At 68.1% G+C, this 55,124-nt stretch carries 58 protein-coding genes and 1 pseudogene (1 of these 59 running past the window's edge); 33 read left to right on the forward strand and 26 right to left on the reverse strand.

From position 1 onward, the window contains the following. Positions 1 to 313: 313 nt before the first annotated feature. The 3 genes from AWC24_RS08270 to AWC24_RS08280 are packed head-to-tail and all read right to left on the reverse strand — an operon-like array spanning position 314 to position 2,402. Positions 314 to 739: a nuclear transport factor 2 family protein gene (locus AWC24_RS08270; protein WP_085083819.1), complete on the reverse strand. Its 426-nt coding sequence runs from the start codon at positions 737 to 739 to the stop codon at positions 314 to 316. A gap of 36 nt (positions 740 to 775) precedes the next feature. Further along, positions 776 to 1,720, reverse strand: coding sequence for an SDR family oxidoreductase (locus AWC24_RS08275; RefSeq protein ID WP_085083821.1), 945 nt, complete (start codon positions 1,718 to 1,720; stop codon positions 776 to 778). A 52-nt stretch (positions 1,721 to 1,772) separates the two neighbouring features. Then, entirely contained in the window at positions 1,773 to 2,402 is a 630-nt protein-coding gene (locus tag AWC24_RS08280; RefSeq protein WP_085083823.1) for an NADPH-dependent F420 reductase, read from the reverse strand. Between the two features lie 97 nt (positions 2,403 to 2,499). Between AWC24_RS08280 and AWC24_RS08285 the strand changes: the two genes are divergently transcribed. Further along, positions 2,500 to 2,982, forward strand: a complete 483-nt coding sequence (locus AWC24_RS08285; protein WP_085083825.1) for a MarR family winged helix-turn-helix transcriptional regulator — start codon at positions 2,500 to 2,502, stop codon at positions 2,980 to 2,982. Between the two features lie 51 nt (positions 2,983 to 3,033). Further along, positions 3,034 to 3,180, forward strand: a pseudogene (locus tag AWC24_RS23490) (hypothetical protein); the annotation flags it as partial. A 24-nt stretch (positions 3,181 to 3,204) separates the two neighbouring features. On the opposite strand, the gene AWC24_RS08295 reads toward AWC24_RS23490, so the two are convergent. Then, positions 3,205 to 3,633 (reverse strand): cellulose-binding domain-containing protein, encoded by a 429-nt coding sequence (locus AWC24_RS08295; protein ID WP_085083829.1) that lies wholly within the window; start codon positions 3,631 to 3,633, stop codon positions 3,205 to 3,207. 157 nt (positions 3,634 to 3,790) lie between these two features. On the opposite strand from AWC24_RS08295, the gene AWC24_RS08300 reads away from it, so the two are divergent. The 6 genes from AWC24_RS08300 (at position 3,791) to AWC24_RS08325 (ending at position 9,114) form a co-directional block, all read left to right on the forward strand. Continuing rightward, positions 3,791 to 4,513, forward strand: a complete 723-nt coding sequence (locus tag AWC24_RS08300) for a FadR/GntR family transcriptional regulator (RefSeq protein WP_085084035.1) — start codon at positions 3,791 to 3,793, stop codon at positions 4,511 to 4,513. After that, on the forward strand, positions 4,510 to 5,166 hold the full coding sequence (locus AWC24_RS08305) for a sterol desaturase family protein (protein ID WP_085083831.1): 657 nt from the start codon (positions 4,510 to 4,512) through the stop codon (positions 5,164 to 5,166). The genes AWC24_RS08300 and AWC24_RS08305 overlap by 4 nt, the downstream gene beginning before the upstream one ends. A 98-nt stretch (positions 5,167 to 5,264) precedes the next feature. Beyond that, entirely contained in the window at positions 5,265 to 6,065 is an 801-nt protein-coding gene (locus AWC24_RS08310; protein ID WP_085083833.1) for an alpha/beta fold hydrolase, read from the forward strand. Positions 6,066 to 6,128: 63 nt separating this feature from the next. Continuing rightward, the gene (locus tag AWC24_RS08315) at positions 6,129 to 7,049 is read left to right on the forward strand and encodes an NAD(P)H-dependent flavin oxidoreductase (protein ID WP_085083835.1); all 921 of its coding nucleotides are present in this window, start codon (positions 6,129 to 6,131) and stop codon (positions 7,047 to 7,049) included. Further along, positions 7,046 to 7,843, forward strand: a complete 798-nt coding sequence (locus tag AWC24_RS08320; protein ID WP_085083837.1) for a DUF6498-containing protein — start codon at positions 7,046 to 7,048, stop codon at positions 7,841 to 7,843. The genes AWC24_RS08315 and AWC24_RS08320 overlap by 4 nt, the downstream gene beginning before the upstream one ends. Beyond that, on the forward strand, positions 7,840 to 9,114 hold the full coding sequence (locus AWC24_RS08325; RefSeq protein WP_109560379.1) for an APC family permease: 1,275 nt from the start codon (positions 7,840 to 7,842) through the stop codon (positions 9,112 to 9,114). The genes AWC24_RS08320 and AWC24_RS08325 overlap by 4 nt, the downstream gene beginning before the upstream one ends. Before the next feature lie 10 nt (positions 9,115 to 9,124). On the opposite strand, the gene AWC24_RS08330 is transcribed toward AWC24_RS08325, so the two are convergent. Together AWC24_RS08330 and AWC24_RS08335 are read right to left on the reverse strand one after the other, a co-directional pair. After that, the gene (locus AWC24_RS08330) at positions 9,125 to 10,141 is read right to left on the reverse strand and encodes a TIGR03617 family F420-dependent LLM class oxidoreductase (RefSeq protein WP_109560371.1); all 1,017 of its coding nucleotides are present in this window, start codon (positions 10,139 to 10,141) and stop codon (positions 9,125 to 9,127) included. Between the two features lie 49 nt (positions 10,142 to 10,190). Continuing rightward, positions 10,191 to 10,634: a DoxX family protein gene (locus AWC24_RS08335; protein ID WP_085084041.1), complete on the reverse strand. Its 444-nt coding sequence runs from the start codon at positions 10,632 to 10,634 to the stop codon at positions 10,191 to 10,193. 91 nt (positions 10,635 to 10,725) lie between these two features. On the opposite strand from AWC24_RS08335, the gene AWC24_RS08340 reads away from it, so the two are divergent. The 7 genes from AWC24_RS08340 to AWC24_RS08370 all read left to right on the forward strand — a co-directional run bounded on the left by AWC24_RS08340 (position 10,726) and on the right by AWC24_RS08370 (position 17,057). Then, the gene (locus tag AWC24_RS08340; RefSeq protein WP_085084043.1) at positions 10,726 to 11,289 is read left to right on the forward strand and encodes a TetR/AcrR family transcriptional regulator; all 564 of its coding nucleotides are present in this window, start codon (positions 10,726 to 10,728) and stop codon (positions 11,287 to 11,289) included. 21 nt (positions 11,290 to 11,310) lie between these two features. After that, entirely contained in the window at positions 11,311 to 11,961 is a 651-nt protein-coding gene (locus AWC24_RS08345; RefSeq protein WP_163705334.1) for a maleylpyruvate isomerase family mycothiol-dependent enzyme, read from the forward strand. A 240-nt stretch (positions 11,962 to 12,201) separates the two neighbouring features. Further along, a complete protein-coding gene (locus AWC24_RS08350) occupies positions 12,202 to 13,092 on the forward strand; it encodes a cyclopropane mycolic acid synthase family methyltransferase (RefSeq protein ID WP_085083841.1) in 891 nt (296 codons plus the stop codon). A gap of 21 nt (positions 13,093 to 13,113) precedes the next feature. Further along, entirely contained in the window at positions 13,114 to 13,974 is an 861-nt protein-coding gene (locus tag AWC24_RS08355) for a cyclopropane mycolic acid synthase family methyltransferase (RefSeq protein WP_085083843.1), read from the forward strand. 28 nt (positions 13,975 to 14,002) lie between these two features. Further along, positions 14,003 to 15,256: a 3-oxoacyl-ACP synthase KasB gene (kasB, locus tag AWC24_RS08360; RefSeq protein ID WP_085083845.1), complete on the forward strand. Its 1,254-nt coding sequence runs from the start codon at positions 14,003 to 14,005 to the stop codon at positions 15,254 to 15,256. 21 nt (positions 15,257 to 15,277) lie between these two features. Then, a complete protein-coding gene (locus tag AWC24_RS08365) occupies positions 15,278 to 16,141 on the forward strand; it encodes a cyclopropane mycolic acid synthase family methyltransferase (RefSeq protein ID WP_085083847.1) in 864 nt (287 codons plus the stop codon). 7 nt (positions 16,142 to 16,148) lie between these two features. Continuing rightward, the gene (locus AWC24_RS08370) at positions 16,149 to 17,057 is read left to right on the forward strand and encodes a cyclopropane mycolic acid synthase family methyltransferase (protein ID WP_085083849.1); all 909 of its coding nucleotides are present in this window, start codon (positions 16,149 to 16,151) and stop codon (positions 17,055 to 17,057) included. Between the two features lie 33 nt (positions 17,058 to 17,090). On the opposite strand, the gene tpx is transcribed toward AWC24_RS08370, so the two are convergent. After that, a complete protein-coding gene (gene tpx, locus AWC24_RS08375) occupies positions 17,091 to 17,585 on the reverse strand; it encodes a thiol peroxidase (RefSeq protein ID WP_085083851.1) in 495 nt (164 codons plus the stop codon). 148 nt (positions 17,586 to 17,733) lie between these two features. On the opposite strand from tpx, the gene AWC24_RS08380 reads away from it, so the two are divergent. The 3 genes from AWC24_RS08380 to hslR all read left to right on the forward strand — a co-directional run bounded on the left by AWC24_RS08380 (position 17,734) and on the right by hslR (position 19,824). After that, on the forward strand, positions 17,734 to 18,747 hold the full coding sequence (locus tag AWC24_RS08380) for an NADP-dependent oxidoreductase (protein WP_085084045.1): 1,014 nt from the start codon (positions 17,734 to 17,736) through the stop codon (positions 18,745 to 18,747). Positions 18,748 to 18,825: 78 nt separating this feature from the next. Continuing rightward, positions 18,826 to 19,446, forward strand: coding sequence for an FKBP-type peptidyl-prolyl cis-trans isomerase (locus AWC24_RS08385; protein WP_109560372.1), 621 nt, complete (start codon positions 18,826 to 18,828; stop codon positions 19,444 to 19,446). Positions 19,447 to 19,458: 12 nt separating this feature from the next. Next, positions 19,459 to 19,824: an Hsp15 family ribosome-associated heat shock protein gene (hslR, locus tag AWC24_RS08390; protein ID WP_085083855.1), complete on the forward strand. Its 366-nt coding sequence runs from the start codon at positions 19,459 to 19,461 to the stop codon at positions 19,822 to 19,824. Between the two features lie 4 nt (positions 19,825 to 19,828). Here hslR and AWC24_RS08395 read toward each other — a convergent pair whose 3' ends face one another. Then, a complete protein-coding gene (locus AWC24_RS08395; RefSeq protein WP_109560380.1) occupies positions 19,829 to 20,674 on the reverse strand; it encodes a lytic transglycosylase domain-containing protein in 846 nt (281 codons plus the stop codon). Positions 20,675 to 20,873: 199 nt separating this feature from the next. Between AWC24_RS08395 and AWC24_RS08400 the strand changes: the two genes are divergently transcribed. Next, complete coding sequence (locus tag AWC24_RS08400) at positions 20,874 to 22,472, forward strand: FAD-binding protein (RefSeq protein WP_085083857.1); 1,599 nt, start codon at positions 20,874 to 20,876, stop codon at positions 22,470 to 22,472. Between the two features lie 3 nt (positions 22,473 to 22,475). Here AWC24_RS08400 and AWC24_RS08405 read toward each other — a convergent pair whose 3' ends face one another. Then, positions 22,476 to 22,856: an NYN domain-containing protein gene (locus tag AWC24_RS08405; protein ID WP_085083859.1), complete on the reverse strand. Its 381-nt coding sequence runs from the start codon at positions 22,854 to 22,856 to the stop codon at positions 22,476 to 22,478. Between the two features lie 23 nt (positions 22,857 to 22,879). Between AWC24_RS08405 and AWC24_RS08410 the strand changes: the two genes are divergently transcribed. Next, positions 22,880 to 23,653: an enoyl-CoA hydratase/isomerase family protein gene (locus AWC24_RS08410; RefSeq protein WP_085083861.1), complete on the forward strand. Its 774-nt coding sequence runs from the start codon at positions 22,880 to 22,882 to the stop codon at positions 23,651 to 23,653. Between the two features lie 12 nt (positions 23,654 to 23,665). Here the strand turns inward: AWC24_RS08410 and AWC24_RS08415 are convergent, their stop codons facing one another. Together AWC24_RS08415 and AWC24_RS08420 are read right to left on the reverse strand one after the other, a co-directional pair. Further along, positions 23,666 to 24,817, reverse strand: coding sequence for a hypothetical protein (locus tag AWC24_RS08415; RefSeq protein ID WP_085083863.1), 1,152 nt, complete (start codon positions 24,815 to 24,817; stop codon positions 23,666 to 23,668). Next, complete coding sequence (locus AWC24_RS08420; protein WP_085084047.1) at positions 24,817 to 25,743, reverse strand: metal-dependent hydrolase; 927 nt, start codon at positions 25,741 to 25,743, stop codon at positions 24,817 to 24,819. Before AWC24_RS08420 ends, AWC24_RS08415 begins: the two co-directional genes overlap by 1 nt. Before the next feature lie 81 nt (positions 25,744 to 25,824). On the opposite strand from AWC24_RS08420, the gene AWC24_RS08425 reads away from it, so the two are divergent. The 3 genes from AWC24_RS08425 (at position 25,825) to AWC24_RS08435 (ending at position 29,838) form a co-directional block, all read left to right on the forward strand. Then, the gene (locus AWC24_RS08425) at positions 25,825 to 26,430 is read left to right on the forward strand and encodes a TetR/AcrR family transcriptional regulator (RefSeq protein ID WP_085083865.1); all 606 of its coding nucleotides are present in this window, start codon (positions 25,825 to 25,827) and stop codon (positions 26,428 to 26,430) included. Between the two features lie 124 nt (positions 26,431 to 26,554). After that, positions 26,555 to 26,986, forward strand: coding sequence for an MmpS family transport accessory protein (locus tag AWC24_RS08430; protein WP_165757726.1), 432 nt, complete (start codon positions 26,555 to 26,557; stop codon positions 26,984 to 26,986). Next, a complete protein-coding gene (locus AWC24_RS08435) occupies positions 26,983 to 29,838 on the forward strand; it encodes an MMPL/RND family transporter (RefSeq protein ID WP_085083867.1) in 2,856 nt (951 codons plus the stop codon). Before AWC24_RS08430 ends, AWC24_RS08435 begins: the two co-directional genes overlap by 4 nt. Here AWC24_RS08435 and AWC24_RS08440 read toward each other — a convergent pair. From AWC24_RS08440 to AWC24_RS08465, 6 genes are all read right to left on the reverse strand, one after another. Then, positions 29,804 to 30,949 carry a PPE family protein gene (locus AWC24_RS08440; protein WP_085083868.1) on the reverse strand — a complete coding sequence of 382 codons (1,146 nt, stop codon included), beginning with the start codon at positions 30,947 to 30,949 and terminating at the stop codon, positions 29,804 to 29,806. The two genes, AWC24_RS08435 and AWC24_RS08440, sit on opposite strands and share 35 nt — an antisense overlap. A gap of 136 nt (positions 30,950 to 31,085) precedes the next feature. Further along, positions 31,086 to 32,903 carry a fatty acyl-AMP ligase gene (locus tag AWC24_RS08445; protein ID WP_085083870.1) on the reverse strand — a complete coding sequence of 606 codons (1,818 nt, stop codon included), beginning with the start codon at positions 32,901 to 32,903 and terminating at the stop codon, positions 31,086 to 31,088. An 82-nt stretch (positions 32,904 to 32,985) separates the two neighbouring features. After that, positions 32,986 to 33,648 carry a TetR/AcrR family transcriptional regulator gene (locus AWC24_RS08450; RefSeq protein WP_085083872.1) on the reverse strand — a complete coding sequence of 221 codons (663 nt, stop codon included), beginning with the start codon at positions 33,646 to 33,648 and terminating at the stop codon, positions 32,986 to 32,988. Next, on the reverse strand, positions 33,648 to 36,500 hold the full coding sequence (locus tag AWC24_RS08455) for an MMPL/RND family transporter (RefSeq protein WP_085083874.1): 2,853 nt from the start codon (positions 36,498 to 36,500) through the stop codon (positions 33,648 to 33,650). The genes AWC24_RS08450 and AWC24_RS08455 overlap by 1 nt, the downstream gene beginning before the upstream one ends. After that, entirely contained in the window at positions 36,497 to 36,919 is a 423-nt protein-coding gene (locus AWC24_RS08460; RefSeq protein ID WP_407663422.1) for an MmpS family transport accessory protein, read from the reverse strand. The genes AWC24_RS08455 and AWC24_RS08460 overlap by 4 nt, the downstream gene beginning before the upstream one ends. 177 nt (positions 36,920 to 37,096) lie before the next feature. Beyond that, positions 37,097 to 37,477 carry a hypothetical protein gene (locus AWC24_RS08465; protein ID WP_234807300.1) on the reverse strand — a complete coding sequence of 127 codons (381 nt, stop codon included), beginning with the start codon at positions 37,475 to 37,477 and terminating at the stop codon, positions 37,097 to 37,099. Positions 37,478 to 37,671: 194 nt separating this feature from the next. Between AWC24_RS08465 and aceA the strand changes: the two genes are divergently transcribed. After that, the gene (gene aceA / locus AWC24_RS08470) at positions 37,672 to 39,972 is read left to right on the forward strand and encodes an isocitrate lyase ICL2 (protein WP_085083880.1); all 2,301 of its coding nucleotides are present in this window, start codon (positions 37,672 to 37,674) and stop codon (positions 39,970 to 39,972) included. A 3-nt stretch (positions 39,973 to 39,975) separates the two neighbouring features. Here the strand turns inward: aceA and AWC24_RS08475 are convergent, their stop codons facing one another. The 4 genes from AWC24_RS08475 to AWC24_RS08490 are packed head-to-tail and all read right to left on the reverse strand — an operon-like array spanning position 39,976 to position 43,656. Then, on the reverse strand, positions 39,976 to 40,620 hold the full coding sequence (locus AWC24_RS08475) for an HD domain-containing protein (protein ID WP_085083882.1): 645 nt from the start codon (positions 40,618 to 40,620) through the stop codon (positions 39,976 to 39,978). Further along, complete coding sequence (locus tag AWC24_RS08480) at positions 40,617 to 41,612, reverse strand: NAD-dependent epimerase/dehydratase family protein (RefSeq protein ID WP_085083884.1); 996 nt, start codon at positions 41,610 to 41,612, stop codon at positions 40,617 to 40,619. Before AWC24_RS08480 ends, AWC24_RS08475 begins: the two co-directional genes overlap by 4 nt. A 49-nt stretch (positions 41,613 to 41,661) precedes the next feature. Further along, positions 41,662 to 42,360 (reverse strand): Rv0518 family GDSL lipase, encoded by a 699-nt coding sequence (locus AWC24_RS08485; protein ID WP_085084051.1) that lies wholly within the window; start codon positions 42,358 to 42,360, stop codon positions 41,662 to 41,664. Positions 42,361 to 42,396: 36 nt separating this feature from the next. After that, on the reverse strand, positions 42,397 to 43,656 hold the full coding sequence (locus AWC24_RS08490; RefSeq protein WP_085083886.1) for an acyltransferase family protein: 1,260 nt from the start codon (positions 43,654 to 43,656) through the stop codon (positions 42,397 to 42,399). Between the two features lie 112 nt (positions 43,657 to 43,768). Here AWC24_RS08490 and AWC24_RS08495 point away from each other — a divergent pair, with 112 nt between their 5' ends. From AWC24_RS08495 to AWC24_RS08515, 5 genes are all read left to right on the forward strand, one after another. After that, positions 43,769 to 45,730, forward strand: a complete 1,962-nt coding sequence (locus AWC24_RS08495) for a neutral/alkaline ceramidase (RefSeq protein ID WP_085083888.1) — start codon at positions 43,769 to 43,771, stop codon at positions 45,728 to 45,730. A gap of 99 nt (positions 45,731 to 45,829) precedes the next feature. Next, positions 45,830 to 46,288, forward strand: a complete 459-nt coding sequence (locus AWC24_RS08500; RefSeq protein WP_085083890.1) for an STAS domain-containing protein — start codon at positions 45,830 to 45,832, stop codon at positions 46,286 to 46,288. A 59-nt stretch (positions 46,289 to 46,347) separates the two neighbouring features. Next, entirely contained in the window at positions 46,348 to 46,869 is a 522-nt protein-coding gene (locus AWC24_RS08505; RefSeq protein ID WP_085083892.1) for a phosphatase PAP2 family protein, read from the forward strand. Then, the gene (gene yaaA / locus AWC24_RS08510; protein WP_085083894.1) at positions 46,866 to 47,612 is read left to right on the forward strand and encodes a peroxide stress protein YaaA; all 747 of its coding nucleotides are present in this window, start codon (positions 46,866 to 46,868) and stop codon (positions 47,610 to 47,612) included. Before AWC24_RS08505 ends, yaaA begins: the two co-directional genes overlap by 4 nt. Before the next feature lie 38 nt (positions 47,613 to 47,650). Next, positions 47,651 to 48,292 (forward strand): M15 family metallopeptidase, encoded by a 642-nt coding sequence (locus AWC24_RS08515; protein ID WP_234807306.1) that lies wholly within the window; start codon positions 47,651 to 47,653, stop codon positions 48,290 to 48,292. Here AWC24_RS08515 and AWC24_RS08520 read toward each other — a convergent pair. After that, positions 48,285 to 48,599, reverse strand: coding sequence for an MTH1187 family thiamine-binding protein (locus tag AWC24_RS08520; protein ID WP_085083896.1), 315 nt, complete (start codon positions 48,597 to 48,599; stop codon positions 48,285 to 48,287). The two genes, AWC24_RS08515 and AWC24_RS08520, sit on opposite strands and share 8 nt — an antisense overlap. A gap of 51 nt (positions 48,600 to 48,650) precedes the next feature. Between AWC24_RS08520 and dtd the strand changes: the two genes are divergently transcribed. Then, positions 48,651 to 49,082 carry a D-aminoacyl-tRNA deacylase gene (gene dtd, locus AWC24_RS08525; RefSeq protein ID WP_085083898.1) on the forward strand — a complete coding sequence of 144 codons (432 nt, stop codon included), beginning with the start codon at positions 48,651 to 48,653 and terminating at the stop codon, positions 49,080 to 49,082. Positions 49,083 to 49,127: 45 nt separating this feature from the next. Beyond that, a complete protein-coding gene (locus AWC24_RS08530) occupies positions 49,128 to 49,580 on the forward strand; it encodes a DUF2834 domain-containing protein (protein ID WP_234807301.1) in 453 nt (150 codons plus the stop codon). Here the strand turns inward: AWC24_RS08530 and AWC24_RS08535 are convergent. From AWC24_RS08535 to AWC24_RS08550, 4 genes are all read right to left on the reverse strand, one after another. Beyond that, a complete protein-coding gene (locus AWC24_RS08535) occupies positions 49,567 to 51,009 on the reverse strand; it encodes a lipase maturation factor family protein (protein WP_085083900.1) in 1,443 nt (480 codons plus the stop codon). The two genes, AWC24_RS08530 and AWC24_RS08535, sit on opposite strands and share 14 nt — an antisense overlap. 49 nt (positions 51,010 to 51,058) lie before the next feature. Then, positions 51,059 to 52,333 (reverse strand): competence/damage-inducible protein A, encoded by a 1,275-nt coding sequence (locus AWC24_RS08540; RefSeq protein WP_085083902.1) that lies wholly within the window; start codon positions 52,331 to 52,333, stop codon positions 51,059 to 51,061. Positions 52,334 to 52,357: 24 nt separating this feature from the next. Next, positions 52,358 to 52,837: a MotB domain-containing protein gene (locus tag AWC24_RS08545; RefSeq protein ID WP_085083904.1), complete on the reverse strand. Its 480-nt coding sequence runs from the start codon at positions 52,835 to 52,837 to the stop codon at positions 52,358 to 52,360. Positions 52,838 to 52,968: 131 nt separating this feature from the next. Continuing rightward, positions 52,969 to 53,214 (reverse strand): hypothetical protein, encoded by a 246-nt coding sequence (locus AWC24_RS08550; RefSeq protein WP_085083906.1) that lies wholly within the window; start codon positions 53,212 to 53,214, stop codon positions 52,969 to 52,971. Positions 53,215 to 53,329: 115 nt separating this feature from the next. Here AWC24_RS08550 and AWC24_RS08555 point away from each other — a divergent pair, with 115 nt between their 5' ends. Together AWC24_RS08555 and AWC24_RS08560 are read left to right on the forward strand one after the other, a co-directional pair. Next, positions 53,330 to 54,145 carry an HAD family hydrolase gene (locus AWC24_RS08555; protein WP_085083908.1) on the forward strand — a complete coding sequence of 272 codons (816 nt, stop codon included), beginning with the start codon at positions 53,330 to 53,332 and terminating at the stop codon, positions 54,143 to 54,145. 111 nt (positions 54,146 to 54,256) lie between these two features. Then, positions 54,257 to 55,124, forward strand: the 5' portion of a protein-coding gene (locus AWC24_RS08560; RefSeq protein ID WP_085083909.1) for a nitronate monooxygenase. 263 nt of this gene lie beyond the right edge of the window; 868 of the gene's 1,131 nt are visible here — the first part of the coding sequence; the start codon lies at positions 54,257 to 54,259; its stop codon lies off the right edge, out of view.

Raw genomic sequence — 55,124 nt, forward strand, 5'->3', positions numbered from 1 at the left:
CCACCCACCCACCCAGACCGCCGGCCTGCACTCCGAACGAGACCGACCTTGGTTATGACACGCTGTGGGTCGGAGATCGACTCGTCACGCCGGTGCACATGCAGTCCATCTATTCGGGCAAAGAGCAGCCGTACCCGCCGCAGATGACCCGCTACCTCGATCCGATGCTGCTGTGGACGGTCGCCGCCACGGCGACCAGCCGAATAAGACTGAACGCCAGCACGCTCAGCACGTTCTACTACGAACCATCGACGTCGCTGGCCAGGCAATCACCACATGGGGCAATCGTCGGACGGTCTGACGGGCTTGGCGGTCACTGCCCGGTCGTGCGCAACTCCCAGGGCTGCATACCGATTGCATCCGCCAGGTTTCGTTGCAGCGCAACACCATCTGGCATTGTGCGGTAGAAGATTCTCACCTCGGCGATCTTGCCGTCCGCGTCGGGCAGGACGAAGAATATGCCGTTGACCGCAGCATCTCCGACTTGCAGCCGGAAATGTGCGGCGTGGTGGGTATCGCCGCTGAGCACCTCCAGGTAACTGTCGTCGGATGCGAGTCCGTTCACGATCTTTATGGTCTCCACCGCCACCTCGCGGCCGGTGACCGGCTCACCGCCGAACGGGCTGTAGATCACCACGTCCTCGGCGAGCAGACTTGTGAGGGTGTCTTTGTCGGCGCCGCCATGAATGCAGTCGACGAAGTGCTCCAAGGTTTCGCGGTGCGGGGCGAACGTGATCATCAGCCCTCCTGGGACTAGGTGTGGTCGGGCGCGCGGCTAAGCCGTCAGCCGGCCGGGGAAGTAGTTCCCGTTGTCCAGATCGGCGAGCAGACTGGGTTGAGTGGGTTCCCAGCCGAGCGTTCGGCGCGTAACGAGGTTGGAGGCCGGAAGGTTCAGTGTGACCAGGTTCGTGAACATGCCGAAGTATCCCGGCAGCATCAGTTCATCCACCGGAATGCTCACGACGGGCAGGCCCAGACGGCCGCCGATGGCCTCAGCAATCTCCCGGAACGGGATACCCCCGTCTTCCACCGCGTGCCAGTAGCTGCCGGCCGGCCCCTTTTCCATCGCCAGGCGGAACAGGCTGGCGACGTCGCGGATATGCACTGCGCCCCAGAGGTTCTCGCCGTCGCCGGGGTAGCCGACGATGCCCTTCTCTTTCGCGAGCGCGATCAGCCCCGGAAGGAAACCGGCACGATCGGTCGTGCTGTGCGCGACGGTGGGCAATCGCACGATCGAAGACCGCACTCCCCGCTCGGCGAGGCCGATTACGGCGAGTTCCACAGCATTGCGGAACCGCAGGGTGCCCCGGTACTCGTCCCCACTGGGCAGGGCGGGGTCCGCCTCGGTGGCCGGACGCCCCAGGTTACCGGGCGAGGCCATGCTGCCCGCCGCGACCAGTGGCTTCCCCGTTCCCGCGAGCGCCTCGCCGTAGGCGAGCATGACCGGTACTTCCGCGGCGGTCACGGCGTCGATCCCGCCGGACGGAAGCAGGTCTTGGCGGTGCGCGACGTGGATCACCCCGTCGGAGCTCGCGGCCTCCTCCTTGAGCCCGTCGAGATCTTCAAGGCTGCCGCGGCGCACTTTCGCGCCGAGCGCGGTCATGGCCGCGGCTGCCGTGTCCGACCGGGCCAGGCCGGTGACCTCGTGCCCGGCGGCGACGAGTTCGGGGATGATGTACGAACCGGAGTGGCCGGTCCCGCCGGCGACGAAAATGCGCATGTGACTGTCCTTTTCAATGGAGGTGCAAGGGTGGTTGTTCTCGAGCGGTCGCTCAGCTGAGAACGTTGGCGCCGACGAAGAAGTCGGTGTGCTTGATGGAGTGGTTGAGAAGGCTTAGCTCCAGCAGGCCGACATTCTCGAGTGCCCGCGCCATCGACAGCGGCCCGGCGTCCAGCGGACGCAGTCCCAGGCTCTCGATGAAGTCCGATACTCGCGCCTTGGCCGACGCGTCGTCGCCGGCGATGAACACGTCCGCCGGGCGACCGTGGGCCGGGCTGTCCGCCACAACGTTGGCGAACAGGGTGTTGAATGCCTTGACGACATGCGCGCCGGCGGGGGCAGCTTTGGCGATCTCCTGCGCGCCGGAACTGCCTTCGGGGGTGACAAAGCCCGTCAAATCGGGGGTGACGGGGTTGGTGATGTCGACGACGACCTTGCCGCGCAAAGCATTCCCGTACTCGCTGACCACCGCTGCTGCGCTGGCGTACGGCACGGCCAGGATGACGATATCGCCAGCCGGGGCGGTCTCGGCCGTCCCGGCGGTGGCGCCGAGCGCGGCGGCCAATTCCTTGGTTTTGACCGGGTCGCGGCCGATGATCTCGACTTCGTTGCCGCCGGCGAGCGCCCGGTCGGCCAGTGCGCCGGCCATGTTCCCCAGGCCGATGATGCTGATGCTGTTCATGAGATATCCCGTCTTGGTCGATGAATGAAAAGGTTGACTCCTCAACCTTAGATCTGTTTTGGATGATGCGTCAACCAATTTGGGGTAGCATCTGTGGATGGCACCGAACTGGCTGAACCCACGTGAAAGCCGCGCCTGGCGAGCCTTCATAAACGCCAACCAACAGATCGAAGCCCACTTGAGCCGGCGCTTGCTGGAGGCCGGCCTGTCCGGGGCCGACTACTCGGTCCTGGCGGCGCTCTCGGCTCTCGACGGAGACCGCATGTCCGCCCGCCAGTTGAGCCAGACCCTGGGCTGGGAGAAGAGCCGCCTCTCCCATCAGGTGCGGCGCATGCAGAAAGACGGGCTGATCGGCCGCGAGACCAACCCCGACGACGCCCGCAGCACCATGGTCTGTCTGCTGCCGGCCGGCCGCGCCGCGATCGAGAAGGCCGCCCCCGGACACGTCCAGGACGTCCGCGGGAACTTCGTCGACCTGTTCACCCCGGCTGAGCTCGATACGCTCGCCACCCTCAACGAACGAATCCTGCACCACCTGGCCACACACCGCGACTCCGCCATCGACGCGGAGCCTTCATAACTCCTGCCGATGGCGGCCAATCAATGTCAGACCCCCTGCAATGCTGATGTCATGTCCTCGACCGCATCTGCCGGCGGCACGCAATTGGGTCCGTGCCAGCGCCTTGATGTGCTGTTTGAGGAGTTGTCGGAGTTGGCCGGGCAACGCAATGCCATTGATGGGCGCATCGTGGAGATCGTCTCCGGTTACCGACGGGACCTGATCCGGCCGTCACCCGCGATATCAACTGCACAGATATTGTCTGTTGAGCACACAGTTCACCGGCGGTGAGTACGGACCGGTCAGCACGCCCCTGAACCCACCGGTGGCCGAACCGCCCGGCGCGATGATGCGATTCCAATTCACCGGACTGAGGACAAAGTGCGTACCGGAACGCGCAAAGCTGCTGCTCCAGCTGTGCGAGATGGACTGCCCCGCCGGCATGTCGAATTCGAGCCGCCAATCGGTGAGCGGCGCCGCGCTCCTGTTGGTGATGACGAAGCGCGCGATGAAACCGGTCTGCCACGTCGAGGTCACCGACAGTGTCGCGCTGGCCGCCGCCGCATGAGCCACCGCGGTGGTGGCCAGGCCGAGGATGACCACCATCAGCGCCGACACGCCGACGCGAAGCGCGATACGTAGGCGCTTCGCGCACCTGTCCAGTCGGCCCATAGCAGCAGACCGTAGACCCGACCGGGCGATTTCGGCCGTCGCAGCACGGCGACGCTGCCGTTCGTTATCTCAACCGAAATCGTGATGAAATCTACGCCCGATCACCGGGCTGGTCTGACCACTTGACCTCTGGCCAATGATCCGGCAGTTTGGGTTCATGGCCCTGCGACAGGTGACTCGACGGTCGATTCCCGAACACGTCTTCGAGCAGATCATGTCCGAGGTGCTCAGCGGCGAGATGGCACCCGGCGAGGTGCTGCCCAATGAGCGCCGGCTCGCCGAGGTGCTGGGCGTGTCGCGGCCGGCGGTTCGCGAGGCGCTCAGCCGGCTCAACGCCGCCGGACTCGTCGAAATCCGGCACGGCGACGCGACGACGGTGCGCGACTACCGCCGTCACGCCGGCTTGGACCTGCTGCCCCGCCTGCTGGTACGCGGTGACGAGCTGGATCTGGCGGTGGTGCGCAGCATCCTGGAGGCCCGGCTGCACAACGGACCCAAAGTCGCCGAACTGGCGGCCGAACGCAGCGGCCCGCAGGCCGCCGCGGTGCTCGACGGCGCCGCGGCTGCGCTGGCCGCCGACGCGGATCCGGTGCAGCGTCAGCGTGCGGCGCTGACGTTCTGGGACCACGTCGTCGACGCCGCCGACTCCATCGTCTTCCGGCTGATGTTCAACACGCTGCGTGCCAGCTACGAACCGGCCCTGGAAGCCCTTGCCACCGTGATGGCCCTCGAGGTCAGTCGCCCAGAGCCCTACCGGCAGGTGGCGCAAGCGATCGCCGCCGGCGACCCGGCGGGCGCCCGGAGCGCCGCGATCGAACTACTCGAACCGGCCACCGACGCCTTGCTCACCGCCCTGTCCGGCTTGGACGAACAGCGATGACGACGCCGATGCGAAGCGGCCTCAGCCTGGCCGATGCGGGCCGGGAGTTCTGGCGTCACCCCTCCCCGTGGTGCCTGGCACTGACGTTCATCGCGGCGCTGACCGCCCGGATCGCCGTCGGCGACTGGCAACTCACCGACGCCGTGCTGCCCGCGCTGATGATCGTCGCTTTTCCGGTGTTCGAGTGGCTCATCCATGTCGGCATCCTGCATTGGCGGCCCCGCTCGGCCGGCCGCCTCACCCTGGATCCGTTGCTGGCGCGCAAACATCGTGAGCATCACCGTGACCCGCGGCGGATCGAGCTCATCTTCATACCCCGGCAGACACTGCTCTGGTTGATCCCGACCGCGGTCACCGTGCCCATGCTCGTCTCCAACCGGCTCGGACTCGGCCTGACATCGGTGGTCGTGCTGACCGGCCTCGGAGTGGTCTATGAGTGGACCCATTACCTCATCCACACCGACTACAAGCCGAAAACCAGTGCCTACCGGTCGATTTGGCGTAACCACCGACAGCACCACTTCAAAAACGAGAACTACTGGTTCACCATCACCACCACCGGCACCGCCGATCGGCTGCTCGGCACCTATCCCGAGCAGTCGACGGTACCGACATCGCCGACCGCCAAGAATCTGCACGGCGCGGCCCGCTGATCCGCGAGTCACCCCGCACAACCCGCGAACCCGGGCACCGCGGGAACGCTACGGTTGCCTCACGTCGAAATCGCCGACGGCCGCAGAGGAGCACCGACATGCTGAAGTACGAGGTCCATGGCACCGGCGCGCCGCTGGTGCTGGTCCACGGAATCACCCACCGCAGGCAGGCGTGGTATCCGGTGCTCGAGCACCTGACCGACCACCGCACCGTGGTGCTCTTCGACCTGCCCGGCCACGGCGAGTCCCACGACCTGGTGGTCCGCGACGGCGACGTACAGGGATCCTTGCGTACCGAGCTCGTCGCGCTGCTGGATCAGCTGGGCCTGGATCGCCCGCACATCGCCGGGAATTCCCTCGGCGGCCGGATCGCGCTGGAGGCCGCCGCAGATGAGCTGGTCGCGAGCGCGACCGTGCTGTCCCCGGCGGCGTACTGGCACAACGCCCTCGATTTCGCCTACGTCCGGTTCGTCTTCTGGTGTCTGACCACCAGCGCCCGGGTGGTGGCGCCCGTGGTGCCGACGCTGGCGCGGTCGGCGCGGGCCCGGCGAATGATGGGTGCAGTGGTGTCGGCCCACCCCGACCGGATTCCCGCCGACGAGTTCGTGGCGGACCTCAACGGCATGCGGCGGGCCGTTCCCGCGATGAAGAAGATCTTCCCGGCCGCCGAGGTGTTCCACCGCGAGATCCCGGCGGACATCCCGGTGACCGTCGCCTGGGCGGCACGCGACCGGATCCTGCTGCCCTATCAGGCGCGGATCGCCGAGCGGCGACTCCCCCAGGCGCGCCACATCCGGCTGTCGGGGTGCGGTCATGTGCCGATGGCCGACGATCCCGAACTCGTCGCACGCGTACTGCTCGAGGGCAGCGCCCCGGGCCGACAGGCCGAAGCCTCCTAAGACCTCCGAACCGGGGCCCCGCTATGGCGGCGTCACGGCGCGCCGCGAGTGCTTGAATGAGCCGTGGCCAACCGCATTCAGTCCTTGCTCGGAGTCGACTACCCCGTCATCCAGGCGCCGATGACCTACATCGCCCGCGCCGAACTCGCTGCCGCGGTGTCCGAGGCGGGCGGGCTGGGCGTGATCGAAACCCTGACACCCGAGGGACGCGCGGACCTGCAGCGGGTGCGTGAGCTCACCGACAAACCGGTGGCGGCGAACCTGATGATCCAGGGCTGGAAGAAGGACCCCTCGATCGTGAACACGTTGGCGAAGGCCGGCGTGCGCCAGGTGTTCACCTCGGCGGGCGATCCCGCGTTGTTCACCACACGGCTGCACGATGCCGGGATGACGGTGGTGCATGTTGTCGGCTCGCTCAAGGGCGCGCGGAAGGCCGCCGACGCCGGTGTCGACGCGCTGGTGGTCGAGGGTGTCGAGGGCGGCGGGTTCAAGTCACTGCTGGGCGCCTCAACGATGGTGCTGCTGCCACTGGTTTCCGAGAATGTCGAGCTGCCGATCATAGCCGCGGGCGGCATCTGCGATGCGCGCTCGGCGGCGGCGTCACTGGTGTTGGGCGCCGAGGGCGTGCAGATGGGCACCCGGATGCTCGCCAGCCACGAGGCGGCGGTGCACACCAATTTCAAAGACGCCATCGTCGCCGCGACCGACTCCGGCACAGTGCTTCTCGATATTCCGGGCAACCCGACGATGCGGGTCTTGCGGACCGGGCTGGCGGCCCGCGTCGCCGCCCACGACCCCGATGCTCAGTTGCTGGGGCAGATCACCGAGCTGTACTTCGACGGCGATATGGAGGCCAGTGTCGCCAACACCGGCCAGGTGTCGTCCCGGATCGTCGAACTGCTGCCGGTGGCCGAGATCATTCGCCGGACCTGGGACGAGATCGAAGCCGTGCTGGACCAGGCCCGTCCGCGGGCCCGACCATGACCGCTGCGGGTTCGCGCGCCGCGTTCTCACGAGTTCAGCTGTTCACTGCACTCGGAGTGGTCGCCGTGCCCGCCTTCGGCTGGTTCGGACGGCATTGGTCCGGCGCCACGACCCTGGTGGTGTACTGGTTCGAGAACGTCGCGATCTGCCTGTTGGTGATGGCTCGTATCGCTGTGCACCAACGACTCTCCCCCAAATCCGGTCACTTCCGCTATCGAGGTCCGGGAACCGGCGGCCCGACGACTTCGTCCTTCCTATCGGGCTTCGCACTAGTCAGCCTGGCCTTCTGCGGCGCCCACGGGATCTTTCTCGGGACCGTTCTCGCGGTGCTGACGCACAACCGGGCACCCGAGCTTCAGCTGATCGGCCTCGACTGGCGCAGCGTGGGGTGGGGGTGCCTGTACGTGTTGCTGTTTCTGACAGTGGATTTCGTCCTGGATCTGGTCGATCTACGCCGATGGTCGTTCCGTGACCTCGAATGCGCCGCCAACGTCGGACTGGGTCGGGTGATGGTCGTGCATCTGACGTTGTTGCTCGGCTTCGCCGGGATCGCGGCCACCGACGCTCCGAGCGCCCTGTTCGGGGTCTTCGTCGTGTTCAAAACCCTGGCTGCGCTCAGCGCCGTTATTCCGCAGTGGGAACCGGAACGACCGCCGCGCTGGCTGGGCAACCTGATGGATCGCATGCCGAACGTGCATCCGGGAGAACGCTTCGAGGATTTCTGGGTCCAGGATCAGGCCCGCGAGCGGGATCGGCGACGGCGCAACGAGCAGCCGTGGCGGACGCCGCGATGATGAGCCAGAACCAGGCCCTGGCACGCCGACTCGGCACCGGCGATGCCGTCGTCATCGGCCTGGGCTCCATGATCGGCGCCGGGATCTTCGTCACGCTGGGCCCGGCCGCCCGGGCGGCCGGGGCCGGGCTGTTGATCGGGCTGGCGGTGGCCGCGTCGGTGGCCTACTGCAACGCGACGTCGTCGGCGCGGTTGGCGGCGCGCTACCCGGCCTCGGGCGGCAGCTACCTCTACGGGCGCGAGCGCCTCGGTGATTTCTGGGGTTATCTGGCGGGATGGGCGTTCGTGGTGGGCAAGACGGCCTCGTGCGCGGCGATGGCGTTGACCGTCGGGGTCTATGTGTGGCCGGCGCACAGTCATGCGGTCGCCGTGACGGCGGTGCTCGCCTTGACGGCGCTGAACTACACCGGGGTGCAGCGGTCAGCCCGGCTCACCCGGGTGATCGTCGCCGTCGTGATCGCGGTGCTGGCCGCCGTGGTGGTCACTTCGCTACGCGCCGGGCCGACCGCGGTGCCGCGCCTGGATCTGACCGAGGTGACGGTGGGTGGGGTGCTGCAGTCGGCGGGGCTGCTGTTCTTCGCGTTCGCCGGGTATGCGCGCATCGCCACGCTCGGAGAGGAGGTTCGCGAGCCCGCTCGTGTCATCCCCCGCGCCATCCCGCTCGCCTTGGGCCTTACATTGGCGGTCTACGCGATCGTGGCGGTAGCCGTACTGGCGGTACTGGGGCCGTCGCGACTGGCGGAAGCGGTATCACCGTTGACGGAGGCGGTGCAGGCCGCAGGGGCGAGTCGGCTGGTTCCCGTGGTGCAGCTGGGCGCGGCGGTGGCGGCGCTGGGCTCGCTGCTGGCGCTGTTGTTGGGGGTGTCTCGCACCGCGTTGGCCATGGCGCGCGATCGCCACCTGCCGCACGTACTGGCCGCGGTGCACCCGCGCTTTCAGGTGCCGCACCGGGCCGAGCTGTTGATCTGTGTGGTGGTGGCCGTGTTGGCAGCCATCGTGGATCTGCGCGATGCGATCGGCTTCTCGTCGTTCGGCGTGTTGATCTACTACGCGGTCGCGAACGCATCAGCGTTGACACTGCGCCCCGACGAAGGGCGCCCGGCTCGGCTGTTCCCGGTTCTCGGGTTCGTGGGCTGCGTGGCCTTGGCGTTCGCGCTGCCATGGTCATCGGTGGCCACCGGGATCGCGGTGATCGGAAGCGGCACAGCGGTATACGGGCTACGGCGGGCCCGACGCACCCGCCGTCGGCGACACACCACACCCGCCCGGTGACACCTCGGGACTACCCGCCCGAGATCCGGCGCGCTACCTGGCCGTACCGCTCAAAGCGTTCGGGATCACCGAGAGCGTTGTACAAGACCAGCCGGTTCGCCACCGCCGCATACTTGTCGATCAGCTTGTCGGCCAATTCATCCCAGGTCGACTCGGTCGCAAAGGTGGTCAGGTGCTCGTCGGTGATCTGTGCCGCCATGCCGGCGAAGTCGCCCGCCTTCTGCTTTTCCCGGAGCCGGGCGGTGGTGCCCTCGAAGCCGGCCTCGTCCCAGATGAACGCGTAGTTCGGGGTGCTGCCGTAGAAACTCATGCTGGCGCGCACCAACTCCCGTTCCTTGTGCCGCTCTTCGTCGGTGTCACCGACGATCGTCATCGCGGGCACGATGATGGCGATGCCCGACGGTGAGCGCCCCGCCTTCCGGGCGCCTTCGGCCACCTTGGGCACGACATGGCGGGTGAGGTAGCCGGGTTCGCCGAGCGGATGGACGTGCACACCGTCGGCCACTTCGCCTGCCATGCGCAGCATCCAGGGATTCACCGCCGCGATATCGACTTTGGGATCGGGCACCTCGATGGGGCCGGGACTCCACTGCGGCGTGATGAAATCGAGGTTGTAGAACGGTCCGTGATGGTCCAACTTCCCGGTCCGGAATGCGTCGAAGCACGCCTTCACGGCGAGCACGTAGTCCCGCAGCCGTGGGCCGGGACGGTCGAACGCGGTGCCGTAGCGCCGCACGACATGGGTGCGAACCTGGGTTCCCAGACCGAGTCGAAACTTCCCGGCGGTCGCCTCCTGCAACTCCCAGGCCGTTGCCGCCGTGACGAACGGGCTGCGCGGAAAGGCAACCGCGACCCCGGTCGAGAGCTCCAGGCCGGGAGCGGCCTGAGATGCCATGGCGGCGTTGAGATATGCGGTACGACCGGCTTCGGTGAACAGCAGGCCCGCAAAGCCCGCAGTCTGGGCGCGCCGGGCCAATGCGCCGACCTTTCCCAAGGGCTGGGGCACGGTCATGACGTCAGTCTGCACGGTGCGATCTTACTGGGGCCGTGGGCGCAGCCGGTCTCAGACCGGGCGGCTAACCGGCGACGGCGACCACCGCGGCCGCGGCCAGGAACACGATCTCCGCGGCGGTGCGCACCGACAGCCGCGTCGTCATCGATGCGGGCGGAGCCGGCATCCGGGCTGCGTAGATGTTGGCCGGGAACATCGCCAGCATCAGCAGCAGGAGACCGACTGCGGCGGCGCCCCGGGTGGCCGGGATCAGCAGACCCACCGCGCCGGCGAGTTCCAGCACACCGGTCACGCTCACCAGCAGGCCCGGGGCGGGCAGCGCCGGCGGAACGATCGCGATCAGGTCACGTCGCAGCGGCGGTGCGAAGTGCGCCGCCCCGGTGAGCACGAACATCGCCGCCAGCCCGACGGCAATGGCGCGGGGCCAGCCGTCGACGTAGTCGATACCGCACCAGCCGGCGATCCGGGCGATGCCGCTGCCGACCAGCAGTGCGACCAATGGCGCCATGACCACCCTCCGATCTAGACGTTGACAAGTTACTGGCCGAGACTACGAGTCGTATCTAGTCGTTGTCAAGACTGCGGGTATGCTGGCCGCCATGGCCCGCTCGAGGTATCACCACGGCGATCTACGCACTGCGATCCTGTCCGAGGCCGCCCGCATGGTGGCCGAACAGGGTGCCGACCGGGTCTCGCTGCGGGAACTGGCGCGGGCCGCGGGGGTGTCACATGCCGCCCCGGCGCATCACTTCACCGACCGGCGGGGCCTGTTCACCGCGTTGGCCGCCGAAGGTTTTCAGCTGCTGGGCGACGCACTCACCGCGGCTCGGCCACGGTTCGTCGACGCGGCCCTGGCCTACGTGCGATTCGCCCTTGCGCATCCGGGCCACTACCAGGTGATGTTCGACAAGTCGCTGCTCGACACCGCAGATCCCGCTCTGACCGCAGCCGAGACGGCGGCGGCCGCGGAGTTGTCCCGCGGCGTGGCCGGTCTGGCCGACCCGCACGCGCGCGATGACCCGGCCGGCGCCGAGCTGGCGGCATGGTCGCTGGTACACGGTTTCTCGACATTGTGGCTCAACGACGCCGTCGACCCGGCGGTGAAGGCCACCGATCCGATGCGCACCGTCGAACGCATCGCCCGCATGCTGTTCGACGGCTAGCTCGGGTCCAGACTGTATGTCGTGACGATCACCGCCGACATCGCAGCCGAACGGGCCGCACTTGCGGCGTCGTTGCTGGCTGCCGGCGCATCGGCGCCGACCGGGTGCGGTCAGTGGACCGCGCTGGATCTGGCGGCGCACCTGGTGGCCGAGGAACGCCTTGCCGGCCTGACGACGTTCATCGCACGGTCGCTGGTGGTGCGCGGCGTCGCGGTGGCGGGCCCGCCGACCTTGGTCGACAATGCGATTCGCCTCGAGCGCCGACACGGTTTCCCGTCCCTGATCGACCGGTTGCGGCTCCCGGTGCCACGATTGCTGCTGCGGCCGCGGGTGGCGCCGCTGACATTGTTCGAGTACTGGACCCACCACGACGATCTCCACCGCACCGCCGGGACCGCCCATGCGGCGCCGGCGAGCCTGGGCACGATCATCCCGTTGCTGCTGCACCATCAACGCAAGTCGCTGCCGGCCGCTGTGCGGGTCACCATCGCCACCGCCGACGGCACCGTTCGGTCCTCCACCGGTCCCCGGTCGGCTCCGGAGGTCACGGTCTACGGGACCGCCGAGAACCTGGTGCGCTGGCTCGCCGGGCGCCCAACGCCGGGAGCTGTGACCATGACCGGTGCCGGCCCCCCGGTACAGACGCTTCGCGCGTTCCGGGCCCGGGTCTGACATCGGCCGCCGTTTGCCGCTGGCAGCGGTTTACGGCCGCGAAAGAATCCTCGAATCCGTGTTTGGGGTGCCATTCGCCGGGGAAACCTGCGCGGCAGCGCGCCTCGGTTCTCAATAGGCACTCCCGCCGAGCTGAGACCGCTGACCGTTGTGCAGCGCGTACGGGTGGGCTCAGCGTTGCGCTCACGCGTCGGTCCTCGACGGCCTGGCAGCGGCGAACCACCGAGCGGGGGAAAGCTCATGACCGACACCGAACTCAAGCCGGATGTCGCGCACGTCCAATCGCACTACGACCGGTCCAACGAGTTCTTCCGGCTGTGGCTGGATCCCTCGATGACCTACAGCTGCGCCTACTTCGAGCGCGACGACATGACGCTGGAACAGGCGCAGTTGGCGAAAGTGGATCTGGCGTTGGGAAAGCTGGGGCTGCAGCCGGGGATGACGCTGCTCGACATCGGCTCGGGATGGGGCTCCACGATGCGGCGCGCCATCGAGAAGTACGACGTCAACGTGATCGGGCTGACGCTGAGCGAAAACCAGGTAGCCCATTGCGAACGCAAGTTCGCCGAGATGGACAGCCCGCGGTCCAAGCAGGTGCGGTTACAGGGTTGGGAACAGTTCGACGAACCGGTGGATCGCATCGTGTCACTGGGCGCCTTCGAGCATTTCGCCGACGGCGTGGGCACCTACGAACGCTACGACGACTTCTTCACGATGTGTTATCAGGCGCTGCCCGCTGACGGGGTGATGCTGCTGCATTCGATCGTGGTGCCTTCCGAAGCGGAAGCCGAGCAGATGGGGCTCAAGCGCACGATGTCGCTGATGCGCTTCATCAGCTTCATCCGCAAGGAGATCTATCCGGGCGGTCGGCTGCCGATGATCTCCGTGGTCGACGAACACGCCACCCGGTGTGGCTTCGAGATCACCCGTCACCACATGATCGGCTCGAATTACGTTCGCACACTGGACACCTGGGCGAAGGCTCTCGAAGCCCACCAGGGCGAAGCGATCGCGCTCAAAGGTGAGCAGATGTACGACACCTTCATGAAGTACCTGACCGGCTGCCGGGAACTCTTCCGCGACGGCTACACCGACGTCTGCCAATTCACCATGGCGAAGCCGACCAGGTAAGGGAACCCGGAGGTGACGACGATGACCGATCTGAAGCCGTACTACGAAGAGTCCCAGGCGGCTTACGACATCTCGGATGAGTTCTTCTCGTTGTTCTTGGACCCGAGCATGGCCTATACCTGTGCCTACTTCGAGCGCGACGACATGAGCCTGGAAGAGGCGCAGAACGCCAAATACGATCTGGCGTTGCGCAAATTGAACCTGGAACCCGGCATGACCGTGCTCGACATCGGCTGCGGCTGGGGCGCGGGACTGGTACGCGCCGTGACCATGTTCGACGTCAACGTCATCGGCATCACGCTGAGCCGCAACCACTGCGCCTACAGCGCCGCCACCTTGGCGAGGTTGCCGACAAAACGTCACGTCGAGGCCCGCCTGCAGGGCTGGGAGGAGTTCGATGAACACGTCGACCGCATCGTCACCGTGGAGGCGTTCGACGCGTTCAAGAAGTCCCGCTACGCCGTATTCTTCGAACGCGCCCACGCATTGTTGCCCCGGGACGGTCGACTGTTGCTGCACAGTATCTTCACCTATCCGCAGACCTACTGGCGAGAGCACGGCATCCGAATCACCATGGACGATCTGCGGTTCGTCCGGTTCCTGGGCAAGGAGATCTTTCCCGGCGGCCAGATGGCGGGTCTCGACGACATCTATGACTACTCGAAGGCCGCGGGCTTCCGCCTCGAGCACGTCGAGTTCCTGCCCGAGCATTACGTGCGGACGCTGCAGATCTGGGCGGCCAACCTGTCGGCCAACCGCGAACGCGCGATCGCGCTGCAATCCGAAGCGGTCTACCAGCGCTACCTGCGGTACCTCACCGGCTGCGCGGACCTGTTCCGCCGCGGCATCAGCAACGTCGGCCAGTTCACCCTCGCCAAGTGATCGATCGCCAGGAAATCGGATAGCGACCATGGCCAGGTTCTCGACGGGCAACGGATTCCCGGATGTGGTCATCACCGGCGTCGCCATGACGACGGCACTGGCCCCCGACGTGGACGACACCTGGAAGAAGTTGCTGGACGGTCAAAGCGGCATTCGCCGACTCGACGATCCGTTCGTCGAGCAGTACAACCTCCCGGTGCGCATCGGCGGACACCTGCTCGAAGAGTTCGACCACGAACTGACTCGCAAGGAACTGCACCGGTTGTCGTATCTGCAGAAGATGTCCACCGTGCTGGGCCGACGGGTCTGGTCCAACGCCGGATCCCCCGAGGTCGACACCCGTCGGCTGATGGTGTCGATCGGCACCGGCATGGGCTCGCCGGAAGAACTGGTCTGGGGCTATCAAGGCATGGTCGAGCGCGGCATGAAAGGTGTGTCGCCGTTGGGAGTTCAGAAGTACATGCCCAATGCCGCGGCCGCCGCCGTCGGGCTCGAGCGAGGCGCCAAGGCCGGAGTGCTGACCCCGGTCTCGGCGTGCGCCTCCGGCGCCGAGGCCATCGCCCAGGCCTGGCGTGACATCGTCTACGACGAGGCCGACATCGCCATCTGCGGCGGGGTGGAGACCAAGATCGAGGCGGTACCGATCGCCGGATTCGCCGCCATGCGCATCGTGTTGTCGACGACCAACGACGACCCGGCCGGTGCCTGCCGCCCCTTCGACCGCGACCGCAACGGCTTCGTGTTCGGTGAGGGCGCCGCGCTGATGGTCATCGAAACCGAACAGCACGCCAAAGCGCGCGGCGCCACCATCCTGGCCCGGCTGATGGGCGCGGCGATCACCTCCGACGGCTACCACATCGTGGCGCCCGATCCGTCCGGGGAGCGGGCCGGCTACGCCATGACCCGGGCCATCGAACTCGCCGGGCTGGCGCCGTCTGACATCGAGCACATCAACGCCCACGCGACCGGGACCCGGATCGGTGATCTGGCCGAGGCCCAGGCCATCCACAATGCGATGGGCAGCCACCAACCGGCCGTCTACGCACCGAAATCCGCGCTGGGCCATTCAGTCGGCGCGGTCGGCGCCGTCGAGGCGATCCTGACCGTGCTGGCGCTACGCGACGGGGTCATCCCGCCCACGCTCAACCTGCACCACCTCGACCCGGAAATCGATCTGGACGTGGTTGCCGACCAACCGCGGCTAGGCGACTACCGCTACGCCATCAGCAATTCGTTCGGGTTCGGCGGTCACAACGTGGCCCTGGCCTTCGGCACCTACTAGAAACCAGAAAGCAGCTGCGTCATGCCCAAGGATCTCGAACCGCATTTCGACGACGTACAGGCCCACTACGACTTGTCCGATGAGTTCTTCCGGCTGTTCCTCGATCCCAGTCAGACCTACAGCTGCGCCTACTTCGAACGCGACGACATGACGCTCGAACAGGCCCAGCTCGCCAAGATCGATCTGTCGCTGGGCAAACTCGGACTGCAACCGGGGATGACGCTGCTCGACATCGGTTGCGGTTGGGGCGCGACCATGCGTCGCGCCGTCGAGAAGTACGACGTCAACGTCATCGGCCTGACCTTGAGCAAGAACCAGGCCGTGCACGCCCAGGCATCCCTTGACACGATGGACACCTCCCGCAGCCGCCAGGTCCTGTTGGAGGGCTGGGAATGCTTTGACGAACCGGTCGACCGGATCGTCTCCATCGGCGCGTTCGAGCACTTCGGCCATGACCGCTACGACGACTTCTTCGCCATGGCCTACCAGGTTCTGCCACCGCAAGGGGTGATGCTGCTGCACACCATCTCCGGTCTGACGGTTCCGCAGATGAGGGAACGCGGTCTGCCGTTGACGTTCGCGATGGCCCGCTTCATCAAGTTCATCGCCACCGAGATCTTCCCGGGCGGGCGGCTGCCCACCATCGAGATGGTCGAAGACCACTCCGCGGCCGCCGGCTTCGCGCTGACCCGCCGCCAATCCCTGCAGCAGCACTACGTCCGAACCCTCGAATTCTGGTCGGGCTCGCTGGAAAGCCACCGCGAGGAGGCCATCGCGATCCAGTCCCAGGAGGTCTACGACCGCTACATGCATTACCTGACCGGCTGCGCCAACGGATTCCGCGATGGCTACATCGACGTCAACCAGTTCACCCTGCAGAAATAGGACCGATATGACCGACGCATCCGCCGGCGCCGAGCAAATGCGGCCGCATTTCGAGGACGTCCAGGCCCACTACGACCTGTCCGACGACTTCTTCGGCCTGTTCCAGGACCGCACCCGCACCTACAGCTGCGCCTACTTCGAAGATCCGGGTTCCACGCTGGAGGAGGCCCAGCTGGCCAAGGTCGACCTCAACCTCGACAAGCTGAACCTGTTGCCCGGCATGACGCTGCTCGACATCGGTTGCGGCTGGGGCACCACGATGAAGCGCGCCCTGGAGAAATATGACGTCAACGTCATCGGCCTGACGTTGTCGAAGAACCAGCGCGCCTACGCGCAGCAGCTGATCGACGGCGCGGACTCCGGTCGCGACCGTCAGGTTCTATTGCATGGCTGGGAGCAATTCAGCAAGCCGGTCGATCGCATCGTCTCCATCGAGGCGTTCGAGCACTTCGGGCACGACCGCTACAACGAGTTCTTCGCCAGGTGTTTCGACATCCTGCCCGCCGACGGCCGAATGGCGATCCAGAGCAGCGTCAGTTACCACCCCTACGACCTCAACGCCCGCGGCAAGAAGCTCACTTTCGAGACCGCGCGCTTCATCAAGTTCATGGTCACCGAGATCTTCCCCGGCGGCCGGCTGCCCACCACCGAGATGATGGTTCAGCACGGCGAGAAGGCCGGGTTCGTCGTCCCGGAAGCCGTCTCCTTGCGGCCGCACTACATCAAGACACTGCAGATCTGGGGTGACGCGCTGGAAGCCCACCGGGACAAGGCCATCGCGATCCAGTCCGAAGAGGTCTACCAGCGCTACATGAAGTACCTGCGCGGTTGCCAGCACTACTTCGCCGACGAGATGCTCGATGTCAGCCTGGTCAGCTACCACAAACCCGAGGCCGAATCGACCACGGCACGGTGAGCCCGGGTCCCCGGGCGAGCGGGGGTGAGCCGATCAGCCCAGTGCCGCGATGGCCGCCTCGTAGTCGGGCTCGCTGGCGATCTCCGGCACCAGTTCGGTGTAGGCGACCTTGCCGTCGGCGTCGATGACCACCACGGCACGCGCAAGCAGGCCAGCCATCGGACCGTCTGCGATGGTCACCCCGTAGTCACCGCCGAAGTCGGACCGGAAGGCCGAGCCCGACGTCACGTTCTCGATGCCCTCCGTGCCGCAGAAGCGCTTCTGCGCGAACGGCAGATCGTTGGACACGCACACCACGGTAAGACCGCTTGCGGCCGCGCGTTCGTTGAACGTCCGCACGCTCGTCGCACACACCGGGGTGTCGATCGACGGGAAGATGTTCAGCAAGAGCGGCTTGCCGCCGAACTGAGCACTCTCGACCGCGCCGAGGTCCGTTCCGGTCAGCGAGAATGCGGGCGCCGCATCCCCCACCGCGGGTAGTTCTCCGGCAGTCGTCACTGGATTTCCACGCAAAGTTATCTGTGCCACGCCCAGTAGTCTGCCAGTTGCCGCCCGCCCAGCGGAAGCCCGCTGCCGATCAGCTCTCGGATCGCCGCTGGAGACCCTTCCAAAACCGTTGTCCAACAGCTGTTTTATGGCCATTGCCAGTGTCAATCGCATCCGGTACCGTGCGCTCATGGCCGATCGAAACCGTCGTTTTCTGCTCCGCGAACGTCCCACCGGCCGCATCGGCCCGGACACCTTCGGACTCAGCGAACAGGCGGTGCCGGCGATCGGCGACGGCGAGGCGTTGGTGCGGGTCAATTGGATCTCCCTGGACCCCACCAACCGCATGTGGATCAACGACACCCCGTCGTACCTGCCGCCGGTCGGCATCGGCGAGGTCATGCGCGCCGGCGGACTCGGCGAAGTCGTCGCGTCGAACAATCCGAATTATCCGGTCGGCCAGATCGTGCAGGGCATTACCGGCTGGCAGGAGTATCTGGTCGTCTCGGACGCCATGCCGTTGTTCCCGGTCGACGTCGCGGACGGTGTCTCGCCGAGCACGTACCTGGGCGCGCTCGGGATGACCGGTCTCACCGCATGGATCGGAATCCGCGAGATCGGCAGACCCAAGCCCGGCGAGACCGTCGTCGTCTCGGCCGCGGCAGGCGCGGTCGGTTCGGTCGCCGGTCAGCTGGCCAAGGCCGACGGCGCGCGTGTCGTCGGGATCGCCGGCGGCCCGCAGAAGTGCGCGCTGCTGACCGACCAGCTCGGTTTCGACGCGGCGGTGGACTACCGCGCCGACGACTGGGCCGCCCGGCTTGCCGCCGCGACCCCCGACGGCATCGACGTCGACTTCGAGAACGTCGGCGGCGACATCATGGATGCGATCTTCGCGCGCATCAACGTCGGCGCCCGAGTCGCACTCTGCGGGCTGATCTCCGGTTACAACGCGACCAACCCGCCGCCCGGTCCGCGCGCGTTCGGGAACCTGCTCATCCAGCGGGCAACCCTGCAGGGCTTCATCGTGCTCGATCACTTTCGTCGTGCGCCCGAGGCGAACAGCGAGATCGCCGAGTTGATCTCCGCGGGCAGACTCGCACCGCTCGAGACCGTCGTCGAGGGCTTCGAGCAGCTGCCGACCGCGATCAACATGCTGTTCGACGGCAAGAACGTCGGCAAGCTCGTGGTGAAGGTCGCCGGCTAGCGGCGATCGCAAGCGCGACGGAGTCGGGCGCAGCTTCCGGCAGGTGGTTGCCCGGGTGCGGCCGGGCCGGGCTGTAGCGTGGTGCAGGTGAATTCTTTTCGTGCGCCCTACTTCGTCGCTGCCGGCGCCCTCTGCCTGGGGATGGCGCTGACCGCTTGCGGCGGCTCCGACAGCAACACCTCTTCGGCATCCACCTCATCGGTCACGGATCTGTTCGTGGCGCCGACCAACCTGTCGCCGTCGGTCTGCCCGTCCTCGGCGCCGGCCGAGGGCGGCGCTGCCGACTGGACGCTGCCCGGGGCGAGCGGCAGCGTCGCGGTGACCGGCTCCACCGACACCGCGGCACCGCGGGTCGCCGTGCAGGCCCCGTTCAAGGTCACCCAGACGCAGGTGCAGACGCTGCAGGCCGGCGACGGGCCGGTCGTCGCCGACAGTGCGACCGTCTCGGTCTGCTACGTGGGCGTCAACGGCCGCGACGGATCGGTGTTCGACAGCAGCTATGAGCGGGGCGAGCCGGTGGAATTCGGTCTCGACCGGGTGGTGCCGGGCTTCCAGAAGGCCATTGCCGGGCAGAAGGTCGGGTCGACGGTGGCGGTCGCGATGGTGCCCGCCGACGGCTACCCCGAGGGCCAGCCGGCCGCGGGCATCCTGCCCGGCGACACCCTGGTCTTCGCGATCAAGATTCTCAAGGCGCGCTGAGCCGCAGGACCCATGGAATCGGCCCGGGTGGATCGGTGGCTGTGGGCGGTGCGGGTGACCAAGACCCGGCCGGACGCCGCCGCGGCCTGCCGTGGCGGGCATGTGCGGGTCAACAATCGGCCGGCCAAACCGGCGACCATGGTCTCGCCCGGCGACGTGGTGTGCGCCCGGCTGGGCGACCGCACCCGCACCGTCGAGGTGGTGCGCCCGATCCAGAAGCGGGTCGGGGCGGCCGACGCGGTGACCTGCTACCTGGATCGCACGCCGCCGCCGCCACCGGCTGCTGCTGCGCCGGTGGCCGCGCGGGACCGGGGTGCTGGACGGCCCACCAAACGCGACCGTCGGGTGCTGGACAAGTGGCGGGCCCAGCTGCGCTGACGCGTCACTGCGGGTGCGCCGCCAAGTACTCCCCGACCGGGATCCGGGTGCTCGAGGCATAGCCGATCGGCAGCAACAGATCCCCGGCGGTGGTGCGGTAGTAGGTGTCCCAGCGGTAGTAGCCGGCGAACCCGGCGGGGTCTCCCCCGATCACCGCGGCGTAGTCGTTGACCGCCCGCACGTAGTGGTCGGAGTGGTTGTAGCCCCAGATCGCCTTGTCCCGATTGGTGGCGAACCCGTTGGCGGCCAACAGTCGACCGGCGGCCATGATGGCATCGCGCGGTGAGTGGATGTCTCCCCCGTTGCCGTACGCCGCGAATGTCGAGGGCAGGAACTGCATCGGGCCCTGGGCCGCGTCGTCGCTGACTCCGTTGATCCGGCCGAAGCCGGTCTCGACGAAGTTGATCGCGGCCAGGTAGTTCCACGGCACGCCGGATGCCGCCTCGGCGGCGCGGTAGGCGGCCACCAATTCGTTCGCCGGTACCGGCGGCACCACCCGCCAGGGCGGCATGGTCTCTTTCGGATCGGTGAGCGCCATGAGTGCCCGCCGGGCGTCGATGTTGCGGTCATAGACCGCGAGCAGCGCCGGTGGGACCCGAGGGCGGGCGACCGCGTCCCACTCGGGATGCGCGCCGAGCGTGCGGTAGGCGACCTGCTGACGTCGTGCCGCGGCGGCCAGGACCTGCTCGGGAGCCGACGGCGTGCGCAACGTCTGGTCGGCGGCGACCAAGTCGGCCACCAGGGCGACCGGATCGGCGCCCGGCGCCGCACCGGCCTGCACCACCGTCGCCGGCAGGCAGCCCAATGCCAGGAGCAGGGTCACAAAACAGCGCCACAACCGAACAGCCATGCCGTTCATCTTCGCTGCTGATCCGGCCCAAACCGCGCAATGTCGGCCAACCGGAGCGGTCGACGCAGGTCAGGCCAGGTTAGAACATGTTTCGCTTTCAACCTCTGGCGACGTCATCGCCGCTGGTCACCTCTGCGGACAGCCGACTATCGACTGTTACATTGGGGGCTTGTCAGCTCAGGTCGTCAAGGGAGATCGCGTGACCGCCACCAGTGTGACCACCGACGTCGTCATCGTCGGTTTCGGCGCCGCCGGCACCGCCGCCGCGATCACCGCCCGCGAACACGGTGCCGAAGTCATCGCGGTCGACCGCGCCAACGGCGGCGGCGCCACGGCGATCTCCGGGGGCATCATCTATGCCGGAGCGGGGACATCGGTCCAAAAAGCCGCCGGCGTGCAAGACACCGCCGAGCAGATGCTGGACTATCTGCGCCTGGAGGTCGGTGACGCGGTCAGTCCGGAGACCCTGCGGCGCTTCGTCGACACCAGCCCGGAGATGATCGACTGGCTGCAGCGCCACGGGGTTCCGTTCAACCCGGGCCTGTGCCCCTACAAGACGTCGTTTCCCAACGACCGCTACTACCTGTATCACTCCGGCAGCGAGAACGCCGGCGTCTCCCGTGCGGTGACGCCGCCGGTGCAGCGCGGGCACCGCGCCTACGGCAAAGGCACCTCGGGGAAGAAGATCTATGCGCCGCTGGCCGATTCGGCCTGCAAGCTCGGTGTGGACTTCCGCCCGCACACCGCCGTCACCGAGCTGCTGCAGGACTCCTCGGGACGGGTGACCGGGGTGCGGGCCATGACCATGGGCCAGGCGCCGCGGCGCATCCAGCGGCGTTACGCCCGGCTGGCCGCGATCTCGTCGAAGCCCGGCGTCTACTACCCACCGCTGCGCACCGCGATGGAGCGTCGGTTGCGGACGCTGGAGCGCCGTTACGCCCGGCCGATGGAGATCCGTGCGCGCCGCGGGGTGATCATCTGCGCAGGCGGTTTCATCGCCAACACCGAGTGGCGCAAGCGCTACGCCCCGGAATTCAACGGCGGCCTGCCGCTGGGCACCAGCGGTGACGACGGCAGCGGCATCGCCCTGGCGGCCAGCGTCGGCGGCGTGCCGGACCGGATGGACAATGTCTCGGCGTGGCGGTTCATCACCCCGCCGAGCGCGTTCATCTCCTCGATCGTGGTCGATGAGAAGGGCGACCGGGTGATCGACGAGACCCGTTACGGTGCGGCACTCGGCCAGGCGATGGTGAAGAACCATGGCAGCAAGGGCTGGATCCTGGCCGACGCCGCGCTCATGGCCGAGGCCCGGCGCCAGTTGCTGACCCAGACCCTGTGGTTTCAGCGCGCCCAGGCCGCGGCGCTGATGTTCACCGGCGCGGTGCGCGGCAAGACATTGACAGACGTCGCCCGGGCCGCCGGGATCGACCCCGCCGGCCTGCAGGCCACCGTCGACGCGCACAACGACGCGATCGACGCCGGTAGGCAGGATCCGGCCGGAAAGCCGGCCGAGTTCTGCCGCCGCATCGACAAGGCCCCGTTCACCCTGTTGGACATCTCGGTGCGGCCCAACGTCTTGCTGCCCACGCCGATGCTGACCCTGGGCGGCGTGCGGGTGGCCGAGGACACCGGCGCGGTCGTCGACGCCGAGGGCGGCCCGATCCCCGGGCTCTACAGCGCGGGCCGCACCGCGATCGGCGTCGCGTCGCGGTCCTATGTCAGCGGGCTGTCGATCGCCGACTGCGTGTTCGCCGGGCGCCGCGCCGGAGCCAGTGCGGCCGGCCACCGGCCCGGCTGAGCGCTAGTCCGTCGAACGCTCGATCAGATCGCGAAATACCCTGGCGGGGTGAAGGTTCGCGCCAGCGTCTTGGACCCGTTCGACCAGCGCGCGATCAGAGGTCACCACGGTGATGTCGTGCGGGCGCAGGTCGGCTCGGACCAGCCGGACGATCTCGTCGTCGGCGGAGTCGGCGCCGGCTCGCGGCGCCGCGGCGATCTCGATGACCCGTGAATCCAACGGCGGCGACGGTCGCTTTTCGAACACCACGGTGACCCGCTGGTTCTCCGCCACGGCCCACTGCTCGAGCTGGCGGGTCAGCCGGACCATCGCCGCGTGACGGTCCTTCCACCAGCCGTCCGGGCGGGAACCGATCACGTTCATCGCGTCGACGATCCAGCGCACCCCTCCGACGGTACGGTGCAGTCATGGATCTGGTCAGCTACGAGCTCAACGACCACGTCGCGACCATCACGCTGAATCGGCCCGAAGCCCGCAACGCCATCAACGGGGCGATGCGCACCGATCTCAACGCCGCCTGGGAGGCGTTCCGCGCCGACGAGGACGCCTGGGTAGGAGTGTTGACGGCCGAGGGCGACGTGTTCTGCGCCGGGGCCGATCTCAAGGACTCCGAGGGCGCCGTCGGCACCTTCCCCGGCACGTTCTGGGAGAAGCCCACGATCAACTCGTTCGAGTCCGGTATGGAGCTTTTCAAGCCGACCATCGCCGCGGTGCACGGGCCGTGTGTCGGCTACGGCCTGACCGGATTGTTGTTCTGCGACTTCGTCATCGCCAGCACCGAGGCGGTGTTCCGTTTTCCCGAGGTACGGCTCGGGGTGCCCACCATCGTCGGGGCGATCCGGCTGCCGCAGCGGGTGGGCTGGGCCAATGCGATGGAGTTGCTGTTGACCGGAGAGCCGATGAGCGCGCAGCGGGCCGCCGAGATCGGGCTGGCCTGGAAGGTGGTCGACCCGGCAGACCTGCAGGAGACGGCGCAGTCCTGGGCGCGCACCCTGACCAGGGCCGCTCCGCTGGCCCAGCGGGCCACCAAGGAGGTGGCGTGGCGCAGCGCCGGCATGAGCTGGATCGACGCGGTCCGATTCGGCGAGACCATGCGCAAGGTCGCCGGAGCCACCGAGGACGTCGCCGAGGGCCTGCAGGCCTGGCGCGAGCAGCGGCCGCCGCGCTGGCGGGGCCATTGATTCAGGCCTGAATCAGGCCTGGGCGGGCGCCGGTGTCGCCCGCGCGGCGGCATCGGGCAGCACCGGTGGGACCGTCGCCGCGGCCGCGACACACAGGTAGGCCACCGTGAAGCAGCCGATCGTGTACCAGAGGCTTCCCACCGGGTCGCCGTTGGCGGTGACTCCGCCCACCGCGCCGAGGTAGGCCGGCAGAGCCGTCAGCCACAACACCGCCATGACCGACAGGTACACCGCGGCGTAGCGCACCATCAGCGGGTTGTCGTGGCGGCCGTCGACGATCAGGTTCAACCGCATCCGCCGCCACTGCGCCACCAGCACCGGAACGGCGACCGCGACGATAACGAGAAGCTCTGCGGCATAAGCGATGCCCAACAATCTGCCGTCGGTTGCGGCGCCCAGTAGCGTTGCCGGCAACGGCAGGATGCCGGTCCCCAACGATGCCAGCAGTCCGACGACCACGGTGCGCACGAGCACCTGCAGCCCGCTGAATCGCCTGCCCTGGTCGACGTGGCGCCCCACGAGCCACTGCACGCAGAACGCCAACGACGCCGGCCACAGCGCCGCGAAGACCACCACGCTGCCCATCGGGACCGAGGCGAACATCGGCTGGTTCAGCGGGTTGTCCACCGACCACTCCCACCAGCGCAGCTGCGGGCCCAGGTGATCGAAGATCTCGTAGAAGGCGTGGTGGACGAAGCCCACGCACACGGCGCCGACGACGACACCGTAGCGGCGGAAGACCCCCAGAATGCGCACGATCTCGAACGCGATGGTGGCCATCATCGGATAGATCGCGATGATGTACAGCGGCAGCCGCCCCCACAGGAAGTCGACGGTGAACACGTTGTGCGCAAACATCGTGTCGACATGCTCGGCGATCCCGAACGCCGCCGGGAAGTACAGCGGGGGCTCGATGATCAGCAGGTAGGCGATCGCACCGAACCACAGGGTGAGGTTGGTGGCATCGCCGTGGCGCCGGAACCGGTTGATCGCGTAGACCAGTGCCAGCACCGCCCCGATGATGACGGTGATCTCCAGGACCGGCAGTGTCCAGTTCTCCAGCTGCAGCGGATTGCGGAACTCCACCACCCCGCCGGCCTCCGCGCAGGAGAAGCCCAGCGATTCGGCCAGCCGCTCGAAAGTCGGGGCACACAGATCAGACATCAGGCGCTCTTCTCCTCGGCGGTGTACCACTTGGTCACGTCGTAGCCGTCGGCGTAGCGGGCGAACCACTTCTCGGCCAGGACAGGGATCTTCTCGTGCGCCGGTTTGTGATTGGGCAACTGGCTACGCACGATACCGTTCACCGCGGTGAGCAACTCGGCTTTGGGAAGATGCTTGAAGGCGTCGATCACCGGACCCTGATCGGCCGGCCAGCCGAACGGGAGGCGGCGCCGCCAGGCCTGCTTTCCCCGGTAGGTGGTGAACAACGACAACGCGTCGACTTTGCGGTCCTCCAGCGGGATGTGCTTGTTGAATCCCAGGCAGGCCACCTTGATCACGCTCATCACGTGCTTGAAGATCGACGGCGCCATCCGCATCCGGTACCAGGGATCGTCGATGACATGGTCGTAGATGATCAATGCCGAGCTGCGGTGCTCGACCTCTTCGACGAAGTGCCACAAGAACAATGACGCGACCCGGTCATCGCCGGGGGCGAACAGCGTGTCATCGTGGTCGAGCATCAGCTTGAAGACCGGGGTGAAGGTCGCCTCGAGGTCGGCGGTGTAGGCCAGTCGGTAGGCCAGCGACGTCTCCGCCGTCATCGCGTCGAACATCGCGTTGCACTCGTCGACCGTCTCCTTGAGGGCCGGATAGGCCTTGATGAGAGCCTTGGCGTGGCCGCGGTGCGCCATCGAGTGCTGGCCCTCCTGGCGGACGAACGCGTCGGCCTCCGCGGCGACCGCCGGGTCGGTGATCAGCGGCATGGCCTCGCTGATCATGCCGCCGATCATCTTCTCGAAGCCGATCGCCAACAGCGAGACCGCGTTGGCCATCGACGAGAACGCCGGGTTGACCTCGTTCCACAGAAACGGCACGGGATGATCGGCAAATGCGAATCGCAACTTACGCACGATCAGGTCGGTCATGGCCACCTCGACTATCAACATACAAATGAACGTCTTCGCGTATGATTGTTCGGTGTTCGCCGGCTGTCAAGGGGCTCGCTGATGGCACGCCGACGCGGCTGGGGCGGTAACCCGCCCCACAGCGACGAGGACGCCGGTCGGCGGATCATCGCCGCGGCCGTCGACCTGGTCGCCGAAACGGGGGCGGCGGTGTCGCTGGCCGACGTCGCCGCGTCGCTGGGCGTCATCCGCCAGACGGTGTACCGCTACTTCCCCACCGCGGACGCCCTGATGCGTGCCGTGGCGATCGCCTCGGTCGACGACTTCCTGGACCGGCTCACCGAACACGTCCGGGGCATCCACGACCCCGCCGACGCGCTCACCGAAGGCACGCTCTACACCCTCGACGCGGTGATCCGCTCCCCGCACCTGGGCGCGATGCTGTCCTCCTCGTCGGCCCACAGCCGGGAGATGGCCTCCGAGGAGGCCCGGGCCTTCGGCATGCGGATGATCGAACGGTTCGACGTCGACTGGCCCGGGCACGGCTACGACGAGACGAGCCTGCGCGAACTGGTCGAGTTCACCCTGCGGGTCATGTTGTCGTTCGTCGTGGCCCCCAACGACCCCGGCCGGTCCCCCGATGAGCTGCGCCGGTTCCTGCGCCGCTGGCTGGGCGAAGCGGTCGCCGCCCAGCGCGGGCACCGGTAACACCGATCGCGGACGGACCCGGGGACCGCCGCGCCCTGTTGCATACCCCCTGGGGTGTTTAATACCCCCTGGGGTATGCTCGCGGACGTCGGGCGGATCGAAGGAGGTGCCGAAGATGGCCACCATGTTCACCATCGCCAAGCGGGCCTGGGTGCCACTGGTGATCACCGCGGCCGCGGCCGCCGGAACCGCGGCGGTGGTCAACCTGCGCGGCGCGTTCGGCTCCGACGAGATCTTCCACTGGGACGGCAGCGGCTCGGCGCCCATCGCCTCGATCAACGAAAAGCGGGTTGTCTACGAGCTTTTCGGCCCGGACAACTCCGCGGGCGGGGTCAGTTACCTCGACGAGCAGACCCGGCCCGTGCAGGCGACATTCACCGGGCTGCCATGGCGCTACACCATCACCACGACCAGCCCTGCGGCGATCGGCAACCTGGTGGCCCAGGGCGACGGGGACCGGATCGGTTGCCGCATCACCGTCAACGGCGTCGTCAAAGACGAACACGTCGCCGTCGGGCACCACGCCCAGACCTTCTGTCTGGTCAAAGCGGCATGAGCGGCCACACCGACCCCCGCCCGCGCTACATGCGCCTGGTTCGCCGGCTGGCCTGGCCGCTGATCGCCTGCTGGTTGCTGTTGACCGTCGGACTCAACGTGCTGGTGCCGCCGATCGAATCGGTGGCCCGTGAGCACGCGGTGACGATGTCCCCGCAGGATGCGCCCTCGCTGATCGCCGCGAAACACATCGGCGCGACGTTCGGTGAATTCGACTCCGACTCGATGGTCATGCTGGTGATCGAGGGCGAGAGCGAACTGGGCCCGGACGCGCACCGCTACTACGACACGCTGATCGCGAAACTGTCCGCCGATCACGAACACGTCCAGCACATCGCCGATCTGTGGGGCGATCCGATCACCGCCGCCGGCGTGCAGAGCAGTGACGGCCGCGCCGCCTACGCGCAGATCAACACCGCCGGCGATCAGGGCAGCACGGCGGGCAACGAATCCGTCGACGCGGTGCGCCAGATCGTCGCCGCGGTGCCGGCACCCGACGGGGTGCGGGCCTACGTCACCGGCCAGGCGGCGCTGACCACCGATATGACCGAGGCCGCCGACAAATCCATGCTCAAAATGATGGCCGTCACCGGCGTGGTCATCATCATCATGCTGGCGCTGGTCTACCGTTCAGCGGCCACCGTGGCGCTGGCACTGGTGATGGTCGGCTTCGAGATGGGCACCGCCCGCGGCCTGGTCGCACTGCTCGGCAATGCCGGCCTGCTGGGATTCTCCACGTTCGTGGTCGCCATGCTGTCGTCGCTGGCGATCGCGGCCGGCACCGACTACGCGATCTTCCTGATCGGCCGCTACCACGAGGCCCGCAATGCCGGAGAAGACCGTGAAACCGCCTGGTACTCGATGTTCCGCGGCACCTGGCACGTCATCGTGGGCTCGGGGCTGACGATCGCCGGCGCCTCGCTGTGCCTGCACTTCGCCCGACTGTCCTACTTCAAGGCACTGGGCATCCCCTCGGCGCTGGGCCTGTTGGTGGTGATCGCCGGTGCGCTGACCGTCGCCCCGGCCATCGTCGCGGTCGCCGCTCCGCTGCTCGACCCCAAGCGGGTCGAGGGTCGCGGCTGGCGCCGGATCGGCACCGTCAACGTCCGCTGGCCCGCCCCGGTGTTCGTGGCGGCGTTGCTGGTCACCCTGGTCGGGATGCTCGCGGTGCCGGGCATGAAGATCAGCTACAACGACCGGTACTACATCCCGGCCGATCTGCCCGCCAACGTCGGCTACGACGCGGCCGAACGGCATTTCAGCGCCGCCCGGATGAACCCCGACGTGCTGATGGTCGAGGCCGATCACGACCTGCGCAACCCGGCCGACATGATCATCCTGGACCGGATCGCCAAGAACATCTTCCGCACCCGCGGGGTGGAACGCGTCCAGAGCATCACCCGGCCGCTGGGCAGCCCCATCGACCACACATCAATACCGTTCCAGGTCAGCATGAGCGCCGTGCCGATCCAGGAGAACCTGCAGTTCATGAACAACCGGCTCGCCGACATACTCACCATGAGCGACGATCTCGGCGCCGCCATCGACTCGATGAACCGGTTGCGCGGCCTGGTCTTACAGCTGGGCGACACCACCGGCCGGATGCACGCCGACATGGCCGACGTCACCTCGACCGTCGACGAGATCCGGGATCACATCGCCGATTTCGACGATGTGGCCCGGCCGGTGCGCAACTACTTCTACTGGGAGCAGCACTGCGCCGACATCCCGGTCTGTCACGCGGTGCGGTCGGTGTTCGACGCCTACGACGGCATGGATCGGTTCAGCCAGAAGATGCGGCCGCTGCTCGACGACATCAACGACATCGACGCGGTGATGCCGCAGATCGTCGAGCAGTTCACCCCCATGATCGCGGTCGCCGAATCCATGCGGGCCAGTCTGCTCAGCATGCACAGCAGCTTCGCCGGCCTGGTGACCCAGATGGCGCGGATGACCGACACCGCCACGGAGATGGGCCGAGCCTTCGACGCCTCCAAGGCCGACGACTACTTCTACCTGCCGCCGGAGGCCTTCGACAACCCGGATTTCCAGAAAGGCTTGCAGCTCTTCGTGTCTCCGGACGGTACGGCCGCGCGGTTCATCGTCACCTACGACGCCGATCCGGCCACCCCCAAGGGCATCTCCTTCGTGGAGCCGATGCTGGCCGCGGCCCACGACGCGGTGAAGGGCACACCGCTGACCGCCGCCAAGTTCTATCTCACCGGCACCGCGGCGGTCTACAACGACATCCTGTCCGGTTCGGCCTACGACATCCTGATCGTCGGCGTGGCCGCGGTGACGCTGATCTTCATCGTGATGCTGCTGATCACCCGGGCACTGGTGGCCGCCGCCGTCATCGTCGGGACGGTGCTGCTGTCGCTGAGCGCCGCGTTCGGGCTGTCAGTGCTGGTGTGGCAGCACATCTTCGGGCTGCCACTGAACTGGATCGCCCCGGTGTTCGGGGTGATCATCCTGCTGGCCGTCGGCTCGGACTACAACCTGCTGCTGGTCTCGAGGTTCCAAGAGGAGATCCGGGCCGGAATCAGCACCGGAATCATCCGCTCCGTCGGCGGAACCGGGTCGGTCGTCACCGCGGCAGGTCTGGTGTTCGCCTTCACCATGATGTCGATGGCGGTCAGCGACCTGTACTCGATCGGCCAGGCCGGCACCACGATCGGGCTCGGGCTGCTGTTCGACACCTTGATCGTGCGGTCGTTCCTGACCCCGTCGATCGCGGCGCTGCTCGGCCGCTGGTTCTGGTGGCCGTTACGGGTGCCGCCGCCGCATGCCGCGGCCTTCGGCGCGACGGTGCCCGCGCCTAGCCGGCAGCCGGTGACCGCGGGATCACTGTAGGCCGAAAGTCGTACTGGGTGGCGGTGGCGCCGAAGCCACCGCGCCCAGCCAGACTCCCGACCGGGACCATCGGCGGCACCCCGGCGGGGTGTCCGGCCGTTCCCGCCACCGAACCGGTGACCGGCAATCCCGCGGCGGTCGGGCCGGTCGCTGCACCCACGCCGGTCCAGCCGGGCGGCACCGACAGCGCGCCGATCGAAGCGGACCGGCCCAGACCCGCCGTCGCCGCCTGCCCTGACGTGAGGCCGGTCAGCGTCACCGTGCCGCTGCCGGAGGTCAGCGCCCCGGACGCTGCGATCGGTGCCGCCGCACCGGCCGCGGCCCCCTTGGCGCCGTTGGTGCCGCTCATCAGCATCCGCATCAGCATGGTCATCGGCATCATCGCCATCCGCAACGGCATGGTCAGCGAGGTCAGCCCGGACAGTGACGCAGCCGAGCCATTCGCGGGCGTCTCGGTCGCCGGCGCCGCCAGGGTCTGCAGTGCCGCCGGGGTCGCCGAGATCAGCTGCGGCCCTTGAGTCATCAAGGTTTCGGCGTCGGCTCCGGTGGTGGCCGCAGCGGACGCCGAGCACGCCTGGCCGGACGGCTCGGTGGTCTGCGGCGGTGAGGTGAACGGGCTGACCCGGGTGGCCACCGCCGACGCTCCGGCATAGCCGTACATCGCCGCCGTGTCCTGAGCCCACATCTCCAGGTAGTCCGCTTCGGTGGTGGCGATCGCCGCGGTGTTCTGCCCCAGGATGTTCGTCGCGGTCAGCGTCGCCTGCAGACTGCGGTTCGCCGTGATGAGGGGCGGCGGAATCGTGGCGGCGAACGCGGTTTCGTAAGCCGACACCGCCGCCGACACCTGGGCAGCCGCCTGCTGCGCCTGCGCCCCGGTGGCGTTGAGCCAGGTGATGTAGGGACTGGCCGCGGCCGCCATGGCCGCCGACGACGGCCCCGCCCACGACCCGGTGGTCAGGCCGGCGATCACCGACGCGTAGGACGCGGCCGCCGAGTTCAGCTCGCCGGCCAGCTCCTGCCAGGCCGTCGCGGCGGCCAGCAACGAACCCGGCCCGCCCCCGGCGTAGATCCGCGCCGAATTGATCTCCGGCGGCAGGACTCCGAAATCCATCGCCTCCCCTTGTGTCCTGGTCGGCGACCAGGCCGACGAGTCTTTTGGGAAGGCTAGCCAGCAGCTTTTGGTGTCCCGCATGTCCCGGCTGTGCGCCCGCTGTGCGGTGCCGGCGATGACGCCCCCGGGGTCGGCGTCAGCCCAGCGCGCCCGACAGGTACTGCTCGCGACAGGCCGTACGCCCGAGTTTGCCGCTGGTGGTGCGTGGGATCGTGCCCGCGCGGACGAACCGGATGTCCGCGGCGGCCAACCCGTGCACCCGGGACACCTCCGCGCGGATCGCCGCGATCGCCGGCGCCGGATCCTGGCGGCCGGTCCCGGTAGCGCGCTCGGCGACGATCACCAATCGGTCGGCGTGATCGGCGGTGAACGCCACCGCGTACCCGGTGCGCACCATCGGTGAGGCCTGTGCCACCGTGGCCTCGACGTCGTGCGCGTAGTGACCGCGCCCCTCGATGGTCATCAGGTCGACCGTCCGGCCGGTCACATACAGCTCGCCGTCGCGGTAGAACCCGAGATCGCTGGTGCGCAGCCAACTGCCGTCGACGGGCGCACCCTCGGCGTGACTGCCCCGGCTCAACCGGCGCTGCAACCGCGCACCGAACACCCGTCGGGTCTCTTCCGGCCGGCGCCAATAGCCGGCGGTCACGTTGTCGCCGTGCAGCCAGATCTCACCGATGTGGCCGTCAGGCAACTCCCGACCGGTTTCGGCGTCCACGATGACCGCCCACAGGCTGCGCGCGACCCGGCCGCAGGACACCGCAGCCACCGCATCCGGGGCGTCGGCAGCCACCGGCACCGCCCGGCCCGCACCGAGTCGCTCACGCCCCAGGTGCAGCACACTGGCCTCGGCGTCGGGGTCGATCGTCGCCACGAACAAAGTGGCCTCGGCGATGCCGTAGGACGGCTTGATCGCGGTGCGCGACAAGCCGTATGGGGCGAATGCCTCGGTGAAAGCCCTGACCGCCGGCATGCTCACCGGCTCGGATCCGATGATCATCACCACGCCGGTCAGGTCGATGTCGGCGCCCGGCGCCGGCCGGCCGCGCTGGGCGGTCAGCTCGTAGGCGAAGTTCGGCGCCGCGGTGACCACCCGCCCGCGCCGCGACGCGTCCGACAGGGCGTTGATCCAGCGCTGCGGCCGGCGGATGAATGCGGTCGGCGAGATCAGCGTGGAGTGACCGCCATAAACCGTGGGAAATCCGATCATCGACAGACCCATGTCATGGTAGAGCGGTAACCAGCTGAGCCCGTGGGTGTTTCGGTCCAGCATGTCGATCGACAGGATCATCTGCAGCAGGTTGGTTCCCACGGCACGGTGGGTCACCTGCACGCCTACCGGCGGCCGGGTGGTGCCCGAGGTGTACTGCAGATGCGACACGCCGTCGATGTCGATGCGCACCGGCACGAATGCTGCGGCGGCCGAGTCCGGGATCTCGTCGATGACCAGGATGTGCGGCCGCAACGGCTGTGGGAGCCCGCGAAGAAAGTCTTCGACGGTGTGCCGCGCCGCCGCCGTGGTCAGGACCACCGACGGCGCGGAGTCGCGCAACGCGGTGCCGAGGCGTGCGGCGTGGCCCGGCAGTTCGGGGGCGAACAGCGGCACCGCAATGGTGCCGCACTTGATCGCCGCATAAAATCCGGCGACGTAGTCGAGTCCCTGCGGCGCCAGGATCCCCACCCGGTCGCCCGGGGCGCTGACCTCTTGCAGCCGGGCGCCGATGGCGCGCATTCGGCCGCCGAGTTGTTCCCAGGTCAGCTCCACCGCCCGGCCCTCGACCGGACCGGCGTAATCGAGGAATCGGAAGGCCACCGCGTCGCCGACATTGGCGATGTTGCGGTCGATCAGCGAGATCAGGGTGGCATCCGGCGGCAGGGCGATGCCGCCGTCCGCATCCAGGCACTCCTCGATCTGGATCAGGCCCTTGAGCGCTCCCGGCTGCGGCTGAACCATGACCCGCAGTCTAGAGGGCGGCGCCGTCCCGCTCCGGTGTTGACCGGCGTGCCTGCCGGAACACATCGGGCCGCGGCGTGCGCTACTCCGCACCCCCGGGCGCGGTGTTCGCCGCGCAGACCGCAGGCAGGATCAGCGTGTCGATGACCCGCCGGATGAACGTCGCGTCGACGCTCTGACCGTTGATGGCCTGCATCAGGCCCAGGCCGGTCAGGACGTCGGCGATCAGCGACCAGTCCCGGCCGGGCGCGAGCTCACCGCGCGCCTCCGCCCGGTTGAGGATGGCTGTCACCATCCGTCTGCCCTTCAGCAGCAGCAGATCGTCGAGGGCCGACGTGAGGTGCTGGTCGTGCATCGCCTCCATCGCCACCCGCAGCACCAGATCGTTGGGGATCCGCTGACTGTCGTTACGCGCCACACGTTCAACCAGCGCATCGAAGTCACCGGCGAGGCTGCCGGTGTCCGGGGCGGCGTCGTCGATCAGGTCGGGCCGCCAGTACACCAGCGCATCGGTGATCAACGCCGCCTTCGACGACCAGCGGCGGTAGATCGCGGCCTTGCCGACCCCGGCGCGGGTGGCGACGTCGTTCATGTTCGTGCCGTTGTAACCGTGCTCGGTCAACGCGGCCAGCGCGGCATCCAGAATCGCGGAATCACGCGAGCGATCGAGCCGGCCGTCGGTGCGTTGGCGCAGTCTCGATCTCGTCTCCGCCCTGCGCCCCGAACCAGCGACCGACAACGCCATCACCGAACTTCCTGCCCCGGTCGGGACGGGCGAGCCGCATGCCCGGTGATCTCAAAGGTGTTGAGCGGCCACCAGAACCAACGCCCCAACGCCGCGGCGATCGACGGCGTCATGAACGCCCGCACCATCAACGTGTCGATGATCAGGCCGATACCGATGGTCGTGCCGAGCTGGCCGACCACGCGCAGGTCGCTGACGATCATCGCCATCATGGTGAAGGCGAACACCAGGCCGGCCGCGGTGACGACGCGTCCGGTAGCCCCCACCCCGCGGATGATGCCCGTGTTGAGCCCGGCGTGGATCTCTTCCTTGAGTCGCGACACCAGCAGCAGGTTGTAGTCCGAACCCACCGCCAGCAGGATCACCATCGACAGCGGGATCACGATCCACTGCACTCCCAGGCCCAGGATGTCCTGCCAGAGCAGCACCGACAACCCGCACGCGATGCCCAGCGACGCCGCTACCGTGCCGACGATCACGATGGCCGCCACCACGCTGCGGGTGATGATCAGCATGATCGCGAAGATCAGGATCAGCGAGGCGATGAGCACGATCATCAGGTCCACCACGACGCCGTCCTGCATGTCGGCGTACAGCGACGCGGTACCGGCGATCGAGACCTTCGCGCTGGCCAGCGGGGTGCCCTTGAGGGCGTCTGCGACGACGTCTTTGAGGTCTCGGACGTGGGCGATGCCCTCCACCGAGGCCGGGTCGCCCTGGTGGGTGATGATCATCCGGACCGACTTGTGATCCGGCGACATGAACATCTTGATGCCCCGCTTGAAGTCGGGATTGTCGAACACGTCCGGCGGCAGGTAGAAGAAGTCATCGCTTTTGGCCTGGTCGAAGTACAGCCCTATCTCGGTGGCACCCTTGGCCAGTTCCTGTTGTTGAGCCTGGGTGCCGGCCATGGTGCTGTGGGTCGCAATCATCATGTCGTGCATCTTGTTCATCGAGTCGATGTTCTCTCGCAGAACCGGCAGCATCTGCGGCATCAACTCGTCCAGGCGGTCGATGTCGATTGTTAGGCCCTGAATCTGCTCCGCGAGTTGGTCGATGCCGTCCATGGTGTCGAAGATCGACCGCAGCGACCAGCAGATCGGGATGTCGTAGCAGTGCGGTTCCCAGTAGAAGTAGTTGCGCATGGGCCGCCAGAAGTCGTCGAAATCGGCGATATTGTCCCGCAATTCACCGGTGGTGTCGGCCATCACGTGCGTCCGGCCCGCCATGCTGTGGGTGGTTTCGCTGGTCTCCTTCATGATCGTGTACATGCGTTCCAGGCTGGCGGCGGTCTTGGCCATCTCGTCGGCCTGTTCGAGCAGTTGTGCGGCGTTGTCGTTGTTGAACTTGGCGGCCTGCAGCGTGCCGGCGTTCTGCGCGCCGAGCAGGAACGGGATGGAACTGTGCTCGATCGGTGAGCCCAGCGGGCGGGTGATGGTCTGTACCCGGTCGATGCCGCGCATCCGAAAGACGTGCTTGGCGACCTTTTCGATCACCAGCATGTCCGACGGTGTACGCAGGTCATGATCGGTCTCGAGCATCAACAGTTCGGGGTTCATCCGGGCCTGGGAGAAGTGCCGATCCGCGACGGCCATCGCCAGGTTGGCGGGCATATCGGCGGGGGTGAATTTCTGGTCGTTGTACTGCGGCACATAGGTCAACAGGCTGACGAAACCCACGACGGCGACAATGCCGGTCAGCAGGATGATCGGAATGGGCCAGCGAACCGTGCTGGTTCCGACCTTGCGCCAGTTGCGCGTCGAGAGATTCTGTCTGGGGTCGAGCAGTCCGAATCTCGATGCCACGGTGAGCACCGCCGGCCCCAACGTCAGTGCCGCGGCGATGACCACCAGAATCGCGATCGCGCAGGGCGGCCCCATGGTCTGGAAGTAGGGCAACGTCGTCATGCCGAGACACATCAAGGCGCCGACGATGGTCAACCCGGACCCCAGGATGACGTGTGAGACGCCGCTGTAGGCGACATAGAACGCGTCGTCGCGGTCAAGGCCCTTCGCCCTCTCCTCGTGATAACGGCCGAGGAGAAAGATCAGGTAATCCGTTATCGCGGCGATGGACAACATCGTCACCATGCTCACCGCATACGGGGTCAGGCCGATGATGTTGAGGTTGCCGACTGCGGCCGTAACACCCATCGCGGCAAACAGGCCCAGTCCGATGACCGACATCGACACCAGCATCGTGACCACCGAGCGGTAGATGGTCAGCAGCATCACGATGATGATGGCGACCGAGACCAGTTCCAGCCTCGACATACTTTGATGCCCGGCGACGCTGGTGTCGGCATTGAGGACGGTGTTGCCCGCGACGTGGGCCTTGATGCCCGGCGGTGGGTCAACCGACGCGACGATGTCGCGTACGGCGGCCACCGACTCGTGGCTTTCGGTGGTGCCCTGCGAGCCGTCGAGGAAGATCTGCACGTAGGCGGACTTACCGTCCACACTCTGTGAGCCCGCCGCGGTCAGCGGGTCACTCCAGAAGTCCTGAACGTTCTGCACGTGCTTGTCGTCGGCCTCGAGTTTGGCGACGATCTCGTCGTAGAACTTGTGCGCGGCATCGCCGAGGTGGTCGTCGGACTCCAGCACAACCATCGCCGTGGAGTCCGAATCGTACTGCTGGAATACCTTGCCGATGTTGAGCATCGCCTCGTACGAGGGTGCGCCCGTGGGGCTGATCGGGACCGACCGGGTGGCGGCGACCTTGCCCAGTGACGGGACCACCGTGCCCAGGATGACCGCGAGGAGCACCCAGGCCAGGATGATCGGCACCGAGAAGATCCGGACCATCCGGCCTAAGAAGGGGCGGTACGGGCGGTCGGGCTGCGGCTCGCTCATACCGACTTCACCAGGCAGTAGATGAACGGTTTGACGGTGTCGGTGCTGGCCCGGTCATCGCGCAGCACGTCGTCGACCGTCACCCGGCACCGAAGATCGCTGACATTGCGATCACCCTGAGCGATGATGTTGGCCGACATCGACGGTAGCGTCGTCACAATCGTGAACGACCAAGGAAGCGAGGCATTTTCGATCAGATTGGGTTGGCCGTTCTCGTCAAGGTAGTTGAGGTTCGCGGTACCGCCGGTCCCGGTGACCTCGTAGGTGATGTGTTTCGGGTTGAAGTTCTCGGTGATCGCCGAGCCCTCCGCCAAGTTCGGGCCCTGATGGCCCAGGGTCGCGCGGATCCGGACGATGGCATACCCGCCCAGCGCCACGACGACCACCAGCAACAGCGGGATCCAGTACCGCGTCAACACTCGATACACCCGGGGTGGCCTCCCACTCTGTCGCCTGGTCCGGAAGCAGGACGGCCCGATTCCGGCGGAGACGCTGGTCTCCCCCACCGACGCGGAACCCGGGTTCCGCCACTGCAACGGTCGTCAGACTACTTCACCTGTGGGTTGGCCGTTCGCGCCGGGCGGGATGCTGCCGGGTCACAGCAACGGTTCGTGCAGCGCCAGGCTGATGAAGAGGTAGCCCATGCAGATCAGCAGGTTCAGCGCGGCGAGCACCAGCCCGGCCACGATCAGCGCACGCACCAGCCTCCGGCGGTTGCGCTGTGCCCGGGCCAGTCGCTGTTCGCGTTGGAGCGCGGTCGCGGCGAGCGCGAAGGTGTAGTCGACCGATTCCGCGGCTGCCGGCGGCGCCCCGGCCATCATCTCCCGCAGCCGGGCGGCCGGAATCTGCACACCGACTCCGGCGAAGCGCCGGCTCATCCGCCGCGCCCCCCAGCGGCCCACCGGTCGAGCCCCCGGAGCGCTGCGCTGCGGCGACTGATCCCACGGGGTGCCCCACCGGCCTGACCGGGCCGTCATAACTGATCACCATAGCCACGAAAGCCGCCGAAACCACCGGCTTCAGGCAACTTCCGCGACGGCGCCCGCGGCATGGCGAAGATGTATGGCAAAACTGCGCTATCGCTCAGCGAGCAGCGGCACAATACGTGGGAGTGGCAGGCGGGACCCGGCTGAGACCGCCGCATGACCCCGGCGAACAGGAGCGTAATCCCATGACGACGATCGAGACGAACGCGGCGACGAGTGCACCGGTCCATCGCGATGTCGAAGCCGACGTTGCCGCGACACAGCAATACTTCGACAGCCCGCGCTTCGAAGGCGTCACCCGCCTCTATTCCGCCCGCCAGGTGGTCGAACAGCGCGGCACCATCCCCGCCGACTACATCGTGGCGCGCGAAGCGGCGACGGCGTTCTACGCCCGGCTGCGTGAGCTGTTCGCCGCCAAGAAGAGCATCACCACGTTCGGCCCGTATTCGCCCGGTCAGGCCGTGGTGATGAAGCGGGTCGGCATCGAGGGCATCTACCTGGGCGGGTGGGCCACCTCGGCGAAGGGCTCCATCACCGAGGATCCGGGTCCCGACCTGGCCAGCTACCCGCTCAGCCAGGTGCCCGATGAGGCGGCCGGGCTGGTGCGGGCCCTGCTCACCGCGGACCGCAACCAGCACTACCTGCGGTTGCAGATGACCGACGAGCAGCGCGCCGCCACCCCCGCGGTGGACTACCGGCCGTTCATCATCGCCGACGCCGACACCGGGCACGGCGGTGATCCCCACGTACGCAACCTGATCCGGCGTTTCGTGGAGGCCGGCGTGCCCGGCTACCACATCGAAGATCAGCGGCCCGGCACCAAGAAGTGCGGCCACCAGGGCGGCAAGGTGTTGGTGCCGTCCGACGAGCAGATCAAGCGGCTGAACACCGCGCGGTTCCAGTTGGACCTGATGGGCGTCCCGGGCATCATCGTCGCGCGCACCGACGCCGAGGCGGCCAACCTGGTCGAGAGCCGCGCCGACGAACGTGACCAGCCGTTCATCCTGGGCACGACCAACTTGAAGATCCCGTCCTACAAGTCCTGTTTCCTGGCGATGACGCGCCAGTTCTACAACGCCGGGATCACCGAGATCAACGGCCACCTGCTCTACGCCCTGCCCGAGGGCGAGTACGCCGCCGCGGATGCCTGGCTGGAACGCAACGGCATCACCGCGGCGATCACCGCGGCGGCCGAGAGCCGGCGCGGCGACGGTCGGCAGTCGGTGGGCGGCATCTTCGACGAGATCGAATCGAAATTCGTCGAGGCGTGGCAGAACGACGCCGGGCTGATGACGTTCGGCGACGCCGTCGGCGAGATGCTCGAGTTCGCCGAACGTGAAGGCGAACCGAAGGACATGAGCGCCGCGCAGTGGCGGGAATTCGCCGCCCGGGCACCGCTTTACACCGCGCGCCAGAAGGCGACCGAGCTCAACGCCGACCCGGGTTGGGATTGCGAACGGGCGAAGACGCCGGAAGGGTACTTCCAGGTGCGCGGCGGCATTCCCTATGCGATCGCCAAGTCGCTGGCGGCGGCTCCGTTCGCCGACTTGTTGTGGATGGAGACCAAGACCGCCGACCTCGCCGACGCCCGCGAGTTCGCCGAGGCGATCCACGCCGTATACCCCGACCAGATGCTGGCCTACAACCTGTCCCCCTCGTTCAACTGGGACACCACCGGCATGACCGACGAGGAGATGCGGGCCTTCCCCGCCGAACTCGGCAAGATGGGCTTCGTCTTCAACTTCATCACCTATGGCGGCCACCAGGTCGACGGCGTGGCCTCCGAGGAGTTCGCGGCCACCCTGCTGCAGGACGGCATGTTGGCGCTGGCCCGGCTGCAGCGCAAGATGCGGCTGGTCGAGTCGCCCTACCGGACCCCGCAAACCCTGGTCGGCGGACCGCGCAGCGACGCCGCGCTGGCCGCCTCGTCGGGCCGCACCGCCACCACCAAGGCGATGGGCGCAGGCTCCACCCAGCATCAGCATCTGGTGCAGACCGAGGTGCCCAAGAAGCTGCTCGAGGAGTGGCTGGCGTTGTGGGCCGAGCACTATCAGCTCGACGAGCGACTGCGCGTGCAACTGCGGCCGACCCGCCCGGGATCCGATGTGCTGGAGCTGGGGATCTACGGCGACGACGACGACAAACTCGCCAACGTGATCGTCGACCCGATCAAGGACCGGCATGGGCGCAGCATCCTGACGGTGCGCGACCAGAACACCTTCGCCGAGAAGTTCCGGCAGAAGCGGCTGATGGATCTGACCCACCTGTGGCTGATCCACCGGTTCAAGGCGGCGGCGGTGCACTACGTCACGCCCACCCAGGACAACCTGTATCAGACCGAGAAGATGAAGGCGCACGGCATGTTCAGCAGCGTCCATCAGGAGGTCGGCGAGATCATCGTCGCCGACGTGAACCAGCCGCGCATCGACGAACTGCTGGCACCGGACCGGGCGGCGCTGGGCAAGCTGATCAGCAAAGCGGACTGAGGGCTACTCCGGCCAGCTGTTGCCCAGGATGGTCTCGACGAAATCGCCGCGGACGAATGACGGGTCGTAGTGGTCGAGCACGTCGGCGTTCACCGTGCCGAAGGTGCTGTCCGGGCGGTGTCGGACGCCTTCGGTGAAGGAATGCAGGATGCGGCGTTTGAAGTCGGGCCGCGGGTGCGCGGCGGTCACCGCGGCGAGCTGATCCGCCGCCAGATCGTCGCGGCCCACGCCGAGCACATCGGTCTCGACGCCGGCGGTGACCAGGGCGATCTCCGGGTCGAGGAACTCCGGTATGCCCGGGGTGGTGTGCAACGCGATACCCAGCCACACCTTGCGGGCATCGGCTTGCCCGACGCCGCGCTCCAGCAGAAAGTCACGCGCCGCGTCGGCCCCGTCGACCTCGAAACGCCGGCTGGACGTGGTGCGATACGGCGCGGTCAGGCCCAGGTCATGAAACATCGCTCCCACGTAGAGCAGTTCCAGGTCGGCGACCAGCCCGCGCCGCTGCCCCTGTAACGCACCGAAGAAGAACACCCGCCGCGAGTGGTGAAACAGCAGATCGTCTTCGACGTCGCGAATGAACTCGGTTGCCTCCCGCACCAACGCGGTGTCGGGGATCGCAATACCTGCAACAGTTGTTCCGGTCACGGCCCGGCTCCTTTCGTTTCGCGAATGGCGGCCACCGTGTCGGCCAGGGTCTCCCGCGGGTCGCGAAACACCACGCCGAGATCGCGTTCGGCCGGCGAGTCATCAGCGGCCGGCATCTGGGTGTAGTACTGCATCCCCGCCTCGGTGAACGGCGTACTGAGCGGCAGCACCCGCTCGGCCTGATCCAGCAGGCGCCCGGCCCAGCGCAGCGCGACGTCCGGCACCGGAGCGGCGAGCATGGCCGAACCGGACACCGTTGCCAATAGGCCGGCCAGCTGCCGCGCGGGCACCCGATGCCCGCCGGCCATGTAGCGCCGGGGACCGCGGCCGGGCTCGAGCAGCGCTACGTGCAACGCCGCCAGGTCGCGGACGTCGACGATCAGCCAGGCCGCGCCGCGGCCCGGGATCACCCGCATCTGCAACGCGGCCCGCACCCCCTCACCGGCCTCGCCGAATCGGTCGCCGACCGGCGGACCCAGCACCATGCCGGGGTAGGTGATGTTCACCGGGGTGCCGGCATCCTGCAGATCGCGCACATAGCGTTCCTCGCGGGCCTTGGAGCGCCCGTAGCCGTCGGATCCGCCCGCCACCGGCAGGTCGGCGCGCAGCGTGCCCAGCCCCGGCCGGAACAGCGCGGTGAAGCTCGAGACGTGGATGATCGGGTCCAACCCCAGCGTCGCCGCGCCGCCGAGGACGTTGCGGGCGCCGTCGGAATTGGTGGTCATCATCTGGTCGTTCTGGCGCGGGTCGGTGGCGACCAGCGCGGCCGCATGCACCACGGCGTCGCAACCGTCCAGCGCGCGCCCGACCGAGTCGGCGTCGGTGATGTCGCCGACAACATGGTCGGAGACGTCGACACCGAGCCGTCCGACACTGGTGTGCAGGCCGGCGGGGTTGCGGACCAGGAACCGCACCCGGTGTCCCGCGTCACTGATCGCCTTGGCCGTCCAGCCGCCGACGAAGCCGGTTCCTCCGGTGATCAACACTCGCATTGTGCTCATCCACCGATTCTGCCCGGAGCGGCGATGCGGACGGGCCGTCTCAGGTCCGCTTGGGCAACTGACCGGCGATCAGCGGCACGATCTTGTCGGCCATGTAGGCGTGTCCGGCATCGGTGGGATGCACACCGTCGGGGCCGATCAACTCCGGCCGGCCGACGAACCAGCCTTCGGCGAGCGGATCGACGAACTCCGCTGCCACCACGCGCGCCTCGGCGCTCAGGATGTCACGGATCCGCCACAGTTCGGCGGGCACGTCCGCGGTGGGCCACGACGGCCCGATCACCAGTATCCGGGTGGACGGCGCCGCCCGGCGTGCCAGTCCGAGGGTCTCGGCGACCAGCCGGGTCAGCCGGCCCGGTTCGACGTCCTGGTCGTTGCGGGAGCCGAAGAACACCACCAGCGCGTCGTCGGGCTGCACCACCCGGGCGGTCAGGTCCCCGAACAGGCCGCCCTGGTTGCCGCGCACCGCGTAGCCGGCGCCGCCTTCGGCCGCCACGTCGGCGCGGACGTAGGTGCCACGGCCCGCCAGCAGCTGCCAGGCCCGCTCGGTCCAGTTCGCGGCGCCTCGACCGGTGTCTTCATATCCGGAGGTGTAGGAATCGCCGATCACCGCGATTCGGCTCGGCGAGGCACTCAGCGACACCGTGTCGTAGTGGCGCGCGGAATCGCGATCGCGGGCCAGGAGGCCGGTGCAGACCACGACCGCGAGCACCATGGCCGCCAGCGAGCCGGCGAACATCGTCAGCCGGCCCACCGCGCACCTCCCCCGAACACGTCAGTGCACACTGACCGGAACCGCCTCGGTGCGTCCGTTCCGGAGCCGGTCATCCACCTCGACGGGGGCGACCGGGTCGACGGTCAGCGGATCCTCTGCCGGCGTGACCTGCGCCTTCTCCGGCCGGGTCCCGACCATCCGACGCATCCAGCGCCGACCAGGTTCCTCAACGCCGTGGAACAACAACACCGACAACAGCGTCGCCCCGGCCAGCAGCCCGCACACCATCCACTTGGCCGCACCCGCGCCCTCGTCCAACACGATCTCGAATTGTATTGCGGCCCAGTTCCACGCGGTGTGCACCAGCTCGTGAACCATGTACAAGCAGAACGAGATCTGTCCGCCGTAGACCATCACCCGGGTCGACAGCAGCGCCGGCAGGCTGCCGGTGCCGATCGCCAGCGCCATCACCAGCGGCACGAACAGCACATCGACCAGCCCGCCGCTGTCGTACAGCCCGGAGATCGGATGCGCATCGAAGTAGTACAGGGTCCCGACGATCGCGACGATGAGCAGCGCCGAGCAGTAGCCGGCGCCACGGCGGGCCCGGTCGCTCAGTCCGTGCGGCAGCTTGCGCACCGACGCGCAGGCCAGCGCGCCGGCGGTGAACTGCATGACGATGCGCGGCAGCCAACTCCACGGCGTGTAGAACTGGCCGGTGGCCAGCAACAGCAGCAGCGGCGGCAGCGAGGCGGTGACCGCCAGCACGGCCAGGCCACCCGCCGATGTCGCCCGCATCACCCGGTAGATCACCAGGACCAGCCCGCCGAACAGCAGGTAGGCCAGCCATTCGGCGCTGATCGACCAGGCCGGCCCGTTCCAGCTGGTCCCGTCGAAGAACGGTTCGAACCACAGCTGTACCAGCAGGACCTGTCGCACGTAGCTGGTGGCGGTCATCCGGCTGAGGTCTTCGGTCGGCACATGGCCGACGTGCAGCGTGAAGATCACCCACAGCAACGCCAGGTGCAGGGTGACCAGGTAGATCGGCCAGACCCTGGCCAGCCGCAACCACAGGAAGTGCAGGGTGGCGCGCGGGGAGAACGACTCCCCCATTCGTTCCAGGTAATTCCAGGTCAGCACGAATCCACTGAGGATGAAGAACAGGTCGACGCCCTGCGCCCCGCGGTCGAGCACCGGACCGAGCGCGTCGCTGAAGGCCGGCGATCCCAGTCGCAGCAGCGGCCGGAAGTGGAACAGCACCACCCACACCGCGGCGATGATGCGAAGCCCGGTGAGGGCTTTGATCTCTCCGCTGCGCACAACACTCTTTCGCCGATGGGCTCTAGCTGTCTTGACTGGCCTCTGTCGCGGGGACAGCGTAGCGACCGGGACTGCCGAATCGCGAGCGACCACGCCCGGTGATACTTGAGCGATGCCAGAGGAGTATCGGGTGGGCCGCGGGATCGCCGACATCACCGGCGAGCCGGCCGAGTGCGGAATGCTCGGTTACGGCGTGCCCTCCCAGCAGACCTCCGGTCTGCACAACCGGTTGCGGGCCCGGGCGTTCGTGATCGTCCACCCCGCCAGCGAGGCGCGGCTGCTGCTGGTGGTGTGTGAGCTGCCGCTGCTGCTGGAAAGCGTGCACCGCGAGGTCCTCGGGCGGCTGGCCACCGCCCACGGCGAGCTGTACACCTTCCACAACGTGATGCTCACGGCCACCCACACACATTGCGGCCCGGGGGGCTACTCCGACCACCGGCTCTACAACTCCAACACCGGCGGATTCCGGCCGCAGACGTTCGGCGCGATCGTCGACGGCATCTGCGAGGCCGTCGAGCGCGCGCATGCCGACCTCGCTGCCGCCGCCCTGAGCCTCGCCGTGGGCCGGTTGCACGACGCCAGCAGCAACCGCTCCCCATCGGCGTTCGCCCGCAACCCGGCGGCCGAGCGCGCCCACTTTCCCGACGCGATCGACCCGCAGACCACGCTGCTGCGTATCGAACGGGGCGGCCGGCTGGTCGGCGCGGTGAACTGGTTCGCCACCCACGGCACTTCCATGACCAATCGCAACACCTTGATCAGCGGCGACAACAAGGGCTACGCCGCCTACCGGTTGGAGCGCCTCGACCGCGGCATCGACTACCTGGCGTCGGATCCGCCGGATTTCGTCGCAGCCTTCGCCCAGACCAACAGCGGCGACATGTCGCCCAACCTCAACCACCGTCCCGGCAGCGGCCCCACCGAGGACGAGTTCGAGAACACCCGGATCATCGGGGAGCGGCAGGCCGCCGCGGCCACCGACCTGACGACCGGGCACGGCGCCGAGGTCACCGGCGGCCTCGATGCCCGGGCCACCTATGTCGATCTGTCCGATTTCGAGGTCTCTCCCGAGTTCACCGGGGACGGCCGAGTCCATCGCACCGGGCCCGCGGTGGCCGGGGCGGCGGCGCTGGCCGGTACCGATGAGGGCCCGGGCCCGCTGCACCCGTTGCTCAGACAGGGCCGCAACTGCGTCGTCGACTCGCTGGTCGGCGCCACCGTCTACCGGCTGGCACCGCGACTGCGCGACGCCCACGCACCCAAGGGCCTGATGGGGCCGGGAAGCCGACTGAACCAGGCGCTGACCCTGATGCCCAACGGCGGCCCGGTGCAGCTGCTGCGCATCGGGCAGCTGTATCTGATAGGCATCCCCGCCGAGGTGACCATCGTCGCCGGGCTGCGGTTACGCCGCACCGTGGCCGCCATCGTGGGCGCCGAGCTGCGCGACGTGCTGGTGGCCGGCTACAGCAACGGCTACCTGCACTACGTCACCACGCCCGAGGAGTACCAGGAACAGCGCTACGAGGGCGGCAGCACACTGTTCGGACGCTGGGAACTGGCTGCGCTGCAGCAGGTGGTGGCCGGACTGGCCACCGCGATGCGCGATCAGCGGCCGGCGCCGGTCGGCAGAGCTCCCGCCGAGCCGCAACGGCGGCGGCGGTCGCGCCGGCAGGCCGGCGTCGATGAGCCGGCCGCCGGTCGCCGGTTCGGGGAGGTACTGCGGCCGCCGCTGGCCCGCTACCGGCCGGGCGCCACGGTGACGGTGGTGTTAACCGGCGCCTACCCGAACAACGACCTGCGCCGCGGCGGCACCTACCTGCGGGTTGAGCGTGAGACCGACGGCGCCGGGGGTGGCTGGAGCACCGTGGCCGACGACGGCGACTGGTCGACGACGTTCCGCTGGCGCCGCGCCGGCCGCCGCGGATCGACCGTCACGGTGACCTGGACGGTGCCGGAGGACACTCCCGCCGGACGCTACCGGCTGCGCTATGACGGCGACGCCCGCGGGCCCGGGGGCCGGCTCACCGCCTTCACCGGGTCGACCGAGCCGTTCGAGATCTCACGAAAGCGTTAAGAGGCCGCCCAAGGTGCCTTAACTTCGCCGCCTAACGTCGGGAAATGTCACCGTCGGCCACCTGCCGACAATGACAGGACATCGGAAGCGGGGGCTGGCATGGCTATCACGATCACCACTCGGGGCGCGGCGCGGATCGGTCAGCAGGGCAACCCCACCGTGAAGTGCGGTGACGCGCAGATTCGAGCGCACTCCCGGCACCTCGCGACGGTGGTCACGATCCGGGGCCGCATCGACTCCAGCAACGTCGACGAGCTCAGCGAGCACGCCCGGCGCTTCGTACTGGCCAAGGAGCCGCTGCTGCTCGACCTGAGCGGGGTGACCTCGTTCGCCGCCGCCGGCATCTGGCTGCTGTGCGTCCTCGACGGTGACTGCCGCGCCGCGGGCGTGGACTGGACGCTCATCGACGGCCCGGCGGTCAACGAACTGCTCGGTGACTTCGACGAGGACGCCATGTTCCCGACGGCCCGCTCGGTCGAGCAGGCGCTGCACGCGCTCGCCGACGGCAACGACCAGCGCCGGCAGGCGCTGCTGCCGCTGTTCCAGAAGTCGGCCTAGCGATAGGCCGGAGGTACCCCGGCGCCGCCGCGGCGCTGCGCTGGTGGCCGCCGGTCGGCGTGCTGGCCACGTTGGCCCTGGGCTGGGCGGTCGGCCGCGGCTCGACAACTTTCGACGACTGGTTCAGCCAGCGCACCCGCGAGGTGTTCGGTGAGCAACCGCGGTGGCTGCTGGCCTTCACCAGCGGCTGGCTGGTACTCGCGGTGCTGGTGGGATGTCTGACGGTCACCCTGCTCAGGCGGCAGTGGGCGCTGGCGGCGGCGGTGCTGATCTGCCCGGTCGTCGTCACCGCGGCCGCCCAGGGCCTCAAACACCTCTTCGACCGCCGCAACGGCCCGTACCTGGAATATCCCAGCGGGCACACCGCGCTGCTGGTCGCGGTACTGGCCATGATGGTCGTGGTCGCCCAGGCCTGCCGGACGGCTCGGGCCGCGGCGCTGGCCCTGGCGGCGGCGGTGAGCGTGCTGGGCATGCTCGGGCTGGTGGCCTGCGGCTACCACTTCCTCACCGACACGCTCGGCGCGGCGATGCTCGCCACCGCGCTGGTGTGTGCTGCCGCTCGGTTAACGTCTGCGCTGTGATCGTGCTGCTGCCCCCGTCGGAGACCAAGCGCACCGGCGGCGACGGGCGGCCGCTGCGACTCGACGGCCTGGGGTCGCCGCAACTCACCGAACTGCGGGCGACGCTGGTCGACGAGGTGGTCGCGCTGGCCGCCGACCAGGCGGCCAGCCGGAAGGCGCTGGCGCTCTCGGCCGCCCAGGACGCCGAGATCGAACGCAATGCATTGCTGCGGACCGCGCCGACGGCGCCGGCGATCAACCGATACACCGGGGTGCTCTACGAGGCGCTCGACGTCGATTCGCTGCGCGGCGCGGCGGCGGCGCGTGCGACGGCCCGGCTGGCGGTCGGTTCGGCGCTGTTCGGGCTGCTACGAGCGACCGATCAGGTGCCCGCCTATCGTCTCTCGGCGACCTCGAAGCTGCCCGGACAGCCCGGTCTGGCCAAACGCTGGCGGCCGGTCCTGGAGCCGGTGCTGGCCGAGATCGCCGCGGCCGAACTGGTCGTCGACCTGCGCTCCGGCGCCTATGCGTCGCTGGCCAGGATCCCCGGTGCCGTGCGCGTCGACGTCGTCGCCGAACACCCCGATGGCCGGCGGGTCTCGGTCAGCCATTTCAACAAGGCCCATAAGGGCCGGCTGGCGCGGGCGCTGGCCTCGACCAAGGCCGAGCCGGACGACGCCGCGGGGGTGGCAGCGACCGCTCGGCGGGCCGGGATGCGGGTGGAACGCGACGACCACCGATTGACCGTCGTGGTTGCGGCATGAGCGGCGACAATGGCCGAATGGCGACGCTGCGGATCCTGATGCTGGCTGTGCTGATCGCCGGCTGGGTGCCGGCCGGGCCGGCCGCGGCGGCCCCCGCGGGCGACGTGCCGCCGCTGCCCGCAGCCGCTCGCGCGGCCGGTTTCGTCGACGTCCGCAGCGCAGTGCCCGACGCGATCATCGATCTGCGGTACGCCACGGCCAACAACTTCACCGGCGTACAGCTGTATCCGGCGAACGCCCGGTGCCTGGTGCACGAGTCGCTGGCCCCGGGTCTGGCGGCGGCAGCCGATGTCCTGCGCCGCCGCGGCCGAACCCTGGTGTTCTGGGACTGCTACCGCCCGCACCAGATCCAGGTCCGGATGTTCGAGGTGGTGCCGGACCCGAATTGGGTTGCCCGGCCGGGCTCGCTGGCCCGCAGCCACGAGACCGGGCGGTCGGTCGACGTGACGACCGCCGACCCGCAGGGCCGGCTGGTCGAGATGGGCACCGGCTTCGACGACTTCTCCCCCCGCGCCGCTGCGTTCGCCGGGGGGATCGGCGCGCGGGCCGCCGCCGAACGCGCCACCCTGCGCGAGGCGATGAGCGCCGGCGGCCTCGCCGTCTACCCCGCGGAGTGGTGGCACTTCGACGGGCCGGGAGCCGGCGTGGGCAGACCGATCCTCGACGTCGCGGTCAACTGAGCGGCGGGTCGGCCAGGTGCCGTTCCACCGACGCCACCTTGGTGGTCATCGCGTCGACCGCGCCGGCCCGCCAGTCGGCCTTGATCACGGTGCTCACTCGCGGCGATCGGGCCGCCACCGCCTCCACCGCCCGCTGCACGACGGCCATCGCCTCGGCCCAGCTGTCGCTTTCGATCACGGTGAACATCGAATCGGTGTGATTGGGCAGACCCGACTCGCGAACCACCCGCACCGCTTCCGCGACGATCTCACCGACTCCCTCGCCCACCCCGAGAGGCGTGATCGAGAACGCAACCAGCACCGACACCTGACGACCCCTCCCGAAGTTCCCAGCCTGAGCGTACCTACCATCGAGGCCGTGCGGGTTCTGGTGCAACGTGTCTCGTCGGCGCGGGTCACGGTCGACGGCGAAACCGTCGGCGCCATCGCCCCCGACGGGCAGGGGCTGGTGGCGCTGGTCGGGGTCACCCACGATGATGACGTGAAGAAGGTCCATCGGCTCGCCGAAAAGCTTTGGCAGTTGCGCATTCTCGATGAGCAACGATCGGCCTCGGATGTCGGCGCACCGATCCTGGTGATCAGTCAGTTCACCCTCTACGCCGACACCGCCAAGGGGCGGCGACCGTCGTGGAACGCCGCGGCGCCCGGCGCCGTCGCCGAACCGTTGGTCGACGAGTTCGCCGAGGCGCTGCGGAAGTTGGGCGCGCAGGTGGCGACCGGGCGATTCGGGGCGCACATGGCGGTCGAACTGGTCAACGACGGCCCGGTGACCGTGCTGCTGGAACTCTGAGGCGAAAACGGCTTCGGCACTGCCGACGGTCACTATCGTCGAGGGGTGACCGAGATCAGCGACACACCATCGATGCCGATGTCGCGAAGAGTCCTCTGCGGCGGGTACGCAACGATCGCAGCGGTCGCCTTCGTCGCAACCTTGATCCAGAACACGCGCTACCAGGTCGTCGCCCTGGACTTCTTCAGCAGCTTCTGGCGAGAGACGCGGGTGACGCCGGCGTCGCGCTCGGTCACGATCGACATCCTGATGTTCGGTCTGGCCGCGGCTGTACTGATGGTGGTCGAGGCACGCAAACACGGCGTGCCATATGTCTGGGCCTACCTGGTGGGAGGGCTGTTCATCGGGATCAGCGTGACGTTTCCGTTGTTCCTGATCGCCCGGCAGCTGCGGTTGAATCCCACCGAGACGCTGAAGCTTCCGGCCAAGGACATCGTGCTGCTGATTCTGCTTGCGGCCGTGGTGTTGGTCTCAGTGCTCTGGATCAGCGCAGGGTAGCCGACACCGGCGGCAGATAGATGCCCACCAGGCTGCGATGCCACCACGCCCGATCCCGCCGGCGCTCGGCCGGTGTGGTGAAGCGATACTCATAGAGCAGCGCCCGCACGTAACGCGGCGGCTCGTCGGGAAACGGGTTGTGGCGCAACAGTCGCAACGTATCGCGGTCGTTGCGCAGCAGCCGTTGCAGCAGGGCGTCGCGCCACGGTTGCGCGTAGGACGGTGAGAGCGCGGCGAACCACATCAACCAGTCCAGTCGCAGATGGTACGGCGCCCATTGCCGCGGAAGCCGGTCGGGTGCACCGGGTTTGCCCTTGAACTCGTATTCGTGCCAGACCGTCCGGTCGGTGAGTTCGGTGGCTGCGGTTCCCTCGATCACCACTTCCCGGCGGCAGCGGCCGACGGTGCCGAACGCCCCGTAGCTGTTGACCAGATGAAACGGGTTGAACGAGACGTTCATTCGCTGATCCCGTGAGACCAGGTTGCGCACCGGCCAGTAGCTGAGCACGACCACCGCGGCGGTGAACGCGATCACCAGGGCGATGAACCACACAGGGGATTCCGGGAGCTCCGGGGGCCGCAACCCGGAAAACCGTCCGGTGACCCAGGATTGGTCGATCGCGCCGGCGGCCAGCACGATCGTCACCCAGTTCAGCCAGGCGAAGTTGCCGGAGGCCACCAGCCACAGTTGGGTGACGATGATGATCCCCGCCGCCACCCCGGCGATCGGCTGGGGGGCGAACAGCCCGAACGGCACCACCAGTTGGGCGAGGTGATTGCCGGCGGCTTCGATCCGGTGCAGCGGCTTGGGCAGCTGGTGGAAGAACCAGCTCAGCGGGCCCGGCATGGGTTGGGTCTCATGGTGGTAGTACAGGCAGGTCAGGTCACGCCAGCAGGAGTCGCCGCGCAGTTTGATCAGCCCCGCCCCGAACTCGATCCGGAACAGCAGCCACCGGGTCAGCCACATCACCAGCACCGGCGGTGCGACCCGGTCATTGCCCAGGAACACCGCCAGCAGCCCGGCCTCCAGCAGGATCGATTCCCAGCCGAACGAGTACCACGCCTGGCCGACGTTGACGATTGACAGATACATCACCCACAGCAGCAGCCAGATCGACATCACCGCCCACAGCGGTACCAGTTCGCCGGCGCCGGCCACCAGCGCCGCCGCCAGCGCCGCGCCGGTCCAGCAGCTGCCGGCGAAGAACCGATCCGAGTAGTGCAGCTGGAAAATGCTGGGCGCCATCCGAAATGACCGCCGGCGCAGATACCGCGGCACCGGCAGCATGCCGTTCTCGCCGATCAGCGCACGGAATTGCCGTGCGGCGGCGACGAACGCGATGAGGTAGACCGCGGCGATGCCGCGCTGCAGCACCAGCCGGCCCAGCCAATAGCCGGATCCGTCGAACCACGCCCACTGTGTGTCCACGCCCGCAACTCCTCGGTGTGACGTTCATACCACCGGTCGCGGGTCGCCATCAGCCGGTTGACAATGTGCGGCGCAGCAGATGCATCGCCACCGTCGTCGACCGTTCCCGGACGTCGGCCCGGTCCCCCGGCAGCCGGGTCGTCCGGGTGAGCCGCGTGCCGTCGCCCAGGGCCACGCAGAAACAGACCGTGCCCACCGGCTTGTCCGGCGTTCCGCCACCGGGCCCGGCGATTCCGGTGATCGCCACCGCGGTGTCCGCGGCGAAGCGGCGCAGCGCGCCGGCGGCCATCGCCTCGGCCACCGGTTCGGAGACCGCCCCGTGCTCGGCGATCAGAGCCGGGTCGACGCCGAGCAGGTCCGCTTTCGCCTCGTTGGCGTAGGACACCACCCCGCCGGCGAGGTAGTCCGACGCCCCGGGTGGGTCGGCCAGTCTGCCCGCCAGCAGACCCGCGGTGCAGGATTCCGCGGTCGCGATCCACCGGCCGGCCAGCAGCCGCGCCACCAGATCGTCGATCCGCGAACCGTCTTCGGAGAAGATCGCCCGGGCGTGCCGCTCACGCAGCACCGCCAGCAGTTGGCTGTAGGCCGCCGCCGCGTCGGGCTCGTAGCGGGTGACGATCTCGAGCTCGCCGCCGCGCAGACAGGTGGTGATCTCGAGCCGCAGGAAGTTCGGGATGACTTGTTGCGCGTATCGCAGCGTGTCGGCCAGACCGGACTCGGGCAACCCGAACATCCGCACCGTCTGCTGTTCGTAGTGGGTCCGCCCAGCGATCGCGAGCTGCACCTCGGGGGTGCCGATCGCCTTGTGCCACATCGGTTGCAACTCGCGCGGCGGGCCGGGCAGCACCACTACCGTCGGGGTGCCGGGCACCACCACCCCGGGGGCGGTGCCCACCGGGTCGAGCACGGTCGAGCCGGCCGGGATCATCGCCTGCTTGCGGTTGGCCGCCCGGACCGTCGCGAAGTCCGGGGCGCCCGGACCGCTGTAGCGCGCCATCATCGGCTTGAGGATCTCGGCGATCCTGGCCTCCAGTGCGGCGTCGAGCACCACATCCCGGCCACAGAACCGGGCGACGGTGTCGACCGTCAGGTCATCGGCCGTCGGCCCCAGACCGCCGCTGGTGATGATCAGGTCGACACCCTCGCCGGCCAGGAACCGCAGCTGTGCCTCGATGTCGCGGGGCCGGTCGCCGCAGATCGTGATGTGCGCCAACTCGACTCCCAGTTCCAGGAGCCGGTCGGCCAGCCAGGGTCCGTTGCGATCTGCGATCCGCCCGGTGAGTACCTCGGTACCGGTGACCACGATTCCTGCGCGTGCGCTCACCGGTCCGAGATTACGGCCTCAGCGTCAGGGCAAGCCGGGAATCAGCATGACCTCCATCGGCGTCACCGGAGCCGACGGCGCGAACGCGCCGGGCACCATCGTGGTCGGCGCGGCCGCCACCGGTGTCGTGCCGCCGAAGTTCGGCAACGGGAACGGCAGCACCGAACTCAGGTTGGCCGGGAACCCGGGCAGTCCGGGCATCCCGGTGGCCTGGGTGGCCGGCGTCGAGGTCTGCGGCACGTTGAGCGTGGCGGTGGCGATCGGCGACTGCGCCGGCGAGGCGGCGGGCGCCAGCGACGTTCCAGTCAGCGCGGAGGCGGTGGTCGCCAGCAGCTGCTGTGGAATGGTCGTCGAGGACGCGACCATCTGCTCGACCACACCCGGCAGCCCCGGGTTGATCGGAGCGACGTCCGCGGCGGCGGCGGCGCTGGACGCGAGCGCCCCCAGGAACAGTCCCGCGGCGGCACCGGCCGCGACGGTGAGGTACTTACGGATTCGTGACATGGCTTCTTCCCCATCCCGATAACAAAAACAAGGTCGGGACCGAAGTTAGCCGTGTGAAAAATGCTGCCCGAGTGACACGAGGGGCGGTTATGCAACCGTTGCGAACCGGAGCCGCCCCGGTTACCGAGGCCCTACCTGGCCAGCCAGCTCTGGATCTTGCCCAGCTCGGTGGTGTAAGCCAGCAACACGGAGTCCTCGTAGTGCGCGCCGCCGTTAAGCTTGTCGGCATCGCGCCACACGGCGTGGACCTGGAAGACCCCCCGGGCGTAGATGTCGACGCGCTCCCGCTGGGTGCGCTGCCAGCCCAGCTGCTCGGCCTGCGCGGCCAGGGGCTGCCGCAGCTCGGTCGCAGTGGTCCCACTGGTGTCGGTACTCATTTGCGCCGGTCCGTTTTCGCCATAGGCCGAACACGCTATCAGCTGCCGGTTTCGCCACCACCGGTGCGGCGCGTGACCACCACCGTCGGCGCGGCCGGCCGTAACATCGACGCCGATGACCAGCGATCTGATCGCCGAGATCGGCGACACCGAGCCGGGTGCCCGGATCGGGGCGTTCTTCGACCTGGACGGCACGCTGGTGTCGGGGTTCACCGCCACCGCACATGCCGGCGACCGGATCCGCCGGCGCCAGGCCCGGGCCGGGGAGGTACTCGGCGTCGTCGAGGCCGCCGTGCGGTACCGGTTGGGCCGCATGCAATTCGAACGACTCCTGGCGCGCGCGGCGGGTTATCTGCGCGGCGAATCGATCCGTGAGCTCGACGAGGTCGGTGAGCGGCTCTTCGCCGACCACATCACCGGCCGGATCTACCCGCTCATGCAGCAGGTGGTCCGGGCCCATCAGCAACGTGGCCACAGTGTGGTGCTGAGCTCCTCTGCATTGACCATCCACGCCGAACCGGTCGCCCACTACCTGGGTATCGGACAGGTGCTGTGTAACCGGTTCGAACTCGACGAACAGGGCCTGCTGACCGGCGACATCGTCAAACCGGTGGTGTGGGGCCGCCAAAAGGCGGCTGCGGTGCAGCGGTTCTGCGCGGACAACGGGGTCGACCTCGGCCAGAGCTTCTTCTACGCCGACGGTGACGAGGATGCCGCGCTGATGTCGCTGGTGGGCCGGCCCCGGCCGGTCAATCCGCGGCCCGGGCTGGCGGCGCTGGCCGCCGGGCACGGCTGGCCGGTGCTGCATGTCAGCGGTCCCGGCCGTGCGCCCGGCCGATCCTTGCGTCGCGCCGCCGGTTTCGGGGTGGCGGTGCTACGGGCCTTACTACCGAGCGCGCCACCCGCTGACCCGGTACACGATCGGCGGTAGTGTTGGGTCCAAACGGCTCACCTGGTGGCCGACTGGTGTCGGCGCGCCCGGGTCTGGTACTAAATTAGAACACGTTCCACTTCAATCCGCCGCCCTGTGAAGGAGTAGATCATGCACACTCCCCTCTGCGACGAACTCGGTATCGAGTTCCCGATCTTTGCTTTTACGCACTGTCGCGACGTGGTCGTCGCGGTGAGCAAGGCCGGCGGTTTCGGGGTGCTCGGCGCGGTCGGCTTCACCCCTGAGCAGCTCGAGATCGAGCTGAAGTGGATCGACGAGAACATCGGCGATCATCCGTACGGCGTGGACATCGTCATCCCGAACAAGTACGAGGGCATGGAGTCCACGCTGTCCGCCGACGCCCTGACCAAGGAACTGCAGTCGATGGTGCCCCAGGAACACATCGACTTCGGCAAGAAGCTGCTCGCCGACCACGGCGTCCCGGTCGAGAACGCCGATGAGGACAGCCTGCAGCTGCTCGGCTGGACCGAGGCGACCGCCACCCCGCAGGTCGAGGTGGCGCTACAGCACCCGAAGGTGACGATGATCGCCAACGCGCTCGGGACGCCGCCGGCCGACATGATCAAGCACATCCACGAGTCCGGCCGCAAGGTCGCCGCGTTGTGCGGCTCCGCCAGGCAGGCGCAGAAGCACGCGGCGGCCGGCGTGGACATCATCATCGCCCAGGGCGGCGAGGCCGGCGGGCACTGCGGCGAGGTGGGGTCGATCGTGCTGTGGCCCGAGGTCGTCAAGGCCGTGGCACCGGTGCCGGTGCTGGCGGCCGGCGGCATCGGCAGCGGTCAGCAGATCGCCGCGGCCCTGGCGCTGGGCACCCAGGGCGCCTGGACCGGTTCGCAGTGGCTGATGGTCGAGGAGTCCTCGAACACCGAAGCCCAGCACGCGGCCTACATCAAGGCCAGTAGCCGTGACACCGTCCGCAGCCGCTCCTTCACCGGAAAGCCGGCCCGGATGCTGCGCA

It is taken from the genome of Mycolicibacter senuensis, from assembly GCF_002101885.1.
Lineage (GTDB): Bacteria > Actinomycetota > Actinomycetes > Mycobacteriales > Mycobacteriaceae > Mycobacterium > Mycobacterium senuense.

What these genes read in the sequence shown, in the direction of transcription:
- AWC24_RS08270 (WP_085083819.1), bottom strand. Translation starts at nt 739, where the DNA reads ATGATCACGTTCGCCCCGCACCGCGAAACCTTGGAGCACTTCGTCGAC.
- AWC24_RS08275 (WP_085083821.1), bottom strand. Translation starts at nt 1,720, where the DNA reads ATGCGCATTTTCGTCGCCGGCGGGACCGGCCACTCCGGTTCGTACATC.
- AWC24_RS08280 (WP_085083823.1), bottom strand. Translation starts at nt 2,402, where the DNA reads ATGAACAGCATCAGCATCATCGGCCTGGGGAACATGGCCGGCGCACTG.
- AWC24_RS08285 (WP_085083825.1), top strand. Translation starts at nt 2,500, where the DNA reads ATGGCACCGAACTGGCTGAACCCACGTGAAAGCCGCGCCTGGCGAGCC.
- AWC24_RS08295 (WP_085083829.1), bottom strand. Translation starts at nt 3,633, where the DNA reads ATGGGCCGACTGGACAGGTGCGCGAAGCGCCTACGTATCGCGCTTCGC.
- AWC24_RS08300 (WP_085084035.1), top strand. Translation starts at nt 3,791, where the DNA reads ATGGCCCTGCGACAGGTGACTCGACGGTCGATTCCCGAACACGTCTTC.
- AWC24_RS08305 (WP_085083831.1), top strand. Translation starts at nt 4,510, where the DNA reads ATGACGACGCCGATGCGAAGCGGCCTCAGCCTGGCCGATGCGGGCCGG.
- AWC24_RS08310 (WP_085083833.1), top strand. Translation starts at nt 5,265, where the DNA reads ATGCTGAAGTACGAGGTCCATGGCACCGGCGCGCCGCTGGTGCTGGTC.
- AWC24_RS08320 (WP_085083837.1), top strand. Translation starts at nt 7,046, where the DNA reads ATGACCGCTGCGGGTTCGCGCGCCGCGTTCTCACGAGTTCAGCTGTTC.
- AWC24_RS08325 (WP_109560379.1), top strand. Translation starts at nt 7,840, where the DNA reads ATGATGAGCCAGAACCAGGCCCTGGCACGCCGACTCGGCACCGGCGAT.
- AWC24_RS08335 (WP_085084041.1), bottom strand. Translation starts at nt 10,634, where the DNA reads ATGGCGCCATTGGTCGCACTGCTGGTCGGCAGCGGCATCGCCCGGATC.
- AWC24_RS08340 (WP_085084043.1), top strand. Translation starts at nt 10,726, where the DNA reads ATGGCCCGCTCGAGGTATCACCACGGCGATCTACGCACTGCGATCCTG.
- AWC24_RS08350 (WP_085083841.1), top strand. Translation starts at nt 12,202, where the DNA reads ATGACCGACACCGAACTCAAGCCGGATGTCGCGCACGTCCAATCGCAC.
- AWC24_RS08355 (WP_085083843.1), top strand. Translation starts at nt 13,114, where the DNA reads ATGACCGATCTGAAGCCGTACTACGAAGAGTCCCAGGCGGCTTACGAC.
- kasB (WP_085083845.1), top strand. Translation starts at nt 14,003, where the DNA reads ATGGCCAGGTTCTCGACGGGCAACGGATTCCCGGATGTGGTCATCACC.
- AWC24_RS08365 (WP_085083847.1), top strand. Translation starts at nt 15,278, where the DNA reads ATGCCCAAGGATCTCGAACCGCATTTCGACGACGTACAGGCCCACTAC.
- AWC24_RS08370 (WP_085083849.1), top strand. Translation starts at nt 16,149, where the DNA reads ATGACCGACGCATCCGCCGGCGCCGAGCAAATGCGGCCGCATTTCGAG.
- AWC24_RS08380 (WP_085084045.1), top strand. Translation starts at nt 17,734, where the DNA reads ATGGCCGATCGAAACCGTCGTTTTCTGCTCCGCGAACGTCCCACCGGC.
- hslR (WP_085083855.1), top strand. Translation starts at nt 19,459, where the DNA reads ATGGAATCGGCCCGGGTGGATCGGTGGCTGTGGGCGGTGCGGGTGACC.
- AWC24_RS08395 (WP_109560380.1), bottom strand. Translation starts at nt 20,674, where the DNA reads ATGGCTGTTCGGTTGTGGCGCTGTTTTGTGACCCTGCTCCTGGCATTG.
- AWC24_RS08410 (WP_085083861.1), top strand. Translation starts at nt 22,880, where the DNA reads ATGGATCTGGTCAGCTACGAGCTCAACGACCACGTCGCGACCATCACG.
- AWC24_RS08415 (WP_085083863.1), bottom strand. Translation starts at nt 24,817, where the DNA reads ATGTCTGATCTGTGTGCCCCGACTTTCGAGCGGCTGGCCGAATCGCTG.
- AWC24_RS08420 (WP_085084047.1), bottom strand. Translation starts at nt 25,743, where the DNA reads ATGACCGACCTGATCGTGCGTAAGTTGCGATTCGCATTTGCCGATCAT.
- AWC24_RS08425 (WP_085083865.1), top strand. Translation starts at nt 25,825, where the DNA reads ATGGCACGCCGACGCGGCTGGGGCGGTAACCCGCCCCACAGCGACGAG.
- AWC24_RS08430 (WP_165757726.1), top strand. Translation starts at nt 26,555, where the DNA reads ATGTTCACCATCGCCAAGCGGGCCTGGGTGCCACTGGTGATCACCGCG.
- AWC24_RS08435 (WP_085083867.1), top strand. Translation starts at nt 26,983, where the DNA reads ATGAGCGGCCACACCGACCCCCGCCCGCGCTACATGCGCCTGGTTCGC.
- AWC24_RS08440 (WP_085083868.1), bottom strand. Translation starts at nt 30,949, where the DNA reads ATGGATTTCGGAGTCCTGCCGCCGGAGATCAATTCGGCGCGGATCTAC.
- AWC24_RS08445 (WP_085083870.1), bottom strand. Translation starts at nt 32,903, where the DNA reads ATGGTTCAGCCGCAGCCGGGAGCGCTCAAGGGCCTGATCCAGATCGAG.
- AWC24_RS08450 (WP_085083872.1), bottom strand. Translation starts at nt 33,648, where the DNA reads ATGGCGTTGTCGGTCGCTGGTTCGGGGCGCAGGGCGGAGACGAGATCG.
- AWC24_RS08455 (WP_085083874.1), bottom strand. Translation starts at nt 36,500, where the DNA reads ATGAGCGAGCCGCAGCCCGACCGCCCGTACCGCCCCTTCTTAGGCCGG.
- AWC24_RS08465 (WP_234807300.1), bottom strand. Translation starts at nt 37,477, where the DNA reads ATGACGGCCCGGTCAGGCCGGTGGGGCACCCCGTGGGATCAGTCGCCG.
- aceA (WP_085083880.1), top strand. Translation starts at nt 37,672, where the DNA reads ATGACGACGATCGAGACGAACGCGGCGACGAGTGCACCGGTCCATCGC.
- AWC24_RS08480 (WP_085083884.1), bottom strand. Translation starts at nt 41,612, where the DNA reads ATGCGAGTGTTGATCACCGGAGGAACCGGCTTCGTCGGCGGCTGGACG.
- AWC24_RS08485 (WP_085084051.1), bottom strand. Translation starts at nt 42,360, where the DNA reads ATGTTCGCCGGCTCGCTGGCGGCCATGGTGCTCGCGGTCGTGGTCTGC.
- AWC24_RS08495 (WP_085083888.1), top strand. Translation starts at nt 43,769, where the DNA reads ATGCCAGAGGAGTATCGGGTGGGCCGCGGGATCGCCGACATCACCGGC.
- AWC24_RS08500 (WP_085083890.1), top strand. Translation starts at nt 45,830, where the DNA reads ATGGCTATCACGATCACCACTCGGGGCGCGGCGCGGATCGGTCAGCAG.
- AWC24_RS08515 (WP_234807306.1), top strand. Translation starts at nt 47,651, where the DNA reads ATGCTGGCTGTGCTGATCGCCGGCTGGGTGCCGGCCGGGCCGGCCGCG.
- AWC24_RS08545 (WP_085083904.1), bottom strand. Translation starts at nt 52,837, where the DNA reads ATGTCACGAATCCGTAAGTACCTCACCGTCGCGGCCGGTGCCGCCGCG.
- AWC24_RS08550 (WP_085083906.1), bottom strand. Translation starts at nt 53,214, where the DNA reads ATGAGTACCGACACCAGTGGGACCACTGCGACCGAGCTGCGGCAGCCC.
- AWC24_RS08555 (WP_085083908.1), top strand. Translation starts at nt 53,330, where the DNA reads ATGACCAGCGATCTGATCGCCGAGATCGGCGACACCGAGCCGGGTGCC.